Origin of the sequence: Sunxiuqinia rutila, assembly GCF_050589705.1 — a bacterium.
Lineage (GTDB): Bacteria > Bacteroidota > Bacteroidia > Bacteroidales > Prolixibacteraceae > Sunxiuqinia > Sunxiuqinia rutila.
Map to the genome: position 1 here is coordinate 80,348 of NZ_JBNGOT010000001.1, position 57,671 is coordinate 138,018.

The window sequence follows — 57,671 nt, forward strand, 5'->3', positions numbered from 1 at the left end:
GCCTCGGAGAAAAGGATGAGTTCGATTCTCAGGCAACATTTACTCCCAATATTCTTCATGCGAATGGCAGGTACTATTACAGAATTTACTTTCGAAGAAGTTACTGGAATTGGTTACGAAGCCGGCGTAACGCGCCGCGATCCCAGCGATGTAATAAAAGTAGATCGCTATTACTATGTCTACTATACGAAAATACCTGATGCTGAGCCAAAATATTGGGGAGCCGGATATTGGGGAGCAAGCGTTTGGTGCGCAAGGTCGGAAGATGGTTATAGATGGGAAGAAGTTGGAGAAGTGCTTGGCCTCGGAGAAAAGGATGAGTTCGATTCTCAGGCAACATTTACTCCCAATATTCTTCATGCGAATGGCAGGTACTATTTATACTATACAGGCGTAAAACCTACTCCGGGAAACGAAAAAGGGGAGTTTGAAAATAATTCAACGACCGATATTACTGCTATCGGTGTGGCCGTATCCGATTCGCCCGAAGGACCTTTTACAAGAGTTTCTGAAGAACCTATTTTAAAGGTGAGTGTGGAGCCCGAGAAGTTTGACAGCTACCGGGTTGATGACGCTGTTTTGCTCTATCGGAACGGATTATATTGGCTGTATTACAAAGGCCGGGCCAGGGCACACGACACTGCTGGCCCTGCGCACACCCAAACCGGAGTTGCATTTTCAAAATATCCGGTAGGTCCGTTCACTAAAATGGATGAGCCTATTTTACCCTTAAGCCATGAAGTGATGTTGTGGCAACAGGGTACAGGAGTGGCAATGATTGCTTCTCTGAGTAATACTTTTGAATACGCTCTGGATGGAATCGATTTCATGAGTAACAAGTTGGGGGTAAAAGTAGAAAATCGTCCACTTGCCCCTGGGGTATTCAGGCAAGATTTAACTGATCCAAAGGTTAGGGGAGAAGGTCTTAAATGGGGGATATCCATGGTGCACAACAAACATGAATGCTATCTGACGCGATTCGAGTTAACTTCGAGATAGAAATCAAATACTCCAGTCCCTTGAGGACGAAAGAAGCAAACTAATCAATAATGATAAGAAAATGAGGAAGAAGTTACAATTACTGCTTTTGTTAATACTAGCTGTTCAGGGATATGCAATAGCTCAGAATGATGTGAATTTACCGATTCCCACAGAAGCCCAGCTAACTTGGCAGAATGCGGAGTTGGTTGCGGTGTTTCATTACGACCTGCATGTGTTTGATGGTGAGAAATATAATCAGCATAAAAACAGAATAACACCGGTTGAGGACATTAATATTTTCAATCCCCAAAATTTAGATACCGACCAATGGGTAAAAGCGGCGAAAGATGCAGGCTGTAAAATAGCCATCTTAACGGCTACCCACGAAACCGGATTCGCCCTTTATCAAAGCGATGTAAATCCTTATTGCCTGAAGGCTGTAAAATGGCGCGATGGGAAGGGCGATATTGTAAAAGACTTTGTGGAATCGTGCCGGAAATATGGGGTTAAGCCAGGTATTTATATCGGTATTCGCTGGAATTCGTTCTACGGGGTTTATGATTTTATGGTGAATGGTGAGGGAAAATTTGCAGAGAACCGGCAAAAATATTACAACAAAGTCTGCGAAGGTATGGTCGATGAACTAATGTCACGTTATGGAGATTTGGCTATTGTTTGGTTCGATGGCGGTGCACATGGTCCGGAGAAAGGTGGCCCCGATGTATTGGGTATTTTTGAGAAGTACCAATCGAACTGCATTTTTTACCACAATACCCAACGGGCCGATATCCGTTGGGGAGGCAGCGAAAGTGGCACCGTTCCCTATCCTAGTTGGGGAACGTACCCGTTTCCATATTCACACGCAACAAATCAAGAAGTAGTTCTTAAAAATAATTTCCAGTTATTGAAAGAAGGAGATCCGGATGGTAAGTATTATATGCCAGCTATGAGCGATGCTCCTTTAAGGGGATATAATGGTCGGCATGAGTGGTTCTGGGAGCCAGGTGATGAAGCACATATCTATCCGCTTGAGAAATTAGTGAATATGTATTACAACTCAGTAGGACATAATACCTCACTTATTCTTGGGCTCACTCCTGATCCGAATGGATTGATGCCTGATCCGGACGTTAAAAGGCTGAAGGAATTTGGAGATGAAATAAGACGAAGGTTTTCAAATCCAGTTGCAGAAACTTCAGGAAGTGGAGAAAAAATATCACTTAAACTCCCTGGAAAGCAAAAAATCAATGAGGTCGTTTTAATGGAAGATATTAGCCATGGTGAACGAGTAAGAAAATTTGTTCTCGAAGGCAAAACAAGCAACGGTTGGCATACAATTGTTGAAGGGTCGTGCATTGGACATAAGTTTATCCATCGTTTTGATGATCTGGAAGTTTCGTCGGTGCGGCTAACTGTATCGGAATCGAAAGGAGAACCTCAAATCCTAAACGTTCAGGTTTTTAACGTAAATTAAAACTCAATTATGTGGAGGATTTATAAAAAATGAGAACAAATAGGGAGCTGATTATATTGCTTGCCTTGTTGTTAAACACTTCCAGTTTAATTGGAAAAGCACAGCGAAAAAATGATAAGCCAAACATCGTATTCATTCTTGTTGATGATTTGGGATGGGCCGATTTAGGATACAATGGTAGCCTTTATCATGAAACGCCCAATATCGATAAACTTGCATCGGAGGGAATGGTATTTACTGATGCTTATGCTGCTTGTCCGGTTTGTTCGCCATCGAGGGCTGCCATTATGAGCGGGAAATATCCGGCTCGATTAAACCTGACCGACTATATCCCCGGAAACCGGCATTGGGGGCCACACAAGGATCAGAAGCTGGCTTCGTATCCCTTTAAACTTCAACTCGATTTGGAAGAGTACACCATTGCTGAAGCGTTAAAAAGTGCCGGGTATAAAACAATGTTTGCCGGGAAATGGCATGCCGGAGAGGAAGAAAAATATTATCCGCAGTTTCAGGGATTTGATATTAATATCGGTGGAAACAAAACAGGTCATCCCGCCGGAGGATATTTCTCACCCTATAAGAATCCTCAATTAACTGATGGATATGAAGGAGAATACCTTACCGACAGGCTTGCCGATGAGCTTATCAACTTCATGAAGCAGAACAAAGAAAATCCTTTTTTTGCCTATCTCTCTTTTTATACGGTGCATTTGCCCATGCAAGGAAAACCGGAGAAAGTGAAAAAATATCAGGATAAACTGGCTTCGATGAACTATTCTGGAGAAGCGTTTTCCAAAGAAGGAAAAACGTGGTATAAAAATTATCAGAATAGGCCACATTACGCGGCCATGGTTGAAAGAATGGACGAAAATGTAGGGCGTGTCCTTCAGTCGCTTAAAGAAATGGGAATCGATAAAAATACAATTGTCGTTTTTACTTCCGATAATGGAGGAATGTCCACCAGCAATCAGACCGGCAATATTCCAACCTCCAATTGGCCATTGCGGGCAGGAAAAGGATATTTATACGAAGGCGGGATACGCGAACCATTAATCATTAGCTGGCCTGGAAAAGTGAAAGCCGGCAGTGTGTGCAGCACCCCGGTAACCGGAACAGATTATTATCCTACCTTGCTTGATTTGGCCGGTCTGGATTTACTTCCCGCTCAACACCAGGATGGAATCAGTTTAAAACCACTTCTGGAAGAGAAAATAATGGAAGAGCGGCCCGTTTTTTGGCACTATCCGCATTACAGTGGAGGGCTGGGAGGTCGGCCATCAGGTGCTGTTAGGCTGGGAGGCTATAAATTGATCGAATTTTATGAAGACATGCATGTTGAGTTGTATGATGTAAAAAACGATATCAGTGAAGAAAACGATTTGTCGGAGAAATACCCGGACAAAACAAAGGAACTAAAAGCACTACTGTATTCCTGGAGAACAGAAGTAAACGCGCAAATGCCGTTTGAGAATCCTCACTATCAGAAATAGATCAAACTCAGATAAATACAATGAAGCAACTAACTGTAAACTTACTGCTGATAATTTTAATGGCCGGTATGTCATCCTGCCATCAGAATGAGCTGACCGTAAATCCTGAAATTAGTGACCTTACATTTAATGACCTTGCCACAACCTGGGATGAAGGAATGCCCTTGGGCAATGCAACTGTTGGAGCACTGGTTTGGCAAAAAGATTCGTCGCTGCGGATTTCGCTCGATCGGGTTGACTTATGGGATCTTCGTCCGACTGAAAATATTTGGGGCGAGAATTTTAAATTCGAATGGGTATACAATCAGGTGATGAAGAACGATTATAAACCGGTACAGGAAATGTTTGATATTCCGTATGATCGTGATCCCGCACCTTCTAAAATTCCCGGGGCGGGCATGGAGTTCAATCTTGCAGGAATGGGTGAGGTGGAAAACATCCGGTTGTATTTAAAAAATGCCTTGTGTCAGGTGAAATGGAAAAATGGGGCATCGATGAAAACCTTTGTACATGCCACCCGGCCTGTGGGATGGTTTGTTGTTGAAAATGCCAACGAATCTTTTCTTCCGGTATTAGTTCCGCCGGTATATAGTAGTGGAGAGCTTACAAAAGGTGGAGACCCTGTTTCGGGCTTATCATTAACGCGTCTGGGCTATCAGCAAGGGGAAGTGAAGCAGGAGGCCAATAAAATTGTTTATCACCAAAAAGGGTGGGGCGATTTTTATTACGATGTGGCCATTAAGTGGGAAAAGAAAGGGGCTGATCTCATTGGTGTATGGTCGGTAACTTCTTCGTTGGTTGAAGACAAGGCGAGTGAGTTAGTCGATAATATGCTGGGCGAAGGAATTGAAAAACACTATGGAGAGCATATGGAGTGGTGGAATGCTTACTGGGCCAAATCATCGGTAAGCCTGCCCGACAGTGTACTGCAAAAACAGTATGACAACGAGATGTATAAATTTGGGTCGGCAACACGCGAAGACTCGTATCCTATTTCCTTACAGTCGGTGTGGACTGCCGACAATGGCAAAATGCCGCCATGGAAAGGTGATTACCACCACGATTTAAATACACAATTAAGTGCCTGGCCCACTTATGCCGGGAATCGCCTGGAAGAAGGATATGGTTATTTGCATACCCTTTGGGACCAGCGGGAAGTAAATAAAAAGTACACCAAAACGTTCTATGGAACCAATGGATTGAATGTGCCTGGAGTTGCCACACTAACCGGGCAACCGATGGGAGGCTGGATTCAATACTCTTTTTCACCTACTGTTTCGGCCTGGTTGGCACAACATTTTTACCTGCACTGGAAATATTCAGCCGATCAGGAATTTTTAAAAGAACGGGGATATCCGTATGTGAAAGATGTAGCTGTTCATTTGGAAGAATTATCAGAGGTAAAAGATGGCAAGCGCGTGTTGCCTTTATGTTCAAGCCCTGAGATTTTCAATAACAGTTTGCAGGCCTGGTTTCATACTTATACCAACTACGACCTGGCAATGGTAAATTTTGCTTTTATGGCGGCTGCAGAAATGGCTGATGCTTTGGGACTGAAGCAGGAAGCTGATCATTGGCAATCGTTGCGGAGCGAATTGCCTTCTTATGAGTTGGATCCGGAGGGAGGACTGGCTTTTGCCAAAGGCTTTAACTACGAAAGTTCTCATCGTCATTTTTCACATTTAATGGCCTTTCATCCTTTTGGTATGATCGATTGGAGCAATGGCGAAGAGGATCAAAAAATTATCCAGGCAACCATTGATCAGTTGCTCGAAGTAGGCCCCGGGGCCTGGTGTGGCTATTCGTATAGCTGGCTGGGCAACCTTCAGGCAAGAGCTTTTAACGGAGAAGGTGCTGCCTCGGCATTGCGCGACTTTGCCAATTGCTTTTGCTTGCGAAATACTTTTCATGCAAACGGCGATCAGACCAAGTCCGGGAAATCAGGATTTACCTACCGCCCATTTACGCTCGAAGGAAACTTTGCCTTTGCTTCGGGGATTCACGAAATGCTGATACAAAGTCATACCGACGTTGTTCGTGTGTTTCCGGCAATACCAGCCAATTGGGATCATGTTTCGTTTGATAAATTGAGAGCCGTTGGCGCCTTTTTGGTATCAGCCGAACGGAAAAATGGGGAAACGGTATCGGTGGAAATTGTGTCAGAAAAAGGAGGCGAAATGAGATTACAAAATCCGTTTTCTTCTGAAAATGTAAAAGCGGGAACCAATCTTGTAACAGTAGAGAATGGATTAATTACGCTTTCGTTGAAGGCAGGCGAAAAAATAAGTTTGACCGAATAATTCAGCTTGGTATTACAATTCCGATGTACTAATTTTTGTGTCGGAATTGTTTTCTGCTGATGAGAATTTGTAACAGTAATTGATTGATATGACGAAGAAAAAGTACTTTTCAATTTTGACCACCCTGGTTTGCGCTCTTTTATTGTTTCCAACTGTTGGAGAAGGAGGGAGTACAGAAAAGAACGAAATAAAAGTGGCTTGCATTGGTGATAGTATTACGTATGGTGCCCGCCTCGATAACCGTGACAAAGATTCCTATCCTGCCCAATTGCAATTGTTGTTAGGACACCGATACCAGGTATTAAATTTTGGAGTTGGCAGTTGTACATTGATTCGAAAAGGTAACCCAACGGTCTGGAACCAGCTTTCTAGTATAAAAGAGGCCAATCCGGACATCATAATTATTAGCTTGGGAACGAACGACACTTGTGGATTTGGCACCTGTGGTGACCGTAAATGCTGGGAATACAAAGATGAGTATGAAGAAGATTACCGCGATTTGATTGATACATTAAGAACTTTACCTTCGAATCCCAAAATCTGGATATGTGCACCTTCGCCAATGGTATTGGAAACCCCCGGATTAAGTCCTGATCGTGTTGAGGGCTTAACAATCCGGAAGCCACGCTTGCAGGAATTAATTACCTATATTAAAAAGGTGGCAAAGGACAAGGATACGGGCTTTATCGACCTGAATACACCGCTAGATCATAACCCGGAATTGTTCATGGAAAAGGACGGTGTTCATCCAAATCAGGCTGGTTATAAGGCTATAGCTGAATTGGTTTACCAGAGAATAAAATAACAACTCAATGCAATGAACTTATCCCAATGAAACGTATTAAAAATATTGGACTTTTGCTGATTCTGGCCTTGTTTGCCTTAGTTTCGAATGCGCAGAAAAAAATCGACCTTTTTATCTGGGCAGGTCAATCCAATGCTCAGGGATGGATGGGAGATGCTGCTCAATATCCGTCGGATGTCGAAAGCCTGGATGAGTCGATAAAACTGAACTGGACATTTTTTAATAATGAAAGTTCGGAAGGTGAGTGGGTAAAGATGCAGCCACAAAAAGGCAGGTTTGCTGACGGACATTTTGGGCCTGAAGTGAGTTGTGCCAGGGAGTTTAAAAAAGCAGGCTATAATCCCGCGATATTTAAATATACAAAAGGGGCTACTGGTTTGGCCCGCGATTGGAAAGCACCGGGTGAAGGAGGAATTTACGATAGTATGGTTAAAGACTTAAAACCGGCCATTCAGCAATTAAAGGATCTTGGATATAAAGTAAACATTCGCGGTTTCATTTGGATTCAGGGAGAATCAGATGCTGGAGATGAACGAGCAGCAAGAGACTATTATCGTAACCTGAAGGAGCTGATTCATGATTTACGAAACACAGTGCTGCATACTCCCGAACTGAAAGTAATCCTGGGAGTGGATGAACAGCACCGTTTTGTGCAAAATCGTCCGATTGTTGTTGAGGCACAAAAAAAGCTTGCTCAGCTGGATGAAAATATCATTTATACCACCATGTATGGCCTTTCCAAAGCCGATGCTACCCATTTAACACCAGCAGGATTGGTTGAGCATGGCAAACGAATTTTTGAGGCTTACAAAGTCCTGGATGGTCCTATTCACAATGAAGCTTCTGAAAAATCGATGGCTGCTCATTGGCAATACATCGGCATTGCTGTCGAAGAACCTGGCTATACCACTTGGGGAACTTCTCCGATTATGGATGAGGATGGAAAAGTCCATTTATTTGTGGCCCGTTGGCCAGGCAATAAAGTGGAGCCTGGGTGGCGTACCTGTGGCGAAATCGCCCATTATGTTGGTGATGCTCCTGAAGGGCCATTTCGTTTCTCTGATTTGGCCTTAACTCCAACCACAGAGGATACCTGGGATCATGTTTCGGTACACAATCCGGCCATACACAAGGTGGGCGAGCAGTATGTTTTGTTGTATATTGGCAATAACAATGGCAAACAGCCCCCGCATCCGGCGAATCAGCATATCGGAATGGCTGTTTCCAAAAGTCTGTATGGTCCTTGGACAAAAGTTGGTAAGGATGGAAAGATTCTGTCTCCACCCGATAATCCAAACTACTGGAATTATCAGGCGACCAATGGCGTGAATAATCCTGCTTTTTTACAACATCCCGATGGTGGCTTTTTCCTGTACTTCAAATCGCAGGGAGGGAAGATGGGGCTTGCCATTGCCGAAAAGTTGGAAGGACCTTACGTTCAGTTACCTTTTCCGGTAACGCAAAACAATCAGGCGGTGGAAGATGGTTATGCCTTTTTGCTCGATGGTCAGTTTTGTTTGCTTACGACCGACAATCACGGCCTAATTGAAAAGGGAGGTGGAATCCTTTGGAAGTCAGAAGATGGCATTCATTTCACAGACAAAGAACAGGGATTTTTTCCGGTAGAAAAATATTTGGGAAAAGAGAAGTTGAAACATGCGACAAATCATTATTTTGGAAATATCATTAAGTTCGAACGTCCTCAGGTTTTAATGATTGATGGTAAGCCTGCTTATTTATATGTACCTTCAGGCTTCCATTTTTTTGGAGGCGAAAGTCCGGCTAGTTATATCATGAAGTATGTCGAATAGAATTTAATACCCAAATAACCAGGCGATGAAAAAATATTTTCTACTACTATTTATCCTTTTTGAAAGCTGGGTGGGATCAGCAAAAACAGAAGGCGAACGGCCGAACATCATTTTCTTTTTGGTGGACGATATGGGCTGGCAGGAAACCTCAGTGCCTTTTTGGACCGAAAAGACCAAGCTGAATGAGCGTTACCATACACCTGCCATGGAAACCCTTGCCGAAAAGGGGATGAAGTTTACGCAGGCTTATGCTTGTCCTTTGTGTTCGCCTGCACGGGTTAGCCTGATGACCGGAATGAACGCCGCGCGTCATGGCGTAACCAACTGGACCTTGCGAAAGGACAAATCACCCGACCGGAAGCACGAGATTGTGGGTGTTCCGGACTGGAATTGGAATGGCTTAAGCCCGGTTGTTGGTCCGGATAAGGTGTATGTTGCCAAAACCCTGCCCATGTTCTTGCATGAGGTGGGTTATAAGAACATCCATGTAGGAAAAGCCCATTGGGGAGCGCAGGAAACACCGGGCGAGGACCCGCTTAAGCTGGGTTTCGATGTCAATATTGGCGGGCATGCTGCCGGTGGTCCCGGCTCGTACTCGGGGCTGACTAACTTTAGCGCAGCCTGGCGTAATGGTGGTCATATTTGGGATGTGCCCGGTCTGGAAAAGTACCACGGACAGGATATTAACCTTACCGAAGCCCTGACCCGGGAAGCGATGGATGAAATGGAAAAGTCAGTGAAAGAGGGGAGTCCGTTTTACTTGTACCTGTCGCATTATGCCATTCATGCTCCCTGGGAAAAGGATAAACGCTTTTTTCAGAAATACAAAGAGCAGGGGCTGACGGATTTCGAGGCCATTTATGCTTCCATGATTGAAAGCATGGACAAGTCGCTGGGTGATATTATGGCGAAAGTGAATGAGTTGGGCATCGAGCAAAATACCATCATTATCTTCATGTCCGACAATGGATCGCCTTCTCAGTGTCCACAGAATGAGCCGCTGCGGGGGCATAAAGTGAGTCCTTACGAAGGAGGAATTCGCGATCCCATGTTGGTTTACTGGAATGGGGTTACCAAAGCCGGCAGTGTTTGTAATGAGCCTTTGATTATTGAAGATTTCTTCCCTTCTATTTTAGAAATGGCCGGGCTTCCTAAGCGGATGGAGAACAAGCATATTGATGGAAGAAGCTTTGTCCCCTTGCTGAAGCAGAAGAAGGTAAACCTGTCGAAACGGGAATTTGTCTGGCATTTTCCGCATAACTACGATTTTGAGCCTTACAGTGTGATCCGTAAGGGAGATTGGAAACTGATTTATTGGTACATCGACGGGAAGTCCGAGCTGTATAATATTCCGAATGATATTGGCGAACAGGAGGATTTGGCGGCTGAGAATCCTTCCATTGTTGCCAAGTTGAAAAAACGACTGGGGAACTATTTGTATTCGGTTGGAGCAACTGCTCCGGTTGATAAGCGAACCAATGCTGTTTTCCCTTTTCCCGGCTCTGTGAAGCAGAAATGAGTCGTAAGTAGCTATTCGATAAAAGCTTTCTTTCTGGCCTTTTTTTCCCTTCTTCCGACTCTGTGAGGGCTTTTTGCTTTAAGGGTAGGATCATCATCTTCCATAAGATAGCCATTATCTTATGGAAGATGATGGCTATCTTATGGGGTAGCGTCTTGATCTTCTGTCAGAGAATGATCCTCTGATGGAAGATAGCCTCCATCGGGCGGGGTAGAATGATTCTCTGATGGAAGATGGTCTTTATCTTATGGAAGAGAGAGGCTATCTTTTGGGGTAGCATCATGATCTTGTGTAAGATTATTCTCATCTTCTAAAAGATGGCCGCTGTCGGGCAGGGGAGAATCATTCTCTGACGCAAGATGACTGCTCTCTTCGAAGTCTCCATCAATCCGTCAATCTGAGCATCCGATAACAGACAATAGACATTAGATTTTAGACAAGAGACAAGGCTAAAGGAGAAAGGAAGAAGGTTAAAGTAAGCAGGCAGCAGCCAGAAGAAAGCCGGAAACGCATGACCCCCAAAACCTGAAAGGCTTTGATCAATTCAACCCGGGGCACAGCGAGCGCACCCCCGGGAAAGCAAGATATTTAGGCAAAAGGCAGTAGGTAGAAGGAGAACTCATGTACTTATACACCCATGAACGTTATAAAAATCCGCCAATCTGAGCATCCGATAACAGACAATAGACATTAGACAAGAGAAGCTAGAAGGCAGTAGGGAGAAGAAGGCACGAACGGAAAACTGATAACGGACAACCGACAACTGCGATGCTCTCGGCCTTCTGTGTACTCATGACTATCGTTTAATCACCATGCATCCGTTATCCTGGGGCTTGGCCAACACGGCATCCGTTTAGCCCAAATAAAAAGAGGCTGTCCAAAATGAAATGGACAGCCTCTTTAAGTTTATTTTAATTGATTGGAGCGTTTAAAGTCCCCAGTCAATAATCAGTCTATTCTGAAAAACGTGCTTTCAGGTATTCGCGGTTCAAGCGAGAGATGTGTGAGATCGAAATGCTTTTGGGGCACTCTACTTCACAAGCTCCGGTGTTGGTACAACCTCCAAAGCCCAGTTCATCCATTGTGCTGATCATGGCTTTGGCACGACGTTTGGCTTCAATTTTTCCTTGTGGCAACAAAGCCAGCTGGCTCACTTTGGCCGATACAAAAAGCATAGCCGATGAGTTTTTACAAGCCGCAACACAAGCACCACAACCAATACAAGCCGCAGCATCCATCGCTTCTTCAGCAGCCGGACGGGCAATTGGAATGGCGTTGGCATCAGGAACACCTCCGGTATTGACGGATACGTAACCACCGGCACTGATGATCTTGTCAAAAGCCGTACGGTCTACAATCAAGTCTTTGATAACCGGGAAAGCTGCAGCGCGCCAAGGCTCGATGGTAATGGTCTCACCATCTTTAAACTTACGCATGTGCAACTGACATGTTGTAATTTCCTGATCCGGTCCGTGCGGACGTCCATTGATGTACAGTGAACACATTCCGCAGATTCCTTCACGGCAATCGTGGTCAAAGGCAATGGGTTCTTTGTTTTCGTTGACCAACTGCTCGTTCAAAATATCCATCATTTCGAGGAATGAGCTGTCAGTTGAAATATTTGATACCTGGTAGGTTTCGAAGCGGCCTTTCTCTTTGGGACCGTTCTGACGCCAAACCTTAAGCGTGAGATTTATTGTTTTTTCCATGATTGATCTCCTTTTAAAAAGCCATTATTTGTAATTACGTTGAAGCATTTCTACGAATTCATAAACCAGATCTTCCTTATGCATGATCGGCTCTGCATCTTCGCCTTTGTATTCCCAGCAGGATACGTAAGCGAATTTGTCATCCTGACGTAAGGCTTCACCTTCCGGTGTCTGGTATTCCTCGCGGAAGTGACCTCCGCAGGATTCTTCACGGTTCAACGCGTCACGTGCCATTAGTGCACCAATTTCGATGAAATCGGCCAAACGGCTGGCTTTTTCCAATTCAATGTTCATTCCTTCTTTCGATCCCGGAATGCGTACGTTGGTCCAGAACTCTTTTTTGATTTCGGCAATGCGTGTGATGGCTTTTTTCAGACCTTCAGCATTCCGGCCCATACCAACAAAGTCCCACATAACCAATCCAAGCTCTTTGTGAATGCTGTCAACTGAGCGGTTACCTTTAATGCTAAGCAGTTTTTCGAAACGCTCTTTTACCGCTTTTTCAGCTTCCACAAACTCTTTCTCTTCGGTCGTCATTCGTGGCGTACGAATATCGTCAGCGAGGTAGTTCTGAATGGTGTATGGCAATACGAAATAACCATCAGCCAATCCTTGCATCAATGCCGATGCTCCCAAACGGTTTGCACCGTGATCAGAGAAGTTGGCCTCTCCGGCTGCGAACAAGCCCGGAATATTGGTTTGCAATTCATAATCAACCCAGATACCACCCATGGTGTAGTGGATAGCCGGATAAATCATCATTGGTGTTTCGTATGGATTGTCGTCTACAATTTTCTCGTACATCTGGAACAGGTTACCGTAGCGGGCTTCAATCACATCTTTACCTAAGCGGTCGATGGCTGATTTGAAATCCAGGTAAACAGCCAGTCCGGTACCAACACCAAAGCCGGCGTCGCAACGCTCTTTGGCGGCGCGTGAAGCTACGTCACGAGGAACCAGGTTCCCGAAAGCAGGATAACGACGCTCCAAATAGTAGTCGCGATCTTCTTCTGCAATCTCTGTTGGTTTTAGTTTTCCGGCGCGAATGGCTTCTGCATCTTCTTTCTTGGCAGGTACCCAAATACGGCCATCATTCCGAAGCGACTCCGACATCAAAGTCAGTTTACTTTGGAATTCGCCGTGAACAGGAATACAAGTCGGGTGAATTTGAGCCATACAAGGGTTGGCAAAAATAGCACCTTTGTGGAAGGCTTTCAATGCAGCCGATCCGTTGGACCCCATGGCATTGGTTGACAGGAAGAAGGTATTTCCATAACCTCCGGTTGCCAGTACAACGGCGTGTCCGAAGTGGCGTTCCAGTTTTCCGGTTACCAGGTCGCGGGTAATAATTCCACGAGCTTTACCGTCAACAATGACGATTTCTACCAACTCGTTGCGGGTGTACATTTGTACGGTGCCTTTGTTTACCTGGCGCATTAAAGCCTGGTAAGCTCCCAACAGCAATTGCTGACCAGTTTGCCCACGGGCATAAAATGTCCGGCTAACCTGAGCACCACCGAACGAACGGTTGTCCAGCAAGCCGCCGTATTCGCGTGCAAAAGGAACACCTTGAGCCACACATTGGTCAATGATTTCGTTGCTGACTTCGGCCAAACGGTAAACGTTAGCTTCGCGGGCACGGTAGTCACCACCTTTAATTGTATCGTAAAACAAACGGTAAACTGAGTCACCGTCGTTGGGGTAGTTTTTGGCTGCGTTAATTCCACCCTGTGCAGCAATAGAGTGCGCACGACGAGGAGAATCCTGGATGGTAAAGTTTTTTACATTGAAGCCCATTTCGCCCAGCGAGGCAGCTGCCGATGCTCCGGCCAATCCGGTACCTACAATGATTACATCCAGTTTACGTTTATTGGAAGGATTCACCAGCTTTTGGTGATCTTTATAATTTGTCCACTTCTGAGCCAATGGCCCTTCGGGTGTTTTTGAATTTAGAATGCTCATAATTTCTTTTCTTTTCGATTAAAACTTAATCTGGAAATACAAAGGAATAACGGAAAATCCGATGGCAATGATGATTGCAAAGATTGTTCCTACAAATTGTAGTCTTTTGAGCCAGATTGTATTGGCAAAACCAATGGTTTGGAAGGCTGACCAAAAGCCGTGAGCCAGGTGTAGTCCAAGTAACACGCCTCCAACAACGTAAATCAGGCTGTAAATCAGACTTTCTTTAAACAAGCCAGCAACCAGGGCATAGGTGTTCTCCATTTCTTCACCGCCTACCATAACATGTGCCAACAGAGGGTCGCCTGTGATTTTAATCTTCCAGAAAAACTGAATAATGTGCATTACCAGGAATACAAAAATTAAAGAGCCCAGGATGAACATGTTACGCGATGCCCAAGTACTCGACTTTGAATTGTTTAACTGTTTGTATCCGATTGGTCGAGCTTTCATGTTCTGAATGGTGACAACAAGTGACCAAATGATGTGTACTAAAAAACCCAAGGCAAGAACCGGTTCCATGATTTTAATCGCCGGGTTAGTCGCCATGAAGTGAGCCCCTTGGTTGAAAAGGTCACCACTGTCATCAAAAATTAAAAGCATGTTGATGCCAAGGTGAACGATAATAAACATCATCAGGAACAGACCTGTAATGCTCATTAAGAACTTTCTTCCAATTGAGGTAGTCAGAAAATTGCTCATAGGATAATAGTTTTATTAAAAATTAATGATTCTCATAAAAGTGCAACAAAAGTAGACTTAACAGGGGTGAACAACAATAAAGTCCCTTCAAAAATAGGTAATTTAAAACGTTTCTAAGAAGGAAACTCCATTAATGTAATTAAAAAGCACCGGCTTAGGCTTTTGTGAAAAGATGACTTGTAAAATTAGTGTTAATAAATCGGATTTTTGCTCCTCGGTAGTTTGCGGGCGAGGAAACTTTTATTTTTTGAATCCGTTTGCTTTTTTCTATTTTTGTAGCGCTTTTTAAGCACTGTCCGTAAAGAAAAGCCATTCAGAAAGTCTGGTCCCGTAGTTCAACGGATAGAATAGCAGTTTCCTAAACTGTAGATATGGGTTCGATTCCCGTCGGGACTACAAAGCCTACTGATTATCAGTGGGCTTTTGTTTTTTGCCCCCGCTATTGCACCCTCTGGTGGGTTGGGTTTAGTCAATAGTTCTACAAGTTGTCTCGGATTGTAGCATAAAACTAATGATTAAAAATTTTTTCTTGTGTCTTGCTCAAATATTTCTCAAGAAACAATGGATTTATAGATGAAATTACCGGGGGGGGTGTTTTCCCATGTTGTAAAATTTCATATTCTGAATATAGCAGGTTGGCGTGCTTTTAATACAAATGATTTGTGTTTTCTATTGAAGTAGAAACTAGAATAATATAATGGCTGATATTACACATAGATTAGGAGTGTCTACAATAGCCGTCCATCGTATAATGCTGAATATTATAGTTTCTTAGTTACTGATTATTAGTGATTTTCTTGGGGGGCGTTTGTTAGGGACATGATCCCAATTATGATATAATAATTTTTAAAGTATGTAAAGTTATTAATTATAGGTTCTGTAATTAAGATTGTTATAGGTGCGGAAAATTTGGAGAATTTGTGTTCAAAAAATTAGTTGAAAAACACATGCCGTGCAATGTCATATTATAGTATTACCTGCTATTTATTAAAGACCGTTAAAAAGACTAAAAACCAGTCATTTTAACCCGTGTCTCTTCGCTCTTAATAAAAACTCTTTGCCGTTTGAGAAACTCGCTGTATCTATAAGAATTGGACCACATTAGGAGATTTAAATAAATGATTGACGATCAGTTGCTCATATTCAATCAAGGTTTGGTCATAAGCTTCTATTATTCTCAATTAAGAGTTTCCCAATACTCAATTTTTCCTAATTTTACTTTTTATTCTAAATCACATACCTGGAAATTAAAAAGAATAACTTGAAAAGATTTAATATGTCCGATAAGCTCGATCTCCAATCACCCGATTTAGTGAACCAAAATATTGAAAAATTAGCCGCCCTCTTTCCCAACTGCGTAACCGAAACCGACAGCGGCAAAGCCATTGATTTTGATTTACTCCGCCAGGAGCTCAACCACGAAGTAGTGGAAGGTACCAAAGAACGCTACCGCCTCGAATGGCCCGGCAAGCGCGAAGCCATTGTGACCGCTAACCTGCCGACCACCAACACGCTGCGGCCGGTGCCCGAAGAATCGGTCGATTTCGAAAACACCGAAAATCTCTACATCGAGGGCGACAACCTCGAAGTGCTCAAGCTGTTGCAGGAAAGCTATCTCGGCAAAATCAAAATGATCTACATCGACCCGCCTTACAACACGGGAAACGACTTTATTTACCGCGACAACTTTACGCAAGACTCCGACGAGTTTAAAGCCGAAAGCGGCCAAACCGATGAACAAGGCAACCGCCTGGTGCCAAACCCCGAAACCAGCGGTCGGTATCATTCCGATTGGTTAAGCATGATGTACCCGCGCCTTAAACTCGCCCGCAATTTGCTAACGGATGATGGGGCGATTTTCATCTCGATTGGAGAAGATGAGATACATAATTTGCGAAAAGTTTGTGATGAAGTCTTCGGAGAATTAAATTTCATCGCATCTTTTGTATGGCAATCAAAGAAAGGGGGAGGAAGTGATTCAAAAACGGTTGTCGTGGATCATGAATATGTACTTTGTTTTTCTAAGAAGCATGAATGCGTTGACCTTGGAGCAATCGAAATTGAATCTGAACCACTAACAGAAGTTGATGAGAAAGGGCGATACAGGAGAGGGCGTGAATTAAACAAATGGGGTTCAAATTCAAGACGTATTGACCGGCCAACAATGTGGTTTCCAATAAAAGGACCAAATGGTGTAGAGGTGTATCCCATAAAGAATGATGGAGAAGAAGGATGTTGGCGATATGGTAAAGTGAAAATGCTAGAATTTGTAGAAAATGGTAATGTAGACTTTGTCCCTCGTCAAGATGGAACTTACATTGCATATGAAAAAATAAGAACGGAAGAGCCTCGATTTAAACCTTATCGAACTTTGTTTAATGATGTGAATGCAACTTCTGAAGGCTCAATCGTTGTGCGGGAGACATTTGATGGAAGAACGGTATTTGATTTTCCAAAACCAATAAGTCTTTTAAAGAAATCCATTGAAATAGGGATGAAAGGAAGTGACATCATCCTCGACTTTTTCTCCGGTTCTGCCACCACCGCTCACGCCGTCATGCAGCTCAACGCCGAAGATGGCGGCAACCGCAAATTCATCATGGTGCAGTTGCCCGAGCAAACCGACGAGAAAAGCGAAGCATACAAAGCAGGCTACGCAACCATCTGCGAAATTGGTAAAGAACGCATCCGCCGAGCCGCCAAAAAAATACAAGCTGAGCTGGAAGACAGGCAACAAAAGGAATCCGGAAAACTTGATTTTGACAACTCAAAACTCAAAACTCAAAACCGGATTTCGGTTTCCGTGTCTTCCGCCTCGACTCCTCCAACATGCAGGATGTCTATTACCGCCCGCAGGATTACAACCAAGGGATGATGGATCTCTTTGCCGATAACCTCAAACCCGGGCGCACCGCTATGGATTTGGTAACACAAGTGATGTTGGATTGGGGCTTGCCGCTTTCGCTAAAAATAGAGGAAACTACCTTGGCCGGTAAAACCATCTACAAAGTAGCCGCCAACAGCCTCTACTGTTGTTTCGATGCCGGTATCAACGAAGCCTTTGCCAAAGAAGTAGCCAAAGAGCAACCCCTGCGCATTGTTTTCCGCGACAGTTCCTTCGCCAACGATACCGCCAAAGAAAACGTGAAACAATTACTCAAGCAATTGAGTCCCGATACGGAGATGCGGGTAATCTAAAACGAACAATAGGAAATGGAGTGGTATGAGTGAATTTAAAGCGAATATTTTAGAGTGGAGCCGGAATGTAGTTGCATATTGTCACGAGGTGGCTACGACCCCGGAATACGATATGGACCTTTCGTTCTATGCTTTTCAATCGTTGCCCAAAGAGCAACCGGAGCTGTTAATCCTTGGGATCAACCCGGCAGAACAATTTTCCTATGCTGATCAGTATGAAAATCCGGTATGGCATTTAATAGAGGCAAAGCAAATGACGCCAGAGGTATTATTAGCTGGAAATCCGTTTTACCACGAACATAAGAACTGGACAATTTGGAAAAATTTACAGAAGTCTTTTGCACAGCAAGAGATGCAGCAGATTTTAGAGGAAAGCATGTATATGAATTTTGTCTATTTCAACTCACCGAATATCGAGGATTTGTTAAATCGTCGGTACGGAGCAACAGCATTTAAAAAATGTGCCGAATTTTCGCTTGGTCTCATTACCCGAATTGTAAAACCTAAGAATATATTGTGTCTCGGTACTGCCGGGTGTTTCGACTATTTGCCGATTACAAGTAACGGTGATAGCTGTTTGTTGCGCGATTCCCGAAGGTTGCTTTTGAAAGGCAAATTAGACGATATTAAAGCATTCGGAATTCCACATCCGTCGGGGGCACATCTTGCTGATAAAAAGAGGGTGCAAATAGGGGAGATTCTTAAACATGAAATTCTAGGGAAATAAGATATGGCTTTACCAATCAATATACACGATCTAATCCATGGTCAGACGGTCGAATGGGAGCGCCTGGAGTTCAAGCATGGTTGGAATCCGGAGGATGTCATTCATTCCATCTGTGCTTTTGCTAACGATATTCACAATTGGGGAGGTGGCTATATCATCGTAGGCGTTGACGAACAGAACGGTCAGCCAGTGTTGCCCCCGCATGGCTTGCAGGCTAATCAGCTCGATGCTATTCAGGGAAAAATCATTCAACTGGCAAATCAAGTTCAACCGGCCTACTATCCAATCGTTCAACCGTATGTTATCGATGATAAACATATTCTAGTGCTTTGGTGTCCTGCCGGTGATAATCGACCCTATTCGGCCCCGGATTCCCTGGGAAAATCAACTTCCCGAAATTATTACGTCCGCATTGGTTCCAGAAGCCTGGTGGCAAAAGGCGATTATTTGCGTCAATTGCACGAATTAGCTGCCAGAATCCCTTTTGATGATCGGGTAAATAATCAGGCAACGGTCGATGATTTGGATCTGGGTACCATCCGTTCGTTTTTGCAGGAAATAAAAAGCGACTTGTTCGACGAGAGTGCCCGAATGCCATTTCCCGACCTGTGTAAAACCATGCACATTGTTCGGGGGCCGGTTGAGGATTGCCGTCCCGTCAATGTTGGGCTGCTTTTCTTCTCGAAACAACCGGACAAATTTTTCAGCCGTTGCTGGATTGAATTGGTCTGGCACCAGGATGGTTCAGGTAGAAATTTCAAGGAGTATTATTTTAAAGGCCCTTTGCATCAGCAATTACGCGATACATTATCCTTTCTTAAAACCAATATTATTGGTGAAAGGGTCGTAAAACACCCAGATCGGGCGGAAGCAGATCGCTTTGTTAACTTCCCTTTCGACGCAGTAGAGGAAGCTTTGTCGAATGCGGTCTACCACAAAAGCTATGAGCTGGGCTCACCGATTGAAGTACAGGTGTGGCCGGACAAGATTGAAATTTTGAGTTTCCCAGGACCTGTGCCACCGGTAAATGCCGAAATCCTGAAGACACAACGAAGAATAGTTGCCCGGGAATATCGGAACCGACGAATTGGAGACTTCCTGAAGGAGCTAAAATTGACAGAAGGTCGTGGTACCGGTTTTCCAACGATTTACAATGCCATGAAAAAAAATGGTTCTCCTGCTCCTGTGTTTGATACAGATGAGCAGAGCACACATGTGCTGGTAACGCTTCCCGCTCATCCGTTGACTGAACTTGTTGCACAGTCGGGTAACCAAGTAGCTAGCCAAGCTAATATGTTTTCATTTAAGGATATAGAAGACGTTATGGCTTATGCTAACGGAACTACTAACGGAGCTACTAACGGAGCTACTAACGGAGCTACTAACGGAGCTACTAACGGAGCTACTAACGAAGTGATGGCTATTCTGAATGAGCAAATACATGAGCGAGTAGTAGAGATGCTAACGCTCTTAATTAATAAGATGAAAAGGGCAGATTTATTTGCCCGAATGAATTTAACCAATCAGACTTATAATCGCGAAAAATACTTAGATCCCTTGCTGGAAGCTGGTTGGGTGATCAAGGAGTTCCCCGAGGATAGAACGAATCCCAATCAAAGATATCAAACAACAGAGGCGGGGATGCGATTACTGAATTTACTGAATCAACAGTGATGAAACTACAATTTAAAGAACAACAATTCCAGATACAGGCAGTAGGCTCGGTAGTCGAATGCTTTAAAGGACAGCCGATGGCTACCCAGCATTTCACCCTCGAACGTACCCGCGAGCTGCAACGCCGTCAGAAGATGATGGCCGCCGGTGATACACAAGCTGCCTTGGCAATGGAGAACGAAATACTGGAGAATATCGGTTACCGAAACCGCCAACTGGCCGTCACGGAATCGCAACTGCTGGAAAATATACAAGAGGTTCAGCACACAAACGAAATTATTGCAAGCTCAAAAGTAGAACGTCCGGCAGGCTATAAAAACGGCTACCACCTCACTATTGAAATGGAAACAGGTACCGGTAAAACCTACACCTACATTCGCACCATGTACGAGCTGCATAAACATTATGGCTGGAGCAAATTTATCATCGTTGTTCCCAGTGTTGCCATTCGCGAGGGGGTGTACAAATCCTTCGAAATTACACAGGATCACTTTCAGGAGCGTTATGGGCATAAAATAAAACCCTTCATCTACAATTCTGCCCGGCCACAGGATATTGAAAATTTTGCAGCCGATAGCCGCATCAGTGTGATGATCATCAATACTCAGGCGTACGCCCGTCGAGGAAAAGATGCCTTGCTGATCCATAAAGAACAAGATAAGTTCGGAACCCGGGCGCCCATCCAAATTCTGGCACAAACCAATCCAATCCTGATTATCGACGAACCACAGTCGGTTGATGGTAAGGTCTCGTTGGAAATGATGCAGCATTTTAATCCGTTGTTTACGGTGCGCTACTCGGCCACCCACAAGATTGAATACAACAAAGTATTCCGCCTCGATGCCCTTGATGCCTATAACCATAAACTGGTCAAGAAAATTCAGGTCAAAGGGATCAACCTCAAAGGTTCAACAGGGACCACCGGCTACTTATACCTGGAACAAATTATTCTGAGCAGTAACAAACCGCCCGTAGCAGTTATCGAGTACGAAAAACGCAATGGCTCCGGCGTAAAGCGGGTGCGCGAGAAGCTGAGTAAAGGAGCCAATATTTACCAGCTTTCCGGTGAAATGCCCCAGTATAAAAATTGTACGGTTCAGGAAATTGACGGCTACTTCAACAAAATTGTTGTTAATGGCGAAGACCTTCATAGCGGTGAGGCCATGGGCGATTTGGATGAAAAAGCTTTCCGTCGGATTCAAATAAGAGAAACGATCCTGTCGCATTTAGAGAAGGAAAAAGAACTTTACGGAAAAGGGATTAAAGTGCTGTCGCTCTTCTTTATCGATTCAGTCGAAAAATACCGCAAGTACGATGGGGACGGTAATGAGCTATTGGGCGAATATGCCCGGATATTTGAAGAGGAATACAATTTAATCCGTAACGAATTTATCGACCTTTTCAATCAGGAATACAACGACTACCTGCATAAACACAGTACCTCGGAAATACATAGGGGGTATGCTCCAACATACTTGGAGTACTTAAATCGCGACGAAGCGAGCCAGGTACACAATGGCTATTTCTCCATCGATAAAAAGAACCGCTTGGTTGACCCTAAAGTGAAACGAGGTAAAGAGGATTCCGAGGACACTTCTGCCTATGACCTGATCATGAAAAACAAAGAGCAGCTCATGAGCTTCGAGGAGCCGGTACGATTCATCTTCTCGCACTCTGCTTTGAAGGAAGGATGGGATAACCCGAACGTATTCCAAATTTGTGCGCTCAAACACGCTGAAAGTGGCAGTACAAATCGTCGCCGTCAGGAAGTGGGGCGGGGAATGCGTCTATGCGTGAATAAACACGGTGTTCGCCTCGACTACGACAGCATTGGAGATGAGGTACACGAAATTAACAAGCTCACAGTGGTTGCATCCGAAAGCTACGAAGCTTTTGCAAAAGGCTTACAATCCGAAATAGCCTCAACCCTGAAAGATCGTCCGCAAAAAGCGAATGTCGATTACTTTGTTGGCAAAGTCGTTAAAGATGAGAAAGGCGTTGAGATTCGAATTACGAAAGAACAGGCGAATCGCCTGAATAAAATCTTATACAAAAACGATATTATCGACGAGGATGACCGGATCACCGCTATTGGCCGTCAAATAATCGAATCTGGGAAAATCGATCTGCCCGAAGAATTCCAACCTTTCCAGACTGATGTCACCCGATTAATGAAATCAGTTTATTCTGGCGAACCGTTCAAACCGGAGGACGAGCGGGGCGCAGTCAAGGTTTCTGTCAATCAGAACTTCCATAAGAAGGAATTTCAGGAACTCTGGAATAAGATCAACTTGAAAACGATCTACGAGGTTAATTTCAATTCAGAAAAACTGATTAGTGATAGCATCAATAAAATAAATGCAGACCTGCATATTTCAGATCGAATTTATGAGGTAAAGAGTGGTGAGTTGCTGGAAACAACCAAAGAGGAACTAGAAAATAAAGAAGCTTTCAAAGAAACACGCCGGGCAACCAAAAAACTCAATACCGATATTTACACGAATACGGCTTACGATATCGTCGGCGAAATTGTCAATAAAACCAATCTGACCCGTCGTTCGGTGGTAGCAATTCTGAAGGAAATCAAGGAACAGCAATTCTATTTGGTACGCAAAAACCCGGAGGAGTTTATCGCCAAATCTGCCGGCCTGATCAACGAGGTAAAAGCCAGTTTGATCATCAACAATATCGTGTATCACAAAACAGAAGAACGGCACGATGCCCATACCATTTTTACAAACGATAAATCAGCCTTGCGTCAGTCTGAAATACTGAAACGACACATTTACGACTACCTGATTACCGATTCTCAGGTAGAGCAGAAGTTTGCCGAAGCACTGGAGAACAGCGAAGAAGTAACTGTATATGCAAAGCTTCCAAAAAGCTTCCATATCACGACGCCGGTGGCCAACTATTCTCCCGATTGGGCAATCGTATTTGATAAGGAGAAAGTCCGCCACATCTACTTCGTCGCCGAAACAAAAGGTTCCGAAAAAGATATGGATCTGAAAGGTATAGAGGCTCTAAAAATTCACTGTGCAACCAAGCACTTCGACGAAATTAGTGATGGCTCGGTGAAATACCATAAACTGAGCAGCTACGAAAAAATGCTCGAAATTGTACAGGTTAAATAGTGAAATAAAGAAACGAAAGTATAAAGGAATGGTTGAATTATATTGCGTAAGGGCAGAATTTGGAACTTATACCGAACAATTCATTAGTGGGGGCTATGTTTCTATTGGTTGGCTTCCAAATAATAATCTTTCGGGAATAAAGAAAAAAGAAGATTTGTACCCCTTATATAAGCAAGAATACCCGAAAGACAAGAGTAACGTAGTTATTGGACAGCAAGTCGGACAGATAGCCCGTTTCTTAATGGATATTCAACCAGGGGATTATGTTATTACCCCGGCAAAAGATACTGAATATATTTGCTATGGGGTGGTGGAGCAGAATCCGTACTACTTTGCAGATATGATGGTAGATGCTTGTCCTTACAAGCATCGTAAAAAGGTAAAATGGACAAAGGAGCCTATTCAACGCTCTCAATTCTCAGTACCATTCCAAAATACAATTCGTTCATCTCTAACTGTGTTTTCCATCAGTCATAAAAAGAACTTCTTTTCTACAATCGGTCACTCTGAGTTACTTTCAAAATCAGAACAAAAAGCGGAATACGATTACTATACAACTGTGCTCAACAGAATACTTGAGCTTGATGCAACGGAATTTGAAATTTTGATAACTCACCTGCTCACAGCTTTAGGCTTTGAAGGCAGTGAGCACAAAGGGAAAGTCGGAGATGGAGGTGTTGATGCTATTGGTGAGCTAAATATCTCTGGCCTGGCAAAAATGAAGATATTTGTTCAGGCTAAACGCTATAAGTTGGGAGCAAAGATTAAGGCCAATACCGTAAAAGAACTTCGTCAAAATATTCCTTCAAATGGGCAGGGGGCCTTCATTACAACTGCAGACTACCAGGATGCAGCTAAGAAAATTGCAAACGAGCAAGGCTTCCCACGTATTGGGTTGATTAATGGAACCCAATTGGTTGATATTTTAGTGGAACATTGGGATGATATTCCTGAAGAGTTTCAGAAAAAATTGAATCTGAAGATTGGTTTGGTAATCGCTTAAACAGAATGCAATGAAACTCATCGATAATATAAACTCAAGGCTAGTTGACGACCTGAAAGTCGAAATCAAAAAAGGAAGTAAGCTTTCAATTGCTGCCTCAACATTTTCGATTTACGCTTTTGAAGCGCTGGTAAAAGAACTAAAAAGCGTTGAGGAGATGCGTTTCATTTTTACCTCTCCCACCTTCATTGAGGAAAAGTTTCAAAAGGAAGTCCGTGAGTTTTATATCCCGCACATTTACAACGAGCAACACCTGTGTGGTGGTGAGTTCGAATTGCGATTAAAAAATGAGCTGAACCAGAGAGCCATTGCGAAAGAGTGTAGCGATTGGGTGAAAAATAAAGTGACCTTCAAGTCAAATATCCATTCCAATCAGCCCTTAAATGGAATGCTCCATATTAATCAGGCAGATGCTGACGGTAAAGCTTTTTCAAATATCAACGGCTTCACTACTTCTGATCTGGGCGTTACGCATAAGAAAGGCTTTCCTACACTCATCCAGAAGGTGGATTTTCCGGAAAGTAGAGCATACCTTGATTGGTTTAACCAGGTGTGGTCGGACAAAGAAAGCTTGCACGACGTTACTGCCAAGGTTCAGGAGTACTTTAGAAACGCGTACAAAGAGAATAGCCCTGAATTCATCTATTTTGTGACCCTGTACAACATCTTCAATGAGTTTCTGAGTGACCTGTCACTCGAAAATTTACCCAACGAAGAAATTGGCTTTAAGGATACCGAAATATGGCGGATGCTCTACAATTTCCAGCAGGATGCAGTAATTGGGGCTATCAACAAACTCGAAAAATACAACGGCTGTATTGTGGCTGATAGCGTCGGTCTCGGAAAAACATTTACTGCGCTTGGTATTATCAAATATTACGAGAAACGAAACAAAGATGTCCTGGTGCTGTGTCCAAAAAAACTGGAGGATAACTGGAATACTTATCGGCACAACGACAAAGGAAATATGTTGGCCAAAGATAAATTCAATTACGATGTACTATTCCATACCGATCTGTCCCGTGAACGTGGCTTTAGTAATGGGCGCAAACTCGAGAATGTCAACTGGGGGAATTATGGTCTGGTGGTCATCGACGAGTCTCACAACTTCAGAAATAACAACACAACCGTAGGAAAAGAAAATCGTTACCAGAAGTTGCTCCGTAAAATTATTCAGGAAGGGATTGATACTAAAGTCCTCATGCTGTCTGCTACGCCCGTCAATAACAGGTTTAATGATCTGAAAAACCAGTTGGCACTAGCCTATGAAGGAATGCCGGAACTGATGGACAAAAAACTGGATACGGAGAAAGGAATCGAATCAGTCTTCCGAAGTGCACAAAAAGCCTTTAATAGCTGGTCAAAATTGGAATTGCAACGACGATCAACAGAAACCCTGTTGGAAATGCTCGACTTTGACTTTTTTCAAATTCTTGATAGCTTAACCATTGCACGATCGCGGAAACACATTACAACCTATTACGATACCTCGGCAATAGGAAAATTTCCTCAACGGAACAAACCCGTCTCAATTCAATGTCCATTGGTAGAGTCGAATGAGTTAGACTTTAAGACAATAGCAGAACAACTTTCATTACTCAATCTTTCAGTGTACTCACCTTTGAGTTACATTTTGGATAGTAAGGTTCAATTGTATGCCGAGTTGTATGACAAGGAGGTCAAATCAGGTCGCTTTACACAGGTCGATCGTGAAAAGTCCCTGCAATTGCTCATGAGAATGAACTTGCTAAAACGGATCGAAAGTTCTGTGATGGCCTTTCGTTTGACAATCGAAAATATTCTCAATCAAATTTATGATGCCCTGAAAGTAATTAAAAACAATGCAGACGGTGATTTTACCTCCGCACAATTTGACTCAATGACTGATGATTTAGACTGGGAACCAGACTGGGGGGACGAAGAAAACATTATTGGGAAGAAAGTGAAAGTCCATATCGGCGATATGGATATTGCACGTTGGGAGGAAGATTTGAATGAAGATAGAATTATTCTCGAACGGCTATTGGATGGAGTAAAAGATATCACGCCCGCAGAAGACTTGAAACTGATTCGCTTAAAAAAGAATATCGCTGAGAAAATTGAAACACCGGTTAATTCCGGCAACCGGAAGATAATCATCTTTACCGCCTTTGCCGATACAGCAAACTACCTCTACGCATCATTGAAAGAGCAACTCAGGAAAGAGTTTGGGATTAATACAGCTTTGATAACAGGCTCAAAGCGAACCTGTACCATTAAGAATATTCCCTACGACCTCAATTCGCTTCTAACCTGTTTCTCTCCGGTGTCAAAAAATAAGGCACTGGCACATGCCAGCCTGAATGTAGACATTGACCTGCTAATAGCTACCGATTGTATCTCGGAAGGTCAAAACTTACAGGATTGTGATTACTTAATTAACTACGATATTCACTGGAACCCGGTGCGGATCATTCAGCGCTTTGGGCGTATTGATCGGATTGGCTCCATTAATGAGTCGATCACAATGGTCAACTTTTGGCCCGATGTGACATTGGATACCTACATCAACCTGAAACAGCGGGTCGAAAATCGCATGTTAATAGCAAACATGGCAGGGACCGGTGATGATAACATTTTGAATGCAGAGGAGAAAGACCTGGAGTATCGAAAAATTCAGCTCCAACGCCTGAAAGAGGAAGTAGTGGATTTGGAGGATTTACGGGAAGGAGTAAGCATTACAGATTTGGGTTTAAATGACTTCCGGGTCGATTTAGCAAATATGATTAAGGAGTATGGCTACCTCAAGAATATTCCGGAAGGACTGCATGCCGTAACAGGAACAAACGAGTTCCTACCGCAGGGGGTGATCTTTGTCCTAAAAAATGTAAATACCCAAGTCAATATTAATAAAATGAACCGCTTGCATCCGTATTATTTGGTTTATCTGAATAACGAGGGCGAGCTAATAAACAATCATGTTGATGCGAAGAAAATTCTGGATAAATTCCGCATATTATGCAAAGGCAAAAAAGGTCCTTTGAATCAACTGTGCGAAGAGCTCAGTGCAGAAACGAGCGATTATCGGAATATGGATAAATATTCAGGTCTGCTTCGTAAGTCAATTAGCACAGTCCTTCAAACGGAAGAGGAGCGGGATGTACTTTCCTTGTTTAAAGCTGGAGGAACAACAGCTTTGCAGAACAACATCAAAGGGATTGAGGATTTTAAGCTAATTTCATTTATAATCGTTAAATAGCAAGCTGATGTTCCAATTGCCTCAAACAACTATCGTAAACAAGATAATTCCGAAAAACGCTTTCGACAATTATACCTCTTCGAAGCAAAAGCGAATGTTTACCGATAAGGTGGCAAAAATCAAATGGGAAAATAAACTATCTGCGACTACCATTAACTTGGAAGGGAATGAGGTTGAGGAAATACAGATCTTTAGTATCTCCCTAAAGGAAAAAGATCAGATCGCTGATCTGCTACAAATTATCGATCGCTCAATTCCGTATCCAATCATTTTTTTAGTTACTCACGGTGAGGAAGCAATGATTTCGTTGTCAAAGAAACATCCTCATCCTACGAACGAAAACACAGCAGTTATCGATTGGACCTTCACCTCCGCTTGGTTTGATAAAGCAAAAAATTCCTACCAACTGAATCTCCGGCAAAGCCTCGACTTCATTTTCAATGACCTATGTTTTCAGCTTTCAGGTAAGCCCCAATCCGACACCTCAGACATATCAGCCCTGATCCAAAACGAGCAGCAGATCAAACTGCTCCAACAAAAAATCACCAAACTTGAACAGGAAATAAAACGCTGCAAACAATTCAACCGAAAAGTCGAACTAAACCTGGAGCTGCAGGAATATAGGTCGATACTAATTTCACTATAAGCTACTAGGGACGATCAGGACACTAACTTTTTAGATTTATTTGAGTTATGTGTGAGAATTATTCACCATACAGTTCTTTAATTTTTGACAGCATGGATCTTCTTTGTGCTGCAACGTAAACATTCCACTCTTTACTTATTAACTCTTTTGTAGATGTGAATCTTCGAGCTCTATTTAAGATGGACGATTCATCCCATTTATTCATAAATGTCATCATGTGTGAGCATACATCATCAATAATTTTGAGGTCCAAGGCTGCATTATATGCTCCTGGACTACCATCGCGAAACTGAGTTCTTATAGTATATTTTTGTGCTTCTTTAGCTATCTTTTTAGGCGTCCAGAATCTTCTAGCACCTCCCAATGCTCCTGTTTTGTTCTTGTTTAAACAAATGTAGCCTTCATTTATGAATTCTTTTCGATACTTCTCTTCAAGTTTTCCTGCTTTGTTCATTGGAACATTTTTAATTATTTCAATTGCTTTGAAAGGAGTATGCCGGGCCATTAGCTCTCGAACTGCTTGGTTTGAGCTGTTGTTTTTATGCATTGCGATCCGTTTTGAAAAATTGTAAGTGAGACCTACGTAGAATGAGTTTTTAATAGGAAAGAAGATTACATAGATACTTCTCTCTTTTAGGTTGGCAACTTTTTTCATGTGTGAGCAGACCTCTTCTAATATGTTTTTATTTCTTGCTGCTTGATAGGCTGATCTATTGCTGGATTGAAATTCGCCTAAAGTTCGGTATTTTAATGCTTCTTTAGAGATAGTAATTGCATTCCATTCTTTACGTTTGTTCTTCATGTGAGAAGTAATCATTCTCATGATTCCATTTTTGCATGCATAACGGTATGCCTGCAAGCTATTTTTCTTAAACTCGACTTTTGATTCATATTTTAAGGCCTCGTTTCTTGCTAGTTCTGTATTCCATTGAATTCGCTCCGGAATCATGTGACAACAAACCTTGTCCAGTATTCCGTGATGTCTTGCAGCATCATAGGCTTTTGAAGATTGTTTTTGGAAATCAATACGCCTATTGTATTTGTTAGCTTCTTTTTGGATTTTCTCTTCGGACCAGGATTTTCTCTGTTTTTCCATATGACCGCAAATCTGATCCAGTAACTTCAACTTCCGTGCACGATCATATGCTTTAGGTGAGCCTTTTTTGAAGTCATTTCGATGTTGGTACATTAACGCTTTATCATGAAGTCTTCTCTCTGTCCATTTCTCTCTCATGAGGGGCATTATTAAATGGGACAAATGCAATAGTAAATATGATATTCTTACGTGAGGGATTGATTGTTTGTTATTTGTTTTAATCAGTGCATCATTGCTGCCTTTAATCTCATCTCTTTTGGTTCGAATGGAAGCCTCTAATATTTTTTCTGCCCCTTGTCATGCAATGCGTTTGCGGAAGTGAACCATGTCAGATGGATCACACGGTGCTTCCTACTAAAACTTTGCTTCCCCACAAAAGTATTGTAAGTAACGATTCTGAACCCATTGCGCCATGACTGTTTCATCTCCTGAGTTGTAAATCCTTTTTAACAAAAGTAAGCCAACCATCGTTCGTATAGGCACCTAGGCTGCCCTGTATGAGAGTAGAGTGGACTGAAGCTTTCTTCAAAATATTGTCAGTTCGTGCTTAGGATTAATGATGTCTTTGAGTATGGGACGGAATAAATTTTTTTGATCTTGATTAGGCAATCTCCCTTTCATAATTTCTGCAAGGTTTTTCCCTGATATACTAATAATCTTGCAATTTAACACCTTGAAATCACGAATTTTCATTCATTAATCCTGCTGACAATCAATGGTTTGTTTTGTTTTGAGAATTGACTAGCTATCATCTTCTATCTGGTTTAGTTTGGCTATGTACTCTTTGGGTGTTTGGTTGTAATGCTTTCTGAAACTTCTGGTAAAATAAGAGTGAGTAGAGAACCCAACTATATGAGCTGCTTCATCAATGTTGTATTGATTTGTTTTAAGTAAATTAATGGCTTTTTCCAAGCGATATATACGAATGTATTCAGAAGTTGAATAGCCGGTCAGATTTTTAAGCTTACGATGCAGTTGGGAGCGACTAATGCCAATCAGACTTGTCAGTAGCTCAATATCGAATTTTTCGTTATTTAGGTGTTCTTCAATGATATTGTTTAGTTTTTTTAGGAAGTAATTATCGAGTCCATTCATCTCGGATGATTCAGTAGCCGGTATTTTAGGACCAAAATATTTGCGAAGCTTAGCACGCTGTCCCAGTAGGTTGCTTATTTGAGTTAGTAACAGCTCGTCGTCAAACGGTTTTGGTAGAAAGGAATCAGCACCCAATTGCATTCCTGTAATCTGATTCTCTGTTGATGAAAGGGCTGTTAAGAGAATGACCGGTATATGAGAAGTGGCCATGTCGCTTTTTATTTTAGCGCAAAGTTTGAATCCGTCTATTTCAGGCATCATAACATCCGAAACAATTATATCCACTGCTGTTGATTGAAGTATATCCAGTGCAATTTTCCCATTTTCTGCTGTTTTTGTCTGGTACTGTGGCTTTAGTACGGAGCTTATATATGTTCTTAAGTCCGGATTATCTTCCACAATCAGAACCATAGCATTTGATTTTTGACTTTTTTCTTTAGCTTCATGAATTACTAAATCCTGAGAAATAGTTGTGCTATAGGATTCAAAATATATGTTTTCACCCTCTTGCTTTAGCGGTAGCTGAACGACAAAACAGCTGCCTTTGCCCGGTGTGCTGTATGCATGCAGGCAGCCTTTGTGCATAAGCGTAAAGTCGCGACACAATGAAAGGCCAATGCCTGAACTGTTTTTGCGTAAGTCTTTGCCTTGTTCAAAGCGGTCGAATACTTTCCTGAGGTCTTGCGCATCTATTCCCGGACCTTCATCTTCTATTAAAATAGATATAGTTTCGTCGGTGTGGAGTTCGCCAAAACTGGTGTGGTTTTGATACTCATCCTTTGGAGGTTGGTGTTTACCTTTTTTTAATGAAAGACTAATTTTTTTGTTGTTGGTTGTGAACTTAAAGGAGTTCGAAAGCAAATTAAAAATAATGTAATCTAGCTTTTCAGGATCAAACTCCATTTTAATGTGTTTATCCGGGTAGCTTTCCGTAAAAGAAATGGACTTCGATTGGATGTCAAAAGAAAAATGCAAGCTTCGCTCTTTAAGAAAACCAATGACATCATCGGTCAAAAGGTTTAATTTCTCTTTTCCTTCTTCCAATTTACGAAAGTCAATGATTTGATTAATCAGTATAAGTAACCGCTTTGAGTTGCGCTGAATAATATCTACCATCTCTCTCTGAGAATCTGTTAAGTTATCAGCTTCGATTAATGATTTGGTAGGCCCTGAAATAAGTGACAGAGGGGTCTTGAATTCATGCGATACGTTGGTAAAAAAGCTTAGCTTCAGTTCATTGATATCCTCTTCCTGTTGGTGTTGTATTTTCTGTATAATGATGTCATTTCTCAGTTTTGTCCGTGCCTTTAATATTCTTATTAAGAAAAACAGGATGGAGCCAACAAGTAGTAAATAAGTAATATAGGCTGTGTTTGTTGCATAAAGCGGTTTGGTTATGGTTATGTGTATACGTGCAGGCTCCAAGCACCATATGCCATCATTATTACAGCTTTTTACTTCAAATATGTATGAGCCCCATTTCAGGTTGGTGAACATGGCTGAAGCCTCCTGGCCTGCTTCAATCCACTCATCATAGAAATTGACCAGCCGGTACTGGAAGCGGTTTTTTTCGGGTAATAAGTAATTGTCCGAAGTGAATTTAAAGCGGAGGGTGGTTTCATTTGGTTTAAGACGTAGTTGATTGGTAACGGAGTCCATGTTGGTATAGAAAAGATTGCAGTGCTTCTCATTATTAATGATGGCATCGCTTATAATTACCTTTGGTGGTCGGGTATTAATTTTTATGTTATCTGTATTTACAGTAGTGAAACCATTAGTGCCTCCAAAGTACAATAAGTTATCTTGGTCTTTAAATATCGATTGTGGATTAAACCAAAGGCCTTGTATTCCGTCTGAGGTCTTAAAATGCCTTGCGGTTTGGTGTTCTGGTTTATACAATACCAGACCATTATTGGTTGTAATCCAGATGTGTTGATTGAAGTCTTCTAAAACGCCATAAACGGCATTGTTGTTTAATAGATTGTTGGCATTGAAACTGGTAAACTTGTCATCTTTTGGATTATAAATAATGAGATCCGTTTTAGTTCCTATCCAGATTGTTCCGTTCTTGAGTTCTGTAATGGAGTAGATTAATCTGTTTAACCCGGCTTGTGCATTTTTTTTAATAGGAGTATTAGGTTTAAGCGGAATGCACCTGATATCGCTCACGGTTCCTATCCAGATATTTGAGTTGGAATCCACAATGATGGATTTAATGAACGGCGAGTTGTTTGGTATTTCGTTGGGGAATATTGACGATTGAAAAGAAATTTTCTTGGTTTTGTGATGGTAGAAGTTGAGACCTCCCCCGTGTGTACCTATCCATACTCCTGAATCAACCGGGAAAAGCGAATAAACTTCATTGAAAGAAATATGCTTCCCATCTTCCGGACCGGCATCAAAATGCGTATAAGAGCTGTAGCCCGCTGGTTTATGCCAAAGTCCGTTTGCTTTTGTTGCTACCCAGTGCCCGTCGAAGCTATCAAAACATTGGTATTTAATATTGTAGGTATTTTGGTCGTTGGAGAGAGGTACTGTTGTAAAGGTGCCTTGTTGCTTATCAAAGCTGTTGAGCCCTCCCCTTTCGGTTCCAACAAATATTTTTCCATTGCTATCCTGAGCAAAACAACTGACCATATTATTACTGATAGATGATGGATCTTTAGAATGTGAATAGTTGATAAACTGATTATTGGCATAGTGATAATAACTAATGCCACCGGCCCATGTTCCGATCCAGATTCCATTTTGTTTGTCTTCAAACAGTTCAAAGATAGAGGAGTTGGGCAGTCCTTCATTCTTGTCACTGTCAATCCATAATAGCTGCTGTCCTGGTTGCTGGATAAACAGGCCATAGTAGGTTGCTATCCAGAATGTACCACTTCGATCCTTGATGACTTTACGAATATCCCAGCTATCATAATCGACCCCCATCGCTTTATTAAAATCAAACTTCTTGGTTTGGGTGCCATCCATTGAATACAAGATGAGACCATTTTTTATATAGCCTATCCAAATGTTGTGATTGTCTCTGTATATGGAAGTTACCTTATTTCCCTGGGCAGGGATAAATAATTCTGGCTTTAGGTCTGTGAGTTTTGCTTTATAAACACTCCCTTCCTGAGTGCCAATCCATACATTATTGTTTACATCAAAATAGAAGTATACAGGCTTTTCATCGTTGTCGAAGGCCAGACGTTCAAGATAGCCGTTGTCAGCATTAAGCCGGCCCATACCAGCCTGATCTGCTATCCATATATTTCCTTCATTATCACTCGCTATATGATGTATATATTTGTTTTTAACGATGCCATCTTTATCATTATAATGAAATTGACTAAAAAGCTGAGTAGCTTTGTCCATTACGCATATTTTATCACTGATTGCTACCCATATTCGTCCGTCACGGTCAATGGCTAAGGAATTAATCGCACCATTTTTAAGGCAGTCACTTTTCTTTTCTTCGTTGCTGAACTTGTTTTCGTCCCGCATACTGTATTTGAGTAGCCCATAATTGGTTGCTACCCATATAAAATCATTTTGATCTTGAATAATTGCATTAACCGATTCGGATGAAAATCCACCAAGAGGAGAAATGCGACGAAATGTAAAATCAGTATTACTGCCATTCATTTCGTGCCCAAAAAAACAAAGCAAAAATGTTATGAGTACGATCTTCATATGCAAATGTTTGTTGCAAAAATAGCTGAATTTAACTACAAGAACTAATATATATGTTGCAAGGCAACCGCATTTATCTCATTAGCGAACAATGCTTGAAAGAATATGCAATATGTGTGACAGAGTTCGTTTGATGGTGTATTTATATTTGAAAGGAAGAACGTTGGACGAGGGGTCTGACATGACCAATAGCTGAGATAAATAGGAGTATTCTTAGAATGATACAAGTCAGGTTGATTTTGATTGCGTTGAAGTCAGATATCTGGATCCGCGTTTGTCGCGTATCTGTCTAGATGGTCTTATGTTAATATTCTTAAAGATGAAAAAAGAGCAAAATAAAGAAGTTGCAGAGATGACAATTGAATGTATGCAAGAAATTCTTGTCTTTATTTAGGACCCTGTAAGAGAAAAATAAACACAACAAGATATGAAGAAATCTTTTTTATTACTGTTGTTAATTGTTGGTTTTATAACAATAGCATCAGGACAACGAGAGCAGATGGTGATTAATGACAAGTGGCGTTTCACCTATGGATATGAAGTGCGAAAAAATGTATTTACAGAAATAAATCTGCCTCACACGTGGAATACCAAAGATGCATTGGGAGGCAATGTTGATTATTATCGGGGACTAGGTAATTACGAGCGGACACTTAAAGTGGAAGAAAGCTGGAAAGGAAAGCGATTGTTTGTTCGTTTTCTCGGGGTCAATACGGTGGCCAATGTGTTTATCAACGGTAAACATGTAGGCGAGCATCGTGGTGGTTACACTGCTTTTGCATTTGAAATAACTGATTTTGTCAATTATGGCGAAGATAATATGCTTTGGATTCGTGTCAATAATGCGCCGCAACTGGATATCATGCCTTTGTTAGGCGATTTTAATATGTACGGCGGCATATACCGCGATGTAGAACTGTATATAACCGATACCGATCTTATATCGTTGCTGGACTATGGCTCTAAAGGAGTTTACCTTCATCAGCAGGAAGTGTCATCAAGCAAAGCCCGGGTAAATGCAGTTGTTAAAACATTGGGGTATTCAGAGTCTGTTGTGCGTTTAATGGTTGAAGATCATAGCGGTAAAATCATACTCGATAAGTCTGTTTCCGTGTCTCCGGATAAGAACCAAACTGGTGAGGTAGCTATTCCTTTCGAGATGCAGGAACCGCGCCTTTGGAATGGGCGAAAAGATCCCTATTTGTACACTGTGCGAACACAGTTGATTAAGCAGGGAAATGTTGTGGATGAGGTTGTTCAACCATTGGGTTTGCGCTTTTTTCATGTTGATCCAGATAAGGGCTTCTTTTTGAATGGTGAGCATTTACAGCTAAAAGGTGTGTGTCGGCATCAGGACAGACCAGAGCTGGGAAATGCCGTTTCGTACCTGCACCATGCCGAAGACATCGCCATTATGGAAGAGATCGGAGCCAATGCAGTGCGCTTGTCTCATTATCCGCAAGATCCGCAAGTGTACCGCTTGTTAGATGAGAAAGGTTTTATTGTTTGGAGTGAAATTCCTTTTGTAGGTCCAGGTGGGTATCGCGACAAAGGATTTGTAAATCAGGCTTCTTTTAAAGAAAATGGTAAGCAGCAACTGCTGGAGATGATACGTCAGCAAATCAACCATCCTTCGATTGTTATGTGGGGTTTGTTTAATGAGCTGAAGGAACAAGGAGATAATCCTGTTGAGTATGTAAAGGAGCTGCATGAACTCTCTCATTCCGAGGATCCGTCGCGAATAACTGTGGCTGCAAGTAACCAGGGAGGTGCTTTAAATACAATTACAGACATTATTGCCTGGAACAAGTATTATGGCTGGTACGGCGGAAACCCCTCTTCTATTGGAGCCTGGGCCGATAATCAACACAAGCAAATGCCTTCAACACCTATTGGAGTAAGTGAATACGGTGCAGGAGCGAGCTTGTATCATCAGCAGGAAGAACTGATTCAGCCTGCTCCCAATAGTTTCTGGCACCCGGAAAACTGGCAAACGCATTTTCACGAAGGCCATTGGGTAGCTATCGATCAACGCCCTTTCCTATGGGGAACATTCATTTGGAATCTGTTTGATTTTGGAGGAGCGCATCGCACCGAAGGGGAAGTGCCGGGGAAGAATGACAAAGGCTTGGTGACTTTTGACCGGAAAGATAGAAAAGACGCTTTCTACTTTTATAAAGCTAACTGGAACCAGACCGAACCAATGGTTTACGTGGCCGAACGACGCATCGTGAATCGGACAAAAGCAGCACAAACCATTAAAGTGTATTCCAATCAAAAGCGAGTGGAGCTATGGGTAAATGGAACGAAAGTAGGTACAGCCACCGGTGATTATGCACGCTTCTATTTCGATGTGACCTTAAAGCCTGGCATGAACGAAATAATCGCCAAAGCGGGAAAGGAATTAATAGATACGGTTTACATTAATTTACAGGTTAATAATTAAATAGATGAAGAGGAGAGTATTGCTGTTTGCCTTGGGTGTATTGGTATTAGTGGCTTGTGAACAACCACAGGATTTTACTGAAAAGCTTTGGTACAAGCAGCCGGCAAAAGAGTGGTTTGAGGCCTTGCCAATTGGTAACGGGCGCATAGGTGCTATGGTAAATGGGGGTATAAATCGCGAGCATTTGCAGCTCAATGAGGAAAGTTTGTGGGCCGGATGCCCTGAACAACCCTATCCGGAGGATGTCCAGAAACACTATAAGCACTTTCAAAAACTAAACTTGGAGGGGAAGTTTGAACAAGCATATGGATATGCGAGTAAGTATTTAGTTACCAGCCCAACCGGCTTTAGATCATACGAACCATTTGGTGACCTGTATATCGGCTTTGATCACTCTGACGGGCAGAATTATCGCCGGGAAATTGACTTGAACACAGGCGTTGCCACTGTAGAGTATGAAGTAGGGGGAAAACGCTTCCGTAGGGAAACCTTTGTATCCATGGAGCACGATGTGTTGGTTTATCATTTTAAAAGTCTGGACGGTCAGAAAGTGAATGCCGAAGTGGCGTTTAACCGTAAAAAAGATGTGCGAACAAAGGCTGTAGCGGACGGTGTTGTTATTCAAGGGCAGATTTTTGATGATCCTGACGGTTATGATGATAATATTGGAGGGTCCGGAAAAGGTGGCTACCACATGAAATTTGCAGGCCGTGCCAAAATAATTACCGATGGTGCTGAAATTGTGCGAAACGATGAGGCCTGTCAGATAAAGGAGGTTTCCTCATTTACTATTCTGTTTGGTGCCGCCACTAATTACAATTTGGCCGGGCTTAATTTTGACGAATCCATTGATGCCTCTGAAAAAGTTGCAGAGGACATTGAAAAGGCTGAGACATTCACGTATGCCGAATTGAAAGAAGCCCATGTGAAAGTTCATTCCGAATTATATAAGCGCGTGAACCTGGATCTGGCCAAGATGGTAGTGGACACCATTCCTACAGACAAGCGCCTGGATGCATTAAAAGCTGGGGGCGACGACGTGTATTTGCAGCAATTATTATTTCAATACGGACGATACATGTTAATAACCAGTTCGGCAGGCAAAGCCAACTTGCCAGCTAACCTCCAGGGGATTTGGAACAAGGATATGTGGGCGGCCTGGGAGTCGGATTACCATATGAATATTAATTTACAAATGAATTACTGGCCGGCTGATGTTTGCAATCTCCCTGAAACTGTCAGGCCGTTATCTGAATACTTAACCCGACTGGCGGTTAATGGGAAAGAAACAGCCCGCGAATTCATTGGTTCTGAAGGATGGATGTTTCATGCAAGCAGTAATGTGTTCGGACGGACCACACCTTCTGCTTCAAATGCTTTTTATCAGATAAGTGTCGGTTATAGCTTTCCTTTGGCAGGAGCCTGGATGACACAGACATTGTGGAGGCATTATCAGTTTACCCGTGACGAGCAGTATTTACGCGAAACCGTTTATCCAATGCTAAAAGGGTCGGCTCGTTTTATCATGGACTTTCTTCAGGAGGACGAAAACGGGGTGTTGGTAACAGCTCCATCTTATTCGCCTGAGAATGAATATATAGATCCCGAAACTGGGAAGGTATTGTCTAACACAGTGGCTTCTTCTGTAGATATTCAGATCATTCGTGATGTACTAAACAGTTGTTTGGAAGCAGAGCAGTTACTTGGAGAATCAAATCTCACCGCAGAGATAAAGTCAGTACTGCTTAAGCTGCCTGAGATTAACATTGGCGCCAATGGTACCATCATGGAATGGATTCAGGATTACGAAGAAGCTCAGCCTGGGCATAGACATATCTCACACCTCTATGGCTTGTATCCATCTACTCAAATAAATCCTTCGAAGCCGGAATTATTTGCTGCTGCGCGGAAAACGATAGAGAGGCGGCTGTCATTTGGTGGCGGACAAACAGGTTGGAGCCGTGCCTGGATGGTTAATTTTTATGCGCGCCTGTTGGATGGCGATGAATCGTATAAACACATCAATGCACTGCTAAAAGAGCAAATGACCAATAATCTGTTTGATTTGCATCCGCCACGTATTTTTCAGATAGATGGCAACCTGGGCGTTACGGCCGGAATGGCTGAAATGTTGTTGCAGTCGCATGAGCCAGGTATCATTCGCTTGTTGCCCGCATTGCCTCAACAATGGCAGGAGGGTACAGTTAGTGGACTCAGGGCAAGGGGAAACTATGAATTAGGTATGACCTGGTCGGAAGGTAAAATCACAAAAGTGCAGGTAAAAGCTTTCAGGGATGGACAGGTTTCTTTGGTATATCAATCAAAGGAGATGCCGGTTGATATGAAATCTGGCGAAACGAAAGAAGTGGTGTTTTTATAGTTGAAGCATTGAATAAGCGCTTGCTTTTAAGAAGATAACTGCAAAAAACATAGAACTACTTCCAATCCTCACGATCAATGATCGTGGGGATTTTTCATTTTCATTACCAGTGTTTTTCTTGTAGGTATATTGTCTGGTCTTTTGGCTTTCTGACACGAGGTACCTTTATTAATGAGACTGCTCGCAGCAAGCTGGCAAGGTATCCCATTGGATAATCATTGTTTTATTCGCACCAAGGTACGGGACATATAGCCCATGAGTTCCCTCTCCGTCAGTCTCACCGATTTAATAACCCAAAACAGCCTGCTGTTCTTTCATTATCTATGCCTGTGCCAATGTGTTCTCTAGGGGCGTTTCTAAACTTGGTAATAGGCTCCGTTTTTTCGGTGAGCACCGAAAAAACTTAATGGCAATAAGAAGAATCTTATTAAAGCTTAGAAATTCTAAAAAAAGTTAAATGCCGCTGTCGAGGATGTTGCAACTGTGAAACAATAGTGAAAACATGCAGCATGTGTCTCAAAACTAAACTCACAAGTGCAAAAGTCTTGGGAGCGCTTCATATATGTTTGAAATTAAAGAATGGAAACTTAGCGGAAGTAAAGCGGTGTTTAGTTTTCATTTTTTAAAGTATAATTCTAATTAACCATTTATGAAAAAAAACAAAATTGTTTATTGGTTTCGACTAAAAAAGTTTGTTTCCAATAAATTGAAGTTTAGCTTGCTGTTTCTGGGATGGAGTTTGTTCCATACATCAGCAATAGCCAATTATTCTAGCGGTGATGGTTTCAGGGAGTCAGGAAGTCAGACTGATAGAACAGTTTTTCAAGAGCCTAGCCGGGTAATGACAGGTGTAGTTAAAGATGGGCAAGGGCTAACACTGCCAGGTGTAACTGTGTTTTTAAAGGGCACAACTACCGGTACGGTAACTCAACCAGACGGTAGTTATCAGCTTAAAGTTCCGGAGAACGGTGGTGTTTTAGTTTTCTCATTTATCGGAATGGAAACGAAGGAGGTTGTAATTGGTGATCAAATGGTTATCAATTGTGTCCTGGTTAGTTCAGTAACAGCGCTTGACGAAGTAGCTGTTATCGCGTATGGTACTCAAAAGAAAGTGACTATCACGGGCGCTATCTCGTCAATGGATACTGAAGAGTTGGGAAGAATGCCTGTCGCTTCGGTTAGCAATATGCTGGCTGGTAACATGACGGGAGTGTCGGCTGTACAGTATTCAGGTCAGCCAGGTTCAGATGCCGCGCAAATTTATATCCGTGGTGAAGCGAATCCCTTAGTGTTAGTGGATGGTGTTGAAAGATCATTCTCTCAAATTGATCCGAACGAAATTGCCAATGTAACTGTATTAAAAGATGCATCTTCAACAGCTGTGTTTGGAGTGCGAGGAGCCAACGGGGTGATTTTAATAACCACCCGACGAGGGCAGGGAGGGTCTGCTAAAATTCATGTAAACTCGTCAGTTGGGGCACAGGTACCAACCAGCTTAGGTAAATATGTGAATGCCAGAGACTTTATGACTTATGTGAATGAAGCCAACTCAAATGATGGGCAGTCACCTACCTATTCTGAGGAAACATTGGCTCAATATGATGATCCTAACAGAAATGCATTATTATATCCCGATACAGATTGGCAGGAGATGTTTTTTGATGATTATGCAATTCAGCATCAGCATAATATGAATGTAAGTGGAGGCTCAAAAAGAGTTAAATACTTTACCTCTATGGGAATGCTTAGTCAGGATGGTATTTTTAATGGAAATGATGAGCTTGAATCTAACGGGAACTTTACCTACCGACGTTACAATTTGAGAAGCAACCTCGATTTTGAAATTACATCGAGCACTACCATGTCAGTAAATATTGGTGCCCGTCTTGAAAATCGCAACGAACCCAATGCCTATAAAGGAGGTGAATTTTTTCGTTCATTTAAAGAAGCGAACCCAATTGGTGGCGCTGGTATCATTGATGGTAAGGTGATTATAGGTAACCAAGATTTGTATGTTCCTCTTGCAGGTCATGCTATGGGATTTGCAGGACTTGGTACAACGTCTAGGTCTAAAAACGTACTAAATCTCGATTTTAATCTGAAGCAGAGGCTTGACTTTGTCACTAAGGGTTTGGAATTAAGTGTGAAAGGTTCTTATAATAGTGCGTATGAGCAGTGGAAGACCTTTAAGACACAACGTCCTAAATACACACCTTGGTTACGAAAAGATATTCCATGGCTGCAAGATGTGCCATATACTGAAGAGGAAGGCGAAGAAGTTATTCTGATTAAAGATGGAGATGATGGACAAACCGAGTTCAACACTGGTGTTGGTAAAGGGCGTGATTTTTATACCGAAGCAGCCCTAAACTTTAAACGAAGCTTTGGTGGGCATAATCTATCGGCCTTAGCTATGTATAATGCCAGGCGTATTTATTATCCTGCAAATGCTGTTAATCAGGATTTGCCGGCTGGTTATGTGGGCTTGGTAGGACGTATTACTTACGATTACGACACCCGTTACATGGTCGATTTAAGTGTGGGGTATAACGGTTCTGAGAACTTTCACCGCGATCGCCGTTATGGAACGTTCCCTTCTGTTTCTGTTGGTTGGACTGTAACTGAAGAAGACTTTCTGAAAGATAATAATATTATTAATTACCTGAAACTACGTGCTTCATATGGTATTGTTGGTAAAGACCGGCGATACAATGATTACAGATATCGATTTGGATACGTTCCTAATTCATGGACTTCATCTGGTGGCTATCGATTTGGAGATGTATCAGGGGGAACGTGGTATGGTGGTTACAATGAAGGTAAAATTCATGATGAATTTACTACATGGGAAACGGCTCATAAGCAGAATTACGGGGTAGATATGCGATTCTTAGACAGTAAATTATCTATTTATTTAGATTACTTTAATGAAGAACGCGATGATATCTTAATTGCTCGTCAGACTTACCCAACTTTTGTAGCCTTTACACCACCAGAGGTCAACATGGGGTCAAGAGAGATCACCGGATGGGAATTTAATATCGGTTGGAAATCACGTGTTAATGAGGTTTCTTACAATGTATCTTTTAATGGTTCATATGCTAAGCGCATTGTTACCTTTATGGACGAGGTACCAAATCCTGAAAATCCTTGGACCTTGCGCACAGGATATGAGGAGGGTCAACCATTCGGATATAAATTTATTGGATTCTACCAGGAAGGTATGCTTAATAACAACGGAGTAGATGCTAAAGAAGTGCAGCCTTCTATAGCAGAAGGAGACTGTGTGTATGAGGATATTAATGGTGATGGCGCTATTGATAGCAATGATATGGTTGCTATTGGTAACACAAACAACCCACGCTTTACAGCAGGTTTAAATATGGGTTTTGAGTGGAAAAACTTATCCTTTTCCATGCAATGGAATGGTGCTACCGGTGTTTCACGTGTGTTGGCAGGTGCCTACCGCGAGCCACTAGGACCTACAGGTAACCGCTCATTAATGCAAGAGCAGTTTGATAACCGATGGACACCAGAGACAGCAGAGACAGCTACGTTGCCACGTGCTTCAATGAGTTCATTGCCAAATAATAGCATGGTCTCTGATCTTTGGATTCGAGATGCCAGCTATATCAGATTGAAGAACTTCCGTATAGGTTATGATATTCAGTCTCAGTTTATAAAGGGTCTGGGGATTAGTAAGTTTAACGTTTTCGTTGCCGGACAAAATGTGTTGACATTTGATAAATTGAAAGTACTGGATCCGGAATCTCGCACAACAGCACTAAATCCTGCTTATCCGGTAATGGCTGTATACAACCTTGGGGTTAACCTTAGTTTCTAGGTAGTAATTAACAGATAAAAATGTTTGTAAAATGAAAACAATAATATATAGATTGCTGTTTGTTGGTGCCATTGTTGCCGGCTTGTTTGCAACATCGTGTGTTGATGAATTTGAAGTAGGAGATGACTTTCTGGTAAAAAAACCCAGTGGAGATATTTCGATTGATACCGTATTTAGTGATGCGGTTAGTGCTAAAGGTGTGCTATGGAATGCATATGCTACACTGTATTATGGCTTAACCGATAGGACTACCTATTTTCATAATCTGGAAGGATTAAACTCTTTAGGAGATGATTACGAGAGTTTTTTGAATCAGTCGCGTGGAACATCGGTTTATTATTCTGGTCAAATGAATCCATCAAGGGAATATAATGACTCAAAAGGATATTATACAAAACCCGAGAGATGGAAAGGAATACGTTATGCCTATACTTTTATTGAAAATGTTGATAAAGTACCAAATTTCGAGCAAGGAGAGAAAGAAAGGCTAGTTGGAGAGGCCAAGATGATAATCGCAAGCCATTATGCGAATATGTTTCGTCATTTTGGAGGTCTACCATTGTTGAAAAAGGCATATCAGCCTGCTGATGATACTAATATTGAACGTGCTACCGTAGAGGAAACTGTAAGTTTTATTACCAATTTGTGTGATGAAGCGGCAAGTGCTCTTCCCTGGCAGTTGAGTAATGATGAGATAGGAGCATGGGCGGGCAGATTTACAGCTGCTGGAGCAAAGGGATTAAAGGTAAGGGTGTTGCTGTTTGCTGCTAGTCCGTTGTTTAATTCTTCAGATACTTGGAATACATCTGGAAACGAATCGGTTAGCAACTTGCAAACAACCTATGGTAGTTATGATGCCAGTCGCTGGCAAGATGTGGTGAAGGCTTGCGAAGATTTCTTTACACTTAATGGAGGTATTGCGCCAAACACAGGTACATACTACCTGAATCAGCCTACAGGTACTGATCTGCAATCATATCGTGAAGGCTATCGCGAAGGCTATTACAACAGAAGTAACCCCGGAATGCTTATCTCAGTGCGAAGAGCTGATAAATCACCTTCTAAATGGGATTATTATTATTTCCCAACCATATGGGTACGTTGGAATGGTATGTTACCGACATTAACCGGATTGAATGCCTATCCAAAAGCAGATGGAACACCTTTCCTGGAAGCAGATATGCCATGGAAAAGGACCAACGCGGAACAGCAGATGGCCTTGGACAATGGTACATATGTTGATCCTTTCGCTGATCGCGACCCTCGCCTGTATGAAGTAAGTAACATAACCGGTAAGACCTACCATAACGGGAGATTGTTTGAAGGGTATATGGGGGGATCTCACCGTGGCGATAAAGAAGATGGATCGCAGGTTAAGACGGACAAAGGGTTGGCGGCATCAGGCTTTACAAATTATAAGTTCACGCTTGACTTTGCTGGAGAATATGATGGTCGTACAATCCATTGGCCTGAATTACGAATAGCTGAGATTTATCTAAGCTATGCAGAGGCACTGACAATGGTTGGCCGTTCAGGTGAAGCTTATCCATGGGTGGATGCAGTGCGTGCCCGCGTTGGACTTAAGGGCTTGTTGGAAGCCAATCCAACACGAAGTGCCATTGATGTAACACATCCTGATTTCAGTGTGGCGGCACCAGCTGATGAGTTTTTATTAAAAGAAATCTTGAGAGAAAGAAAATGTGAATTAGCGCTTGAGGATGTACGTTTCTACGATTTAATCCGCTGGCGTTGTGCCGAAGACTTCAAAAAGCGTTTGTCTGGCTTATTAATATGGAGATATAAAAAAGATGACAGTACAATAGTAGATGATAATGTCTCATTTGTATTTAATGAATTCCAGATAAGAAAGCGCTTTGTTCAGGATGGCGAGTCTGGTAAAGAACAAATTATTAAAATTTATCCTGGTGATGCCGAAACTGCTATCAATAAAGATGCACACGGGTCGATGTGGGAGCCTAAATGGTATTTGTCAGCTTTCCCAACAACTGAATTAAATAAGAGCTATGGTTTAACTCAAAACCCAGGCTGGTAAGCAGTAAAAAGTTGAATTTATGAAGACAAGATATTTTAAATTTATTATTGGGCTTTTCCTTGTATTTGCAGTTCAAAAGTATGCCAATGCAGACGAACTGACGGGCCGTGTGTTGGATGCAAAAGGAAAACCAGTTTCAGGAGCATTGATTTATTTGGTGCAGTATCCTGATGTTAAAGCGACTACTGACAGGAATGGTGAGTATACTATTGCTGCCACAGAAAATTCTGAAGCAGTTATTAATTCAGCTGATAATTTTTCTAAGTCAGTAATATTATCGGATAGCCTTGTGATTGCTATGGGCTTGGAAACGAGCCCGGTGAACCGTGGTTATGATTTAATTAACGCAACAAAAAACACTGCAGCATCTGCTCATACTGTATTTGCAGAAGATCTGGAGAAGAACGACTCAAAAGTGAATGCGTCCAATGCATTGTTTGGCGAGTTGTTGGGGCTTAGTGTGTTACAGAAAAGTGGAACGGTTGCCGAAAACCAGGCTAGATTGAACTATCGCGGTTTAGGACATCCTTTGGTCTTGGTGGATGGTTTCGAACGTGATCTTGATGGACTGACCGTGGAGGAAATTGAGTCAGTAACCTTGTTAAAAGACGCAGCATCGCAAGCTATTTATGGCATGCGTGGAGCAAATGGTGTTTTGTTGGTAAATACCAAAAAAGGTAAATACAATACCATGGAGATTGATCTTAAATACGACCATGGGGTTAAGTTTGCCAAGTCAACTATTCCAATGGTTGATGCTTTCACCTATGCGAGTGCCATGAACGAAGCATTAGCCAATGATGGGTTAGCACCTGAATTCAACCAGTATCAGCTTAATGCCTACAGAGATGGAAGTCAGCCCGGAATTTATAGCAATGTAAACTGGGCCAATGAGCTATTTAAGGATGTAGCTCACTCTAACTCCTACAATGTACAAGTTAGAGGCGGTAATGGCATAACTCGTTTCTATGGGGCGGTTGCCTATGATACTGATGAAAGTTTTATTAAGCTCGACGCGCCTGATCCTTCAATCCCGAACCAGTTCAAATATTCAAACCTGAATGTACGCACCAATGTAGATGTCAACATATCAAGAAATACACTGTTGACAATTAACATGCTGGGTAAGCTACAGGAGAACAGCCGGGGAATGCTAAGTGAATCGGACCTGATGAAAAGTATTTATAATACACCTGCCGGAGCATTTCCAATTAAAACCGAAAATGGTAATTGGGGAGCCAGCACAACCTGGAAAACCAATCCGGTTGCTGAATTATCGACAGCCGGTTTTACAAGGTTTCATACGCGTACTCTTTATGCCAATATAAATATTAAGCAAAACCTTGATGCGATTACCAAAGGTCTGAATGCTAGTGCCAGGTTTGGTATGGACTCTTATTCTGTTATTAGAGAGAAAAAGTATAGAACTTACCAAACAGAGACAATTACGCCTGTATTTGATAATGATGGTAACCCAACTGATCTTGAATATAACCTGATTGGAGAGCGCATGACCAACTTTCAGGAGTGGAATGCAGGCACCATCGATCAGTGGAGAAAACTTACCGGTCAGGGACAGCTCGATTACAAACGCATGTTTAACAAGTCAACCGTAGGTGGTGGATATATCTTTGAGATATCGAGTTATTCCGGTTACGGGCAGCACAAAATGTTTAACCGGGTAAATAATGTCTTGTATGCTTCGTATGGCTATGATAATAAATATTTGCTGGATGCTACATTCTCAGTTGGCTCTTCTAACGTGTTGAACCCCCGTAGAAAGTGGGGCTATTTCCCTGCCATTTCTGCCGGATGGGTTGTTTCGCAAGAAGACTTTGCTAAAAACAGCGAGTCCATTGATTACCTGAAAGTAAATGCTTCCTGGGGTATTACCGGAAGTGATAACATGAACTTTGATCTGTACAAAGTATACTATCAAACAGGTAAAAGCTATTTATTTGGAAACTTCCAGGGAGTGGGTACTATTGAGCCCGGTAGCTTACCAGTGGTTAATCTTACTTATCCTAAAACCCGAAGTGTCAATGTTGGTGCTGAAGGTACATTCTTCGGTGGTATGAATGTGAGTGTTGATGTGTTTGACATTAAGAAGTATGACCAATTGATTGAAAGCAAGAATATTGTTTCATCAGTCATTGGTATTGCCCCGGGCATGACGAACAGTGCAGAATATGCTTACAAAGGCGTTGAGTTAGGATTAGGATATACAGGCGCAAAAGGTGACCTTAAATATTCGGCGATGGGACATTTCACTTTTACAAGAAGTGAAATAATTAATAACAACGAGCAAGTATGGAAGAATGATTTTAACAGGGCTACCGGACATCCGGTTGGTCAGATCTTTGGTTACGAATCGATAGGTTTTTTCAAAGATCAGGCTGATATTGATAATAGTCCTGTTCAAACTTTCTCAGAAGTGCAGCCCGGAGATATAAAATACAAGGATCAGGATGATAATGGCATTATCGACCAATACGATAGAATTGCTATTGGCAATAATTCAATTGTACCCGAAATGTATTTTTCATTGGATTTGAATGTTGAGTATCGTAAGCTAGGTATCAATCTTCTGTTCCAGGGAACCGCTAACCACAGTGCCATCATGCAAGCAGATGGTATTTACCGTCCGTTGGTTAATAATAAGAATATATCGCAGCATTATTACGATAATCGCTGGACTGAGACAAATCAGGATGCATTGTACCCACGTTTAACAAACGCGCTAAATGAAAACAATAATGTGGCCTCAACTATTTGGTTGCAAGATTTATCCTATCTAAAACTTAGGACAGCCGAGATTTACTATACACTGCCAAAACAATGGGTTGAACGTGTAAAGCTGGGCAACGCCACAGTCTTTGCCAGGGGCTATAACCTGTTTTCGATCGATAAAATGAGAGTTGGTGATGCTGAGGCCTTTGGGCTTAATTTCCCAGTGTATAGTTCTGTTAATCTTGGAGTGAAGATCAATTTCTAATAGACTGAAGTATGAAAAATAAATATAAACACAAAATAGTATTACTGCTTAGTGCAGTGATGTTGACGTTTACTGCCTGCAACGACTTCCTGGAGTATAGCGAAACAGATACTCTCAATGAAGAGTTGGCATTTAGTAATCTGCAGCGAGCCACCTCCGCAGGTTTAAACTGTTACACTTATTTACAGGATAATTTTGGATCGGCCATGCGTTCTTCTGGTTGCGATGAATCGCAGTATGCCTGGCCTGCAAGTTATATTCATAAATACTATAATGGCAGTTGGTCGTCTTTTAATACGGTCGATGATCAATGGGGCCATTTTTACCAGGGCATCTTTGTGTGTAACAACTTTCTTGAAAAAGCGGCAGATAAGGAGTTTGAAGAGTATCTGTACAATGAGGATTATGAAAGATTGTATACCAACTTTAAAAATCTGAAATGGGAAGTAAGAGCCCTGCGTGCTTACTTTTACTTCGAATTGGTTAAACGCTATGGCAATGTGCCTTTGGTTACTGATGTGCTTAACAAGGAGGAAGTTAATAGTGTGTCGCAAACTGATGCCAAAAAAGTGTTGGAATGGATTGCCAGCGAGAGTCATACTTGTTCTGATTATCTGCCCGATACCTATGATGTTAATGAGTATAGTAAACAAACCGGTCGTGTTACAAGGTTGTTTGCAAAGGCCTTGGAAGCACGCGTACTGTTATATGCAGCCAGCCCCTTACACAACAATGGTACTTATGACCTGGATCTGTTACGTTCGTCTGGCTTGGCTTCGTTATCCATCATTAACACAATGGAAGCCAACGGTGTTAGCTTGTCTTCTATCGAGTACTCGGATTTGTGGAACTCAGAAGGCGATACACATGCAAAATGCCCTGAAGTTATAGCTAATATCATGAAAGGTGCAACAAACTCGTTTGAGCGAGAAAATTTTCCGATTTCAGTAGAAGGTGGAAAAACAGGTAATTGTCCGACACAGAACCTGGTCGATGCTTACGACATGCAATCTGGCTTTACTTACGATCCGGCCAATCCATATGCTAATCGCGATCAGCGTCTGCAACAAACCGTGGTGGTCAATCAGTCGGAATGGGCCTATAACGAAACCATGGATATTTTCTTTGGCGGAAAAGATGGTTTGCCAAACAAAGGTGCCACTCCAACCGGCTATTACCTGAAAAAATATGCGATGAAAAACACCAACCTTAATCCGGTTGGTACCACACAGCATAAAATGGTTTGGATCCTGTTTCGTTTAGGGGAAGTGTATTTGAATTATGCAGAAGCAGCCAGCCAAATCAATGGTGTGTCAGGTACTGATGCTGACTTGCCGCTTTCAGCTGTTGATGCGATTAATAAGGTGCGCACACGCAAAGGCTTAACCATCGATGTTATTTCAAATGCTTTATCTCTGGAGGATTTTACCGCTCAGTATCGAAAAGAGCGCATGGTAGAGTTGGCTTTTGAAGATCACCGTTTCTGGGATGTTCGACGCTGGATGATTGGAGATGCTACCGTTGCGATAAAAACAATGAAGATTGAGAAAGCAGTTGATGGTTCATTTATCTACACAAAAGAAGTAGATAATAGCACTCGTCTATGGGAGGATAAATATTACTTCTATCCGATAAATCAAAGTGAGTTGAATATTAATCCAAATTTGAAACCAGGTAAAAATTGGTAAAAATTACAGGTGCAGAGCTATCTCTGTATCTGTATTACAAAATTTTAAAAAGTTTAATTATGAAGAAAAAATTAAGCTATATATGGATATTGACCATTGCTGCAGTGGCTTTTATCTACGGATGTAACAAAGAAGATATATTGCATAATAGTCAGGAAAAGGAAGATGTTGCCTTAAAAATGACAGTGAAGAATGATGTACTGGTTTCGGGTGACAGCCTAAGTATTGTTTTCGATGTTGAGGAAGACGCTGTTGCCGGTAAAGACATTGAAATTACACTGTCGGTAAGCAATGCAAACGGAGAAGATGCTTCTCAGCACTTTCTGGGGTTTATTGAAACGGTTGTTTTTCCAAGAGGTGAGAAATCACTTACTAAAAACTATTCAGTCAGTAAACTTAAAATGGCTAAAATTAATGTGGAGCTGGGTGCCAGTTGTGAAACGAACACTATTACTAGCGAAAAGATTCCTTTAACGATTACCAATAATCCATCGTGTAACCTGAACTCTTTTCTTCTTGATGGCAGAGAGGCCGAGATTAACCAGGAAGATCGCACTGTTTTGGTATACATGGTATACGGTGCTGATCTGACAGCTTTGGAGCCAGTGTTGGAAGTATCGCTCGATGCAACATATTCACCGGAAGGTAAGCAGGATTTTTCATCTCCGGTTGAGTATACCATTACAGCGCAAGATGGTGAAACTAAAAAGGGATACACCGTTTCTGTTAAGTATGCTAAAAATGATAAAGCTGTTATCGAATCATTCATACTTGGTAATTACCCTGCTGTTATCGATCAGGCTAACCGGGTAATCAATGTAAATGTGCCAACAGGAACCAATGCTGCTGAGTTGACCGGTTCACTGACAGTTGCCTATGGAGCCACATATGAAAAAGTGGGAGACACTTATACGGTAACCGCTGAAGATGGAGTGACAACGCAGGAATATAGCGTAAACATTGTTGAAAAAGCAGTTACGCCGCTAATGGTATTTGTTGAAGGAGGCACCTTTACGATGGGAGCCGGAGGAGCCTCTATGTTTGAAGCTACTATTTCTAAAGATCTATTCGTAAGTACTTTAGAGATTACGTGGGGAGAGTATGGTAATTTATTAGGCGAAGACAGAGCCAGTGTTCAAGGCTGGAGATGGAAACCTGCCGGACCAACTATTCCTATGACTTGCTTGTCATGGTTTGATGCTTGTGACTTTACTAATAAGCTGAGTATTGAGCATGGCTTAGAACCATATTATACAATATCAGATGTAGTGACTGAGGCAACTGGTCGTATTTCTTCAGCAACTGTAACCATCAATGATCCTAACGGTAAAGGTTACCGTTTGCCAACTGAAGCAGAATGGGAATTCATAGCACGTGGAGGAAACCAATCTCTTGGATACATTTATCCAGGTGGTGATGTGGCAACAGAGCTTGGATGGGTACAAGCTAATGCGACAAAAGTTTATAATAACTGGGGAGAACCACATCCTGGTGCAAACTTTAAAGCCAACGAGCTAGGTATTTACGATATGTTGGGTAATGTGAGAGAATGGTGTTGGGATTGGTCTGGCGGTGAGCATCCAGCAAACCCAACTACAGATCCTATGGGGCCTGAAGCGGGTACTGATAAAGTGACTCGCGGAGGAGCCTATTGGACTCGTCCAACAGATGGTGAGATGGAATTGTGGGAACGCGGTAAGGCGTTTGGCGTTAATCCAAACCATATGTCGATTGGATTTAGAATTGTTCGTAATAAGTAGAATGTTTATCTATAAGGGTTGGTATTTTGAGGGATACCAACTCTTATTTCTTTATGATTCGATCAAATACTCATGAATATTGTGTTGGTCGGGAAAAGGTTATGGATAGCTTGTTATTGAATACTTTATAGAATAAATGAGAAAGCATTGATCTGGAGTTTGTGAATCCTCAATGGGGGCAGATAAGAATCGAACTGATTATAAGATGGTTTATTCGTTAGCTAGTCAATATTGTTAATAGAAATAACTAGTGTAGTTGTTTTTTTAAGTAGAGAAATTATGAAATATCTTGTATGGGTAGTAGTTATCGCAGCTTGCTTTATCGCTGCATGTGGTCAAGATGAGATTTTGGAAAAGGACAAGCCGATTGCTGCGATTCCTTTAAAAATGGCTCTGGAAGAAAAGAGTCTTGTTTCCGGAGATAGTCTCGAAGTAGTGTTTAGCTCGGTGTATGGTACACCCGCAAAATTGGATATCCCAATTTCTATTGCCATTAGCGATGGTGATGGTGTAGATATTTCGAATTATTTCAATGATTTTGAAAAGACGATAACCTTTCAGAAAGGGCAAACTGTTCTGGCAAAAAAATTTCAGCTGGGTGATGCGCAGATGACTAAAGGAGAGGTCCAACTGATCGCTGGTTCAGAGATAACATCAATTGCCAATAGTTCAGTGAGTTTTACTATCTCAAACAGCGAGTTGTGCAACCTGGTATCTTTTCAGCTTAGCGAGGCTGTTGAAATTGTAAAAGATGGAAGTACAATATATGTAACAATGCCTGCCGGTGCTGATTTAACCCGTTTGACGCCTGAATTGGAGGTGTCTGCCAAGGCTACCTATTCACCGCAAGGTCCACAGGATTTTTCATCTCCTGTTGAATTTACCGTTACCGCGCAGGATGGTGTGACAAATAATAAGTATACCATCATTGTCAATGCAGTAATGCCTTACTTGTCAAACTTAGTGGCTGATTTGGAGATGTACAATGCCGCGGTGAAAGAGCTGGAAGAATCAGGTGCAGCGAGGAGCGCGTTTAACAAATGGATTACAGAAGTGGCCAATGCCGCCATGACAAGTGAACCATACGCCGTACAACAATTAACCCAGGAAAACCAGGCAACTGCAAAGGAAAATGCCCAAAATATTTACGCCATTGCAGTTGATTGGATGTTCATGGATAAAAAAAGTGAACAAGCCGGTTTATACCTTCAAAAAGCAACCGCTTTAATAAAAGCATGGGCGAGTATTAATGAGCCCACCGAGCATACTCCGCGTGAATCGTTAATAACTCCTTTGTATGAAGCTTACTCGGTAATAAGACAACACATTGGTGAGCAGGATCGTGTCGCAATTGATGGCTGGATACGTAAGCGGGCTGACTATTATAAGCAATTGAGCTTTACCGGCAACCTGCTCGAAAACAACTGGAATACGATACGAATCAATTTCCTGTTTTATTTTTCTCAGATATTAGACGATGAAACACTCTATAATACCTCTGTGGATAACTTGAAAAGTCACATTGAGCTCAATATTCTGGAAAATGGTGTTTCTCATGACTTTGTTAACCGCGATGCGTTTGCTTATCATTCATACAACCTGCTTTTTTATGCGCGTATATTAAAGGCAGCTGGCATGTACAAAGATAAAGCAGCTGCCACAGCGCTTTATCAGTTGCAGAACAAAAAAGGAAGTTCCATCGAAAGTTGTGTGAAGTTCTGGGAACCATATATGATGGATACCGAGAATTATGTTCACCTGGAGTTTGTGAATACCGAGTGGGCTCCGGATAAGGACCGCAACGATTACAACAAGCCTTATAACCCAATGGGAACAGTATACGTTTTGGATGAGCTCCGGTATATTGACACTAAATGTGCCGAATATGTGCTGAAGATAACATCGATGAATAAATACGGGCGGACTTTTAATTATTGGATGAATAGTCTTCAGCCTGCAAACTAGCAGTGCTATGGCGATTATGGTAGGTGGGTAAACCAATGTCGCTATGTTTCCTGTATGAATAGAAATTTAAATAATTAAAAGAATGAAGAAGCGTATTTTGCTGATGGTTTCGCTTATTTTTTTGGCAGTAGTAATTGGTTTTGCGCAAGAGAATAGCACAATAATAGTTCCTTATCCCAATCATTATGAGGCTAAAAAGGGGCACTTCGATTTTACCAATCGGTTAACCGTGTCAACAGATGCAGATGGGTTCGATGATATAGTCAGGGTATTTACGACACAGGCCAAGAGCTATGCCAATATCAATGTGCGTCAAAAGAAACAAAACGCGCGGGTTAAGCTGGTCAGATCAAGCGAAGTAACAGCCAAAGAAGCTTATCGTTTGGTAATTGAACCGGACGAAATTGTTATTGAAGCAAACGCTTCGGAAGGAACGTTTTACGGGCTGCAGTCACTCCTTCAGTTGCTTATTAATGCGCAGCAAAAGGGTAATACATCCATTCCCTGTGGTGTGGTAGATGATAGTCCACGCTATGAGTGGCGCGGTTTTATGCTCGATGAGTCTCGTCATTTCTTTGGTATGGAAGAAGTGAAAAAGATACTGGACATGATGGCGCTGCAAAAACTAAACAAGTTTCACTGGCACCTGACAGATGAGCCCGCATGGCGTATCGAAATAAAACAATATCCTTTGTTAACCGAAGTGGGTGGTGCCGGAACCAAATGGGATAAGAATGCACCCGTCAGGTTTTATACCCAAAACGAGATTAAAGAAATAATTGAGTATGCAGCCGAACGTTTTATCGAAATTATCCCTGAAATAGATATGCCCGGTCATGCAACGGCTGCTGTTAGAGCATATCCCGAATTTGGCGGAGGTGGTTCAGAAAGAAACCCTGATTTCACCTTTCACCCGGGCAAAGAAGGAACATACCAGTTTCTGACCAATATCCTTAAGGAAGTGGCTGTTTTATTCCCTTCTGAATTTATCCATATCGGAGGTGATGAAGTGCACTATGGTAATCAACAGTGGGCAAGTTTTCCTGAAGTACAGGATCTGATGAAAAGAGAGGGCTTGAAAGACCTGGTTGATGTAGAGCATTACTTTTTAAACCGGATGGCCGATTCGGTTAAATGCATTGGGAAAACAGTAATGGGATGGGACGAAGTGACGAATGCGGGTTTAAGAAACGAGCATACCTGGGTAATGTGGTGGCGACACGATAAGCCACAAATGTTACAGACGGCGGTTGATAAGGAGTACGCAACAATTATGTGTCCTCGCAGACCGCTTTATTTTGATTTTGTGCAGCATGATTCGCACCAGGACGGAAGACGATGGGGGGGATTTTGTCCTATTGAAGACGTATATGCTTTCCCCAATGAGGAAATGACAGGTGGTCAGTTTTATAAAAGTGACTTTGTTAAAGGAATTCAGGCCAATGTATGGACGGAAACCATGCATACTGTCGAACGACTTGAGTTCATGATATTCCCACGTTTGTCGGCACTGGCTGAAGCAGCCTGGACCAAGGAACGAAACAAAGATTATGAGGGCTTTAATAGTCGCCTTGGCTGGTTAATTACATTTTTCGAGGGGCAGAATATTAGCCTGTTTGATCCGCTTCGTCCGGAGCGTATCTCAGAAATCAATGGGGTGAGTGAAGAGAAACACTAAGGTGATTAATTCTGCATTTCTAATTTTTAAACTGGATGCGAGTTGTCAGTTCGAATTCGGTTGTTGGATTATAAAACAGCTATTATATGAAACGGATTATTACATTGGCCATCTTCGTGCTTAATTCTTGTTTTTGGGTAAATGCGGGTACAGATGGCGGAACAAAAGAAAATAAGAGTGAAATAAGTAATAAGCTGACATGGTGGGAGGATGCCAAGTTTGGCATGTTTATTCACTGGGGCTTATATTCAAAAACAGCCGGATATTGGAAAGATAGGAAGGCAACAGGGTTTGAGCATTTTATGCTTTACGAACGTATTCCCTGGAAAGAGTATGCCACTATTGCTGACGACTTTAACCCGGTTAACTACAATGCCGAAGAGTGGGTGTTGACCGCAAAAAATGCCGGGATGAAATACCTGGTTATTACCGCCAAGCATCATGATGGTTTTGCCCTTTATAATTCACCTTCGAGTGATTATGACATTGTAGATTGCACGCCATATGCAAAAGATCCAATGAAAGAATTGGCTGCTGCTTGTCATAAACATGGCATCAGGCTTGGGTTTTATTATTCCCTGGGGCGCGACTGGCAAGATCCGGATGTGCCGACCAACTGGCCGGTTAAGGGAGGGAGAAGTAATACCTGGGACTATCCTGATGAGGATAAAAAGGTGTTTAACAAGTATTTTGAACGAAAAGTTAAACCTCAGGTACGAGAACTGCTCACCCAATACGGAAAAGTTGACGTTTTATGGTTCGATACGCCCGGATTAATCAGTGAAGCCGAAAGCGAAGAGCTGCGTAATTTTATATTAACGATTCAGCCCGAATGCATTATCAATAGCCGCATCGGAAACGGGAAAGGCGATTACAACGTTCACGAACAAAACATTGTACAAAAAGGAGATACCAGCCTTTGGGAATCATGTATTACAATGAGTCGCAACTGGGGGTTTGTAGAGTATGATACAGCTTACAAAAGCCCGGAGCTAATGGTACGTCAGCTGCTCGAAATAGTGAGTAAAGGAGGTAATTTCTTGCTTAATAATGGGCCTACAGCTAAAGGCGATATGACGGAGCAGACGCTTATCAGCTTAGAAAAGATTGGTGAATGGATGAAGCTCAATGCAGAAGGAGTTTATGGTACACAGCCGTGGCATGTGGCTAATGAGCGACTTGATAATAAAATCAGCGAGCATACGCTTCAAAAGCACGATGATAAAAACACTATGAAAGATGCTGTAAATGATGCAACATCGAAGCAGATTTTTCCGGAAGTTCGCTTTACATCAAAGGGAAATAATGTGTATGCCTATGTGTGCAGCCCTGTAAGCTCTGAAGTATGCATTAAAGCTCTGGTAGCCGGTAAAGTCAGTGAAATTGAAGATGTTGAAATGCTGGGAACATCAAAAAAGATAAAGTGGAAACAATCAAAGGAGGGATTAATACTTGAGGTATCAGATAATCCAATTGAAGAAGTACCGGTGATTGGTTTCAGAATTAGATTTAGTAAATCTAACGGATAAGTGGTTTGGTGTACCAGACTGCTTTTTAATACTGTTACAATGAAAATTGAGAGAATCACAACTATTGGTATCCTCGTCCTTAGCGCCATGTTCTTATTGACGGGATGTTCAGGGACGAAAACCAATGAAGAAACCGAAATGCCGGAATGGACAAACCTGGTGTACGATCGCATTGGCGAGGCTCCTGTGGGAGGTGGTTTTGAGATGGAAGATTACTGGGTTTGGGGGAGTTCAGTAGTGAAAGGCGACGATGGCTTGTATCACATGTATGCTAGCCGTTGGCCCAAAAAATTGCCTTTTCATCCAGGCTGGATGACTGATTCAGAAATTGTACACGCTACTTCTGACAATTCCGAAGGCCCCTTTGAGTTTAGCGATGTGGCTCTTGGTGCCCGGGGTGCGCAATATTGGGACGGGCGCTCTGCCCATAATCCAAGGGTATTGCGCTACAAGGATTTATACGTCATGTTTTACACCGGATCAACTCACCCCTTTGATGATGTTACCAATCCGGATACATTGAAACTGGGTACTGCTTATCCGATTGTCGCGCGTTCCAATAAACGCATTGGCATTGCTACCTCTAAAAGTCCATATGGACCCTGGGAGCGTCGTGATGCACCTGCTTTAAACACAAAACCCGATTCTTTTTACAGCTTCCTAACTTCAAATCCATCGCCTTGGATTAACGAGGATGGAAGTGTGGTGCTGATGTTTAAATCGAGAGCTTATGGTGATAAGTATCCTTTCCAAAGCAGAATGTTCATTGGTATGGCCATGGCTCCCGACATTAACAGCCCGCTAAAGGTGGTTTCTGACGAACCTGTATTTAGTAAAGACAAATTTGGTGTTATAGAAGATCCTTTCATTTGGAAAGATGAAAATGGGTATCATATGATTGCCAAAGACCAGTACGGTGAAATCACAGGACATCATCATGCGGGTGTAATGGCACACTCTGTTGATGCAATCAACTGGATGGTAGATGATCAGCCTCTGGCCTATGAACGTGTCATCAACTGGAGCGATGGACAGGCCGTTAAAATGGGACAACTGGAAAGGCCTTTTGGATTAATTGAGCAGGGAAG

32 protein-coding genes and 1 tRNA gene (1 of these 33 cut by a window edge) are annotated in these 57,671 nt (G+C 42.1%); 27 read left to right on the plus strand and 6 right to left on the minus strand.

Annotation, left to right across the window (positions count from 1 at the left end):
- From ACRD6K_RS00360 to ACRD6K_RS00390, 7 genes are all read left to right on the plus strand, one after another.
- On the plus strand, nucleotides 1–999 hold a 999-nt coding region (locus ACRD6K_RS00360; protein WP_430971626.1), incomplete at its 5' end, for a family 43 glycosylhydrolase.
- A 61-nt stretch (nucleotides 1,000–1,060) separates the two neighbouring features.
- Nucleotides 1,061–2,455 (plus strand): alpha-L-fucosidase, encoded by a 1,395-nt coding sequence (locus ACRD6K_RS00365; protein WP_430971627.1) that lies wholly within the window; start codon nucleotides 1,061–1,063, stop codon nucleotides 2,453–2,455.
- 29 nt (nucleotides 2,456–2,484) lie between these two features.
- Nucleotides 2,485–3,945, plus strand: a complete 1,461-nt coding sequence (locus ACRD6K_RS00370; protein WP_430971628.1) for a sulfatase — start codon at nucleotides 2,485–2,487, stop codon at nucleotides 3,943–3,945.
- Between the two features lie 20 nt (nucleotides 3,946–3,965).
- Nucleotides 3,966–6,245: a glycosyl hydrolase family 95 catalytic domain-containing protein gene (locus tag ACRD6K_RS00375; RefSeq protein ID WP_430971629.1), complete on the plus strand. Its 2,280-nt coding sequence runs from the start codon at nucleotides 3,966–3,968 to the stop codon at nucleotides 6,243–6,245.
- 88 nt (nucleotides 6,246–6,333) lie between these two features.
- Complete coding sequence (locus ACRD6K_RS00380) at nucleotides 6,334–7,050, plus strand: DUF459 domain-containing protein (protein ID WP_430971630.1); 717 nt, start codon at nucleotides 6,334–6,336, stop codon at nucleotides 7,048–7,050.
- A 26-nt stretch (nucleotides 7,051–7,076) separates the two neighbouring features.
- The gene (locus ACRD6K_RS00385; RefSeq protein WP_430971631.1) at nucleotides 7,077–8,861 is read left to right on the plus strand and encodes a sialate O-acetylesterase; all 1,785 of its coding nucleotides are present in this window, start codon (nucleotides 7,077–7,079) and stop codon (nucleotides 8,859–8,861) included.
- Nucleotides 8,862–8,886: 25 nt separating this feature from the next.
- Nucleotides 8,887–10,380, plus strand: a complete 1,494-nt coding sequence (locus tag ACRD6K_RS00390) for a sulfatase (protein WP_430971632.1) — start codon at nucleotides 8,887–8,889, stop codon at nucleotides 10,378–10,380.
- A 953-nt stretch (nucleotides 10,381–11,333) separates the two neighbouring features.
- Here ACRD6K_RS00390 and ACRD6K_RS00395 read toward each other — a convergent pair.
- Genes ACRD6K_RS00395 through ACRD6K_RS00405 form a run of 3 tightly spaced genes read right to left on the minus strand, consistent with a single transcriptional unit; the run spans nucleotide 11,334 to nucleotide 14,753 of the window.
- Nucleotides 11,334–12,089 (minus strand): succinate dehydrogenase/fumarate reductase iron-sulfur subunit, encoded by a 756-nt coding sequence (locus ACRD6K_RS00395; RefSeq protein WP_299581647.1) that lies wholly within the window; start codon nucleotides 12,087–12,089, stop codon nucleotides 11,334–11,336.
- Between the two features lie 24 nt (nucleotides 12,090–12,113).
- The gene (locus ACRD6K_RS00400) at nucleotides 12,114–14,051 is read right to left on the minus strand and encodes a fumarate reductase/succinate dehydrogenase flavoprotein subunit (RefSeq protein WP_299581650.1); all 1,938 of its coding nucleotides are present in this window, start codon (nucleotides 14,049–14,051) and stop codon (nucleotides 12,114–12,116) included.
- Between the two features lie 18 nt (nucleotides 14,052–14,069).
- Entirely contained in the window at nucleotides 14,070–14,753 is a 684-nt protein-coding gene (locus ACRD6K_RS00405; protein WP_299581653.1) for a succinate dehydrogenase cytochrome b subunit, read from the minus strand.
- Nucleotides 14,754–15,077: 324 nt separating this feature from the next.
- Here ACRD6K_RS00405 and ACRD6K_RS00410 point away from each other — a divergent pair.
- The 9 genes from ACRD6K_RS00410 to ACRD6K_RS00450 all read left to right on the plus strand — a co-directional run bounded on the left by ACRD6K_RS00410 (nucleotide 15,078) and on the right by ACRD6K_RS00450 (nucleotide 28,373).
- A tRNA-Arg gene (locus ACRD6K_RS00410) sits at nucleotides 15,078–15,149 on the plus strand.
- Between the two features lie 865 nt (nucleotides 15,150–16,014).
- Complete coding sequence (locus ACRD6K_RS00415; RefSeq protein ID WP_430971633.1) at nucleotides 16,015–17,628, plus strand: site-specific DNA-methyltransferase; 1,614 nt, start codon at nucleotides 16,015–16,017, stop codon at nucleotides 17,626–17,628.
- Nucleotides 17,583–17,951, plus strand: a complete 369-nt coding sequence (locus ACRD6K_RS00420; RefSeq protein WP_430971634.1) for a hypothetical protein — start codon at nucleotides 17,583–17,585, stop codon at nucleotides 17,949–17,951. The genes ACRD6K_RS00415 and ACRD6K_RS00420 overlap by 46 nt, the downstream gene beginning before the upstream one ends.
- A gap of 25 nt (nucleotides 17,952–17,976) precedes the next feature.
- On the plus strand, nucleotides 17,977–18,678 hold the full coding sequence (locus tag ACRD6K_RS00425) for a hypothetical protein (RefSeq protein ID WP_430971635.1): 702 nt from the start codon (nucleotides 17,977–17,979) through the stop codon (nucleotides 18,676–18,678).
- A 3-nt stretch (nucleotides 18,679–18,681) separates the two neighbouring features.
- Nucleotides 18,682–20,352 (plus strand): RNA-binding domain-containing protein, encoded by a 1,671-nt coding sequence (locus ACRD6K_RS00430; protein WP_430971636.1) that lies wholly within the window; start codon nucleotides 18,682–18,684, stop codon nucleotides 20,350–20,352.
- Nucleotides 20,352–23,486: a type III restriction-modification system endonuclease gene (locus ACRD6K_RS00435; protein ID WP_430971637.1), complete on the plus strand. Its 3,135-nt coding sequence runs from the start codon at nucleotides 20,352–20,354 to the stop codon at nucleotides 23,484–23,486. Before ACRD6K_RS00430 ends, ACRD6K_RS00435 begins: the two co-directional genes overlap by 1 nt.
- A gap of 28 nt (nucleotides 23,487–23,514) precedes the next feature.
- On the plus strand, nucleotides 23,515–24,489 hold the full coding sequence (locus ACRD6K_RS00440; RefSeq protein ID WP_430971638.1) for a restriction endonuclease: 975 nt from the start codon (nucleotides 23,515–23,517) through the stop codon (nucleotides 24,487–24,489).
- Between the two features lie 10 nt (nucleotides 24,490–24,499).
- Entirely contained in the window at nucleotides 24,500–27,727 is a 3,228-nt protein-coding gene (locus ACRD6K_RS00445; RefSeq protein ID WP_430971639.1) for a helicase-related protein, read from the plus strand.
- A 7-nt stretch (nucleotides 27,728–27,734) separates the two neighbouring features.
- Nucleotides 27,735–28,373, plus strand: a complete 639-nt coding sequence (locus tag ACRD6K_RS00450; RefSeq protein WP_430971640.1) for a DUF4391 domain-containing protein — start codon at nucleotides 27,735–27,737, stop codon at nucleotides 28,371–28,373.
- A 58-nt stretch (nucleotides 28,374–28,431) separates the two neighbouring features.
- On the opposite strand, the gene ACRD6K_RS00455 is transcribed toward ACRD6K_RS00450, so the two are convergent.
- The 3 genes from ACRD6K_RS00455 to ACRD6K_RS00465 form a co-directional block, all read right to left on the minus strand.
- On the minus strand, nucleotides 28,432–29,607 hold the full coding sequence (locus ACRD6K_RS00455) for a GIY-YIG nuclease family protein (RefSeq protein WP_430971641.1): 1,176 nt from the start codon (nucleotides 29,605–29,607) through the stop codon (nucleotides 28,432–28,434).
- 216 nt (nucleotides 29,608–29,823) lie between these two features.
- Complete coding sequence (locus ACRD6K_RS00460) at nucleotides 29,824–29,937, minus strand: transposase (protein ID WP_430971642.1); 114 nt, start codon at nucleotides 29,935–29,937, stop codon at nucleotides 29,824–29,826.
- A gap of 273 nt (nucleotides 29,938–30,210) precedes the next feature.
- Nucleotides 30,211–34,245: a two-component regulator propeller domain-containing protein gene (locus ACRD6K_RS00465; RefSeq protein WP_430971643.1), complete on the minus strand. Its 4,035-nt coding sequence runs from the start codon at nucleotides 34,243–34,245 to the stop codon at nucleotides 30,211–30,213.
- Nucleotides 34,246–34,672: 427 nt separating this feature from the next.
- Between ACRD6K_RS00465 and lacZ4 the strand changes: the two genes are divergently transcribed.
- The 11 genes from lacZ4 to ACRD6K_RS00520 all read left to right on the plus strand — a co-directional run.
- Nucleotides 34,673–36,691, plus strand: coding sequence for a beta-glucuronidase LacZ4 (lacZ4, locus tag ACRD6K_RS00470; RefSeq protein WP_430971644.1), 2,019 nt, complete (start codon nucleotides 34,673–34,675; stop codon nucleotides 36,689–36,691).
- Nucleotides 36,692–36,695: 4 nt separating this feature from the next.
- On the plus strand, nucleotides 36,696–39,071 hold the full coding sequence (locus ACRD6K_RS00475) for a glycosyl hydrolase family 95 catalytic domain-containing protein (RefSeq protein ID WP_430971645.1): 2,376 nt from the start codon (nucleotides 36,696–36,698) through the stop codon (nucleotides 39,069–39,071).
- 649 nt (nucleotides 39,072–39,720) lie between these two features.
- Nucleotides 39,721–42,915: a SusC/RagA family TonB-linked outer membrane protein gene (locus tag ACRD6K_RS00480; protein ID WP_430971646.1), complete on the plus strand. Its 3,195-nt coding sequence runs from the start codon at nucleotides 39,721–39,723 to the stop codon at nucleotides 42,913–42,915.
- Nucleotides 42,916–42,946: 31 nt separating this feature from the next.
- The gene (locus ACRD6K_RS00485) at nucleotides 42,947–44,968 is read left to right on the plus strand and encodes a RagB/SusD family nutrient uptake outer membrane protein (protein WP_430971647.1); all 2,022 of its coding nucleotides are present in this window, start codon (nucleotides 42,947–42,949) and stop codon (nucleotides 44,966–44,968) included.
- 19 nt (nucleotides 44,969–44,987) lie between these two features.
- Nucleotides 44,988–47,963, plus strand: a complete 2,976-nt coding sequence (locus ACRD6K_RS00490; protein WP_299581714.1) for a SusC/RagA family TonB-linked outer membrane protein — start codon at nucleotides 44,988–44,990, stop codon at nucleotides 47,961–47,963.
- Nucleotides 47,964–47,974: 11 nt separating this feature from the next.
- Entirely contained in the window at nucleotides 47,975–49,651 is a 1,677-nt protein-coding gene (locus tag ACRD6K_RS00495; protein WP_299581717.1) for a RagB/SusD family nutrient uptake outer membrane protein, read from the plus strand.
- 59 nt (nucleotides 49,652–49,710) lie between these two features.
- On the plus strand, nucleotides 49,711–51,411 hold the full coding sequence (locus ACRD6K_RS00500; RefSeq protein ID WP_299581720.1) for an SUMF1/EgtB/PvdO family nonheme iron enzyme: 1,701 nt from the start codon (nucleotides 49,711–49,713) through the stop codon (nucleotides 51,409–51,411).
- Between the two features lie 279 nt (nucleotides 51,412–51,690).
- Nucleotides 51,691–53,376 (plus strand): alginate lyase family protein, encoded by a 1,686-nt coding sequence (locus ACRD6K_RS00505; protein WP_299581724.1) that lies wholly within the window; start codon nucleotides 51,691–51,693, stop codon nucleotides 53,374–53,376.
- Between the two features lie 82 nt (nucleotides 53,377–53,458).
- Nucleotides 53,459–55,054 (plus strand): beta-N-acetylhexosaminidase, encoded by a 1,596-nt coding sequence (locus ACRD6K_RS00510; RefSeq protein ID WP_299581726.1) that lies wholly within the window; start codon nucleotides 53,459–53,461, stop codon nucleotides 55,052–55,054.
- An 86-nt stretch (nucleotides 55,055–55,140) separates the two neighbouring features.
- Entirely contained in the window at nucleotides 55,141–56,583 is a 1,443-nt protein-coding gene (locus ACRD6K_RS00515) for an alpha-L-fucosidase (protein ID WP_430971648.1), read from the plus strand.
- 39 nt (nucleotides 56,584–56,622) lie between these two features.
- Nucleotides 56,623–57,671: the 5' portion of a glycoside hydrolase family protein gene (locus ACRD6K_RS00520; protein WP_299581732.1), read on the plus strand. 91 nt of this gene lie beyond the right edge of the window; the window shows 1,049 of its 1,140 coding nt (coding positions 1–1,049); it begins with the start codon at nucleotides 56,623–56,625; its stop codon lies beyond the right edge, outside the window.

Bases quoted from the DNA above. Each gene is read 5' to 3' on its own strand.
- ACRD6K_RS00365 (WP_430971627.1), top strand. From the start codon at position 1,061: ATGAGGAAGAAGTTACAATTACTGCTTTTGTTAATACTAGCTGTTCAG.
- ACRD6K_RS00370 (WP_430971628.1), top strand. From the start codon at position 2,485: ATGAGAACAAATAGGGAGCTGATTATATTGCTTGCCTTGTTGTTAAAC.
- ACRD6K_RS00375 (WP_430971629.1), top strand. From the start codon at position 3,966: ATGAAGCAACTAACTGTAAACTTACTGCTGATAATTTTAATGGCCGGT.
- ACRD6K_RS00380 (WP_430971630.1), top strand. From the start codon at position 6,334: ATGACGAAGAAAAAGTACTTTTCAATTTTGACCACCCTGGTTTGCGCT.
- ACRD6K_RS00385 (WP_430971631.1), top strand. From the start codon at position 7,077: ATGAAACGTATTAAAAATATTGGACTTTTGCTGATTCTGGCCTTGTTT.
- ACRD6K_RS00390 (WP_430971632.1), top strand. From the start codon at position 8,887: ATGAAAAAATATTTTCTACTACTATTTATCCTTTTTGAAAGCTGGGTG.
- ACRD6K_RS00395 (WP_299581647.1), bottom strand. From the start codon at position 12,089: ATGGAAAAAACAATAAATCTCACGCTTAAGGTTTGGCGTCAGAACGGT.
- ACRD6K_RS00400 (WP_299581650.1), bottom strand. From the start codon at position 14,051: ATGAGCATTCTAAATTCAAAAACACCCGAAGGGCCATTGGCTCAGAAG.
- ACRD6K_RS00405 (WP_299581653.1), bottom strand. From the start codon at position 14,753: ATGAGCAATTTTCTGACTACCTCAATTGGAAGAAAGTTCTTAATGAGC.
- ACRD6K_RS00420 (WP_430971634.1), top strand. From the start codon at position 17,583: ATGCAGGATGTCTATTACCGCCCGCAGGATTACAACCAAGGGATGATG.
- ACRD6K_RS00425 (WP_430971635.1), top strand. From the start codon at position 17,977: ATGAGTGAATTTAAAGCGAATATTTTAGAGTGGAGCCGGAATGTAGTT.
- ACRD6K_RS00430 (WP_430971636.1), top strand. From the start codon at position 18,682: ATGGCTTTACCAATCAATATACACGATCTAATCCATGGTCAGACGGTC.
- ACRD6K_RS00435 (WP_430971637.1), top strand. From the start codon at position 20,352: ATGAAACTACAATTTAAAGAACAACAATTCCAGATACAGGCAGTAGGC.
- ACRD6K_RS00440 (WP_430971638.1), top strand. From the start codon at position 23,515: ATGGTTGAATTATATTGCGTAAGGGCAGAATTTGGAACTTATACCGAA.
- ACRD6K_RS00445 (WP_430971639.1), top strand. From the start codon at position 24,500: ATGAAACTCATCGATAATATAAACTCAAGGCTAGTTGACGACCTGAAA.
- ACRD6K_RS00450 (WP_430971640.1), top strand. From the start codon at position 27,735: ATGTTCCAATTGCCTCAAACAACTATCGTAAACAAGATAATTCCGAAA.
- ACRD6K_RS00455 (WP_430971641.1), bottom strand. From the start codon at position 29,607: ATGAGAGAGAAATGGACAGAGAGAAGACTTCATGATAAAGCGTTAATG.
- ACRD6K_RS00460 (WP_430971642.1), bottom strand. From the start codon at position 29,937: ATGGTTGGCTTACTTTTGTTAAAAAGGATTTACAACTCAGGAGATGAA.
- ACRD6K_RS00465 (WP_430971643.1), bottom strand. From the start codon at position 34,245: ATGAAGATCGTACTCATAACATTTTTGCTTTGTTTTTTTGGGCACGAA.
- lacZ4 (WP_430971644.1), top strand. From the start codon at position 34,673: ATGAAGAAATCTTTTTTATTACTGTTGTTAATTGTTGGTTTTATAACA.
- ACRD6K_RS00475 (WP_430971645.1), top strand. From the start codon at position 36,696: ATGAAGAGGAGAGTATTGCTGTTTGCCTTGGGTGTATTGGTATTAGTG.
- ACRD6K_RS00480 (WP_430971646.1), top strand. From the start codon at position 39,721: ATGAAAAAAAACAAAATTGTTTATTGGTTTCGACTAAAAAAGTTTGTT.
- ACRD6K_RS00485 (WP_430971647.1), top strand. From the start codon at position 42,947: ATGAAAACAATAATATATAGATTGCTGTTTGTTGGTGCCATTGTTGCC.
- ACRD6K_RS00490 (WP_299581714.1), top strand. From the start codon at position 44,988: ATGAAGACAAGATATTTTAAATTTATTATTGGGCTTTTCCTTGTATTT.
- ACRD6K_RS00495 (WP_299581717.1), top strand. From the start codon at position 47,975: ATGAAAAATAAATATAAACACAAAATAGTATTACTGCTTAGTGCAGTG.
- ACRD6K_RS00500 (WP_299581720.1), top strand. From the start codon at position 49,711: ATGAAGAAAAAATTAAGCTATATATGGATATTGACCATTGCTGCAGTG.
- ACRD6K_RS00505 (WP_299581724.1), top strand. From the start codon at position 51,691: ATGAAATATCTTGTATGGGTAGTAGTTATCGCAGCTTGCTTTATCGCT.
- ACRD6K_RS00510 (WP_299581726.1), top strand. From the start codon at position 53,459: ATGAAGAAGCGTATTTTGCTGATGGTTTCGCTTATTTTTTTGGCAGTA.
- ACRD6K_RS00515 (WP_430971648.1), top strand. From the start codon at position 55,141: ATGAAACGGATTATTACATTGGCCATCTTCGTGCTTAATTCTTGTTTT.